At 56.8% G+C, this 56,899-nt stretch carries 49 protein-coding genes, 3 tRNA genes, 2 pseudogenes and 1 riboswitch (2 of these 55 running past the window's edge); of the genes and pseudogenes, 17 read left to right on the top strand and 37 right to left on the bottom strand.

Annotated elements, in window-relative coordinates; all coding sequences use genetic code 11:
• Window positions 1-920, bottom strand: partial view of an ABC transporter substrate-binding protein gene (locus J3350_RS09175; RefSeq protein WP_207686400.1) — the 5' portion only. Its footprint begins 109 nt before the window's first position; 920 of the gene's 1,029 nt are visible here — the first part of the coding sequence; it begins with the start codon at window positions 918-920; its stop codon lies beyond the left edge, outside the window.
• A gap of 158 nt (window positions 921-1,078) precedes the next feature.
• Entirely contained in the window at window positions 1,079-1,825 is a 747-nt protein-coding gene (locus J3350_RS09170; protein ID WP_207686399.1) for a YkgJ family cysteine cluster protein, read from the bottom strand.
• Window positions 1,826-2,019: 194 nt separating this feature from the next.
• On the opposite strand from J3350_RS09170, the gene J3350_RS09165 reads away from it, so the two are divergent.
• A tRNA-Ala gene (locus J3350_RS09165) sits at window positions 2,020-2,092 on the top strand.
• A gap of 416 nt (window positions 2,093-2,508) precedes the next feature.
• On the opposite strand, the gene J3350_RS09155 is transcribed toward J3350_RS09165, so the two are convergent.
• Window positions 2,509-2,697: an antitoxin VbhA family protein gene (locus J3350_RS09155; RefSeq protein WP_207686398.1), complete on the bottom strand. Its 189-nt coding sequence runs from the start codon at window positions 2,695-2,697 to the stop codon at window positions 2,509-2,511.
• Window positions 2,698-3,587: 890 nt separating this feature from the next.
• Entirely contained in the window at window positions 3,588-4,418 is an 831-nt protein-coding gene (locus J3350_RS09150) for a helix-turn-helix domain-containing protein (RefSeq protein ID WP_370569306.1), read from the bottom strand.
• Window positions 4,419-4,632: 214 nt separating this feature from the next.
• Between J3350_RS09150 and J3350_RS09145 the strand changes: the two genes are divergently transcribed.
• From J3350_RS09145 to bilR, 3 genes are read left to right on the top strand one after another with little or no spacing between them, the layout of a single operon-like run.
• Entirely contained in the window at window positions 4,633-6,021 is a 1,389-nt protein-coding gene (locus J3350_RS09145; protein WP_207686396.1) for an MFS transporter, read from the top strand.
• Window positions 6,022-6,024: 3 nt separating this feature from the next.
• A complete protein-coding gene (locus tag J3350_RS09140; protein ID WP_097793439.1) occupies window positions 6,025-6,780 on the top strand; it encodes a S9 family peptidase in 756 nt (251 codons plus the stop codon).
• A gap of 30 nt (window positions 6,781-6,810) precedes the next feature.
• Window positions 6,811-8,736, top strand: a complete 1,926-nt coding sequence (bilR, locus tag J3350_RS09135; protein WP_207686395.1) for a bilirubin reductase, long form — start codon at window positions 6,811-6,813, stop codon at window positions 8,734-8,736.
• Between the two features lie 305 nt (window positions 8,737-9,041).
• Here bilR and J3350_RS09130 read toward each other — a convergent pair whose 3' ends face one another.
• The 18 genes and pseudogenes from J3350_RS09130 to J3350_RS09045 all read right to left on the bottom strand — a co-directional run bounded on the left by J3350_RS09130 (window position 9,042) and on the right by J3350_RS09045 (window position 26,875).
• The gene (locus J3350_RS09130) at window positions 9,042-10,001 is read right to left on the bottom strand and encodes a calcium/sodium antiporter (RefSeq protein WP_207686394.1); all 960 of its coding nucleotides are present in this window, start codon (window positions 9,999-10,001) and stop codon (window positions 9,042-9,044) included.
• A 514-nt stretch (window positions 10,002-10,515) separates the two neighbouring features.
• Window positions 10,516-10,953, bottom strand: coding sequence for a hypothetical protein (locus tag J3350_RS09125; protein WP_021404736.1), 438 nt, complete (start codon window positions 10,951-10,953; stop codon window positions 10,516-10,518).
• Window positions 10,954-11,122: 169 nt separating this feature from the next.
• On the bottom strand, window positions 11,123-11,482 hold the full coding sequence (locus J3350_RS09120; protein ID WP_207686393.1) for a DUF2500 domain-containing protein: 360 nt from the start codon (window positions 11,480-11,482) through the stop codon (window positions 11,123-11,125).
• Window position 11,483: 1 nt separating this feature from the next.
• Complete coding sequence (locus J3350_RS09115) at window positions 11,484-11,831, bottom strand: DUF6054 family protein (protein ID WP_097793435.1); 348 nt, start codon at window positions 11,829-11,831, stop codon at window positions 11,484-11,486.
• A 270-nt stretch (window positions 11,832-12,101) separates the two neighbouring features.
• A pseudogene (locus J3350_RS14160) lies at window positions 12,102-12,209 on the bottom strand (transposon-transfer assisting family protein); the annotation flags it as partial.
• Between the two features lie 104 nt (window positions 12,210-12,313).
• Window positions 12,314-13,807: a bifunctional UDP-sugar hydrolase/5'-nucleotidase gene (locus J3350_RS09105; protein WP_207686392.1), complete on the bottom strand. Its 1,494-nt coding sequence runs from the start codon at window positions 13,805-13,807 to the stop codon at window positions 12,314-12,316.
• A 32-nt stretch (window positions 13,808-13,839) separates the two neighbouring features.
• On the bottom strand, window positions 13,840-14,913 hold the full coding sequence (locus tag J3350_RS09100) for a hypothetical protein (RefSeq protein WP_207686391.1): 1,074 nt from the start codon (window positions 14,911-14,913) through the stop codon (window positions 13,840-13,842).
• Between the two features lie 48 nt (window positions 14,914-14,961).
• Window positions 14,962-15,594: a gamma-glutamyltranspeptidase gene (locus J3350_RS09095; protein ID WP_207686390.1), complete on the bottom strand. Its 633-nt coding sequence runs from the start codon at window positions 15,592-15,594 to the stop codon at window positions 14,962-14,964.
• A gap of 15 nt (window positions 15,595-15,609) precedes the next feature.
• Window positions 15,610-16,155: a hypothetical protein gene (locus tag J3350_RS09090; RefSeq protein WP_207686389.1), complete on the bottom strand. Its 546-nt coding sequence runs from the start codon at window positions 16,153-16,155 to the stop codon at window positions 15,610-15,612.
• A 33-nt stretch (window positions 16,156-16,188) separates the two neighbouring features.
• On the bottom strand, window positions 16,189-16,620 hold the full coding sequence (locus J3350_RS09085) for a hypothetical protein (protein WP_242700217.1): 432 nt from the start codon (window positions 16,618-16,620) through the stop codon (window positions 16,189-16,191).
• Between the two features lie 13 nt (window positions 16,621-16,633).
• Window positions 16,634-17,482 (bottom strand): TPM domain-containing protein, encoded by an 849-nt coding sequence (locus J3350_RS09080; RefSeq protein ID WP_207686387.1) that lies wholly within the window; start codon window positions 17,480-17,482, stop codon window positions 16,634-16,636.
• Between the two features lie 14 nt (window positions 17,483-17,496).
• Window positions 17,497-18,588: a hypothetical protein gene (locus J3350_RS09075; RefSeq protein WP_207686386.1), complete on the bottom strand. Its 1,092-nt coding sequence runs from the start codon at window positions 18,586-18,588 to the stop codon at window positions 17,497-17,499.
• An 89-nt stretch (window positions 18,589-18,677) separates the two neighbouring features.
• Window positions 18,678-19,769: a twin-arginine translocation signal domain-containing protein gene (locus J3350_RS09070; protein ID WP_207686385.1), complete on the bottom strand. Its 1,092-nt coding sequence runs from the start codon at window positions 19,767-19,769 to the stop codon at window positions 18,678-18,680.
• A 20-nt stretch (window positions 19,770-19,789) separates the two neighbouring features.
• Complete coding sequence (locus tag J3350_RS09065; RefSeq protein WP_207686384.1) at window positions 19,790-20,656, bottom strand: DUF4428 domain-containing protein; 867 nt, start codon at window positions 20,654-20,656, stop codon at window positions 19,790-19,792.
• Window positions 20,657-20,690: 34 nt separating this feature from the next.
• Entirely contained in the window at window positions 20,691-22,046 is a 1,356-nt protein-coding gene (locus J3350_RS09060; protein WP_207686383.1) for an SPFH domain-containing protein, read from the bottom strand.
• 70 nt (window positions 22,047-22,116) lie between these two features.
• On the bottom strand, window positions 22,117-23,673 hold the full coding sequence (locus J3350_RS09055; RefSeq protein ID WP_207686382.1) for a hypothetical protein: 1,557 nt from the start codon (window positions 23,671-23,673) through the stop codon (window positions 22,117-22,119).
• Window positions 23,674-23,694: 21 nt separating this feature from the next.
• Entirely contained in the window at window positions 23,695-25,248 is a 1,554-nt protein-coding gene (locus J3350_RS09050; protein WP_207686381.1) for an acid-shock protein, read from the bottom strand.
• A gap of 19 nt (window positions 25,249-25,267) precedes the next feature.
• Window positions 25,268-26,875, bottom strand: coding sequence for an acid-shock protein (locus J3350_RS09045; protein ID WP_207686380.1), 1,608 nt, complete (start codon window positions 26,873-26,875; stop codon window positions 25,268-25,270).
• A 409-nt stretch (window positions 26,876-27,284) separates the two neighbouring features.
• Between J3350_RS09045 and J3350_RS09040 the strand changes: the two genes are divergently transcribed.
• On the top strand, window positions 27,285-28,616 hold the full coding sequence (locus J3350_RS09040; RefSeq protein WP_207686379.1) for an ABC transporter substrate-binding protein: 1,332 nt from the start codon (window positions 27,285-27,287) through the stop codon (window positions 28,614-28,616).
• Between the two features lie 32 nt (window positions 28,617-28,648).
• Window positions 28,649-30,199: a helix-turn-helix transcriptional regulator gene (locus J3350_RS09035; protein ID WP_207686378.1), complete on the top strand. Its 1,551-nt coding sequence runs from the start codon at window positions 28,649-28,651 to the stop codon at window positions 30,197-30,199.
• A 147-nt stretch (window positions 30,200-30,346) separates the two neighbouring features.
• Here J3350_RS09035 and J3350_RS09030 read toward each other — a convergent pair whose 3' ends face one another.
• Together J3350_RS09030 and J3350_RS09025 are read right to left on the bottom strand one after the other, a co-directional pair.
• Window positions 30,347-31,087, bottom strand: a complete 741-nt coding sequence (locus J3350_RS09030; protein WP_207686377.1) for an N-acetyltransferase — start codon at window positions 31,085-31,087, stop codon at window positions 30,347-30,349.
• A gap of 20 nt (window positions 31,088-31,107) precedes the next feature.
• Window positions 31,108-31,383, bottom strand: a pseudogene (locus J3350_RS09025) (RNHCP domain-containing protein); the annotation flags it as partial.
• A gap of 154 nt (window positions 31,384-31,537) precedes the next feature.
• Here J3350_RS09025 and J3350_RS09020 point away from each other — a divergent pair.
• Both J3350_RS09020 and J3350_RS09015 read left to right on the top strand, forming a co-directional pair.
• Window positions 31,538-31,945, top strand: coding sequence for a hypothetical protein (locus J3350_RS09020; RefSeq protein ID WP_207686376.1), 408 nt, complete (start codon window positions 31,538-31,540; stop codon window positions 31,943-31,945).
• A 2-nt stretch (window positions 31,946-31,947) separates the two neighbouring features.
• On the top strand, window positions 31,948-32,151 hold the full coding sequence (locus J3350_RS09015) for a helix-turn-helix transcriptional regulator (protein WP_097793418.1): 204 nt from the start codon (window positions 31,948-31,950) through the stop codon (window positions 32,149-32,151).
• A gap of 99 nt (window positions 32,152-32,250) precedes the next feature.
• Here J3350_RS09015 and rmuC read toward each other — a convergent pair whose 3' ends face one another.
• Genes rmuC through J3350_RS09000 form a run of 3 tightly spaced genes read right to left on the bottom strand, consistent with a single transcriptional unit; the run spans window position 32,251 to window position 36,274 of the window.
• The gene (rmuC, locus tag J3350_RS09010; RefSeq protein WP_207686375.1) at window positions 32,251-33,606 is read right to left on the bottom strand and encodes a DNA recombination protein RmuC; all 1,356 of its coding nucleotides are present in this window, start codon (window positions 33,604-33,606) and stop codon (window positions 32,251-32,253) included.
• Between the two features lie 60 nt (window positions 33,607-33,666).
• Complete coding sequence (locus tag J3350_RS09005; protein WP_207686374.1) at window positions 33,667-35,148, bottom strand: transglutaminase-like domain-containing protein; 1,482 nt, start codon at window positions 35,146-35,148, stop codon at window positions 33,667-33,669.
• 25 nt (window positions 35,149-35,173) lie between these two features.
• The gene (locus J3350_RS09000; RefSeq protein ID WP_207686373.1) at window positions 35,174-36,274 is read right to left on the bottom strand and encodes an alpha/beta hydrolase; all 1,101 of its coding nucleotides are present in this window, start codon (window positions 36,272-36,274) and stop codon (window positions 35,174-35,176) included.
• 312 nt (window positions 36,275-36,586) lie between these two features.
• Between J3350_RS09000 and J3350_RS08995 the strand changes: the two genes are divergently transcribed.
• Window positions 36,587-37,105 (top strand): GNAT family N-acetyltransferase, encoded by a 519-nt coding sequence (locus J3350_RS08995; RefSeq protein ID WP_207686372.1) that lies wholly within the window; start codon window positions 36,587-36,589, stop codon window positions 37,103-37,105.
• 81 nt (window positions 37,106-37,186) lie between these two features.
• On the opposite strand, the gene J3350_RS08990 is transcribed toward J3350_RS08995, so the two are convergent.
• From J3350_RS08990 to J3350_RS08965, 6 genes are all read right to left on the bottom strand, one after another.
• The gene (locus tag J3350_RS08990) at window positions 37,187-38,680 is read right to left on the bottom strand and encodes an Ig-like domain-containing protein (protein WP_207686371.1); all 1,494 of its coding nucleotides are present in this window, start codon (window positions 38,678-38,680) and stop codon (window positions 37,187-37,189) included.
• Window positions 38,681-38,720: 40 nt separating this feature from the next.
• Window positions 38,721-39,830, bottom strand: a complete 1,110-nt coding sequence (locus J3350_RS08985) for an HlyD family secretion protein (protein WP_242700216.1) — start codon at window positions 39,828-39,830, stop codon at window positions 38,721-38,723.
• A 2-nt stretch (window positions 39,831-39,832) separates the two neighbouring features.
• Window positions 39,833-40,288, bottom strand: a complete 456-nt coding sequence (locus tag J3350_RS08980; RefSeq protein WP_118554086.1) for a hypothetical protein — start codon at window positions 40,286-40,288, stop codon at window positions 39,833-39,835.
• A gap of 341 nt (window positions 40,289-40,629) precedes the next feature.
• Complete coding sequence (locus tag J3350_RS08975; RefSeq protein ID WP_207686370.1) at window positions 40,630-41,073, bottom strand: hypothetical protein; 444 nt, start codon at window positions 41,071-41,073, stop codon at window positions 40,630-40,632.
• A gap of 105 nt (window positions 41,074-41,178) precedes the next feature.
• Window positions 41,179-43,569, bottom strand: coding sequence for a peptidase domain-containing ABC transporter (locus tag J3350_RS08970; RefSeq protein ID WP_207686369.1), 2,391 nt, complete (start codon window positions 43,567-43,569; stop codon window positions 41,179-41,181).
• A gap of 475 nt (window positions 43,570-44,044) precedes the next feature.
• Window positions 44,045-44,121, bottom strand: a tRNA-Asn gene (locus J3350_RS08965).
• A gap of 281 nt (window positions 44,122-44,402) precedes the next feature.
• On the opposite strand from J3350_RS08965, the gene J3350_RS08960 reads away from it, so the two are divergent.
• From J3350_RS08960 to sigG, 3 genes are all read left to right on the top strand, one after another.
• The gene (locus J3350_RS08960) at window positions 44,403-45,230 is read left to right on the top strand and encodes a sigma-E processing peptidase SpoIIGA (protein ID WP_207686368.1); all 828 of its coding nucleotides are present in this window, start codon (window positions 44,403-44,405) and stop codon (window positions 45,228-45,230) included.
• An 81-nt stretch (window positions 45,231-45,311) separates the two neighbouring features.
• Window positions 45,312-46,001: an RNA polymerase sporulation sigma factor SigK gene (gene sigK, locus J3350_RS08955; RefSeq protein WP_207686405.1), complete on the top strand. Its 690-nt coding sequence runs from the start codon at window positions 45,312-45,314 to the stop codon at window positions 45,999-46,001.
• A gap of 82 nt (window positions 46,002-46,083) precedes the next feature.
• Window positions 46,084-46,848: an RNA polymerase sporulation sigma factor SigG gene (gene sigG, locus J3350_RS08950; protein WP_097793407.1), complete on the top strand. Its 765-nt coding sequence runs from the start codon at window positions 46,084-46,086 to the stop codon at window positions 46,846-46,848.
• A gap of 54 nt (window positions 46,849-46,902) precedes the next feature.
• Here sigG and J3350_RS08945 read toward each other — a convergent pair whose 3' ends face one another.
• Window positions 46,903-47,151 (bottom strand): sporulation transcriptional regulator SpoIIID, encoded by a 249-nt coding sequence (locus J3350_RS08945; protein ID WP_097793406.1) that lies wholly within the window; start codon window positions 47,149-47,151, stop codon window positions 46,903-46,905.
• A gap of 110 nt (window positions 47,152-47,261) precedes the next feature.
• A riboswitch (TPP riboswitch) is annotated at window positions 47,262-47,363 on the top strand.
• An 86-nt stretch (window positions 47,364-47,449) separates the two neighbouring features.
• On the opposite strand from J3350_RS08945, the gene thiT reads away from it, so the two are divergent.
• Window positions 47,450-48,022: an energy-coupled thiamine transporter ThiT gene (thiT, locus tag J3350_RS08940; RefSeq protein WP_097793405.1), complete on the top strand. Its 573-nt coding sequence runs from the start codon at window positions 47,450-47,452 to the stop codon at window positions 48,020-48,022.
• Between the two features lie 151 nt (window positions 48,023-48,173).
• Window positions 48,174-48,249: transfer RNA gene (locus tag J3350_RS08935), tRNA-Ala, on the top strand.
• 370 nt (window positions 48,250-48,619) lie between these two features.
• Here the strand turns inward: J3350_RS08935 and J3350_RS08930 are convergent.
• Window positions 48,620-49,498: an AraC family transcriptional regulator gene (locus tag J3350_RS08930; RefSeq protein ID WP_207686367.1), complete on the bottom strand. Its 879-nt coding sequence runs from the start codon at window positions 49,496-49,498 to the stop codon at window positions 48,620-48,622.
• Window positions 49,499-49,747: 249 nt separating this feature from the next.
• On the opposite strand from J3350_RS08930, the gene J3350_RS08925 reads away from it, so the two are divergent.
• The 3 genes from J3350_RS08925 (at window position 49,748) to J3350_RS08915 (ending at window position 54,712) form a co-directional block, all read left to right on the top strand.
• Window positions 49,748-51,118: an MFS transporter gene (locus J3350_RS08925; protein WP_207686366.1), complete on the top strand. Its 1,371-nt coding sequence runs from the start codon at window positions 49,748-49,750 to the stop codon at window positions 51,116-51,118.
• A gap of 114 nt (window positions 51,119-51,232) precedes the next feature.
• Window positions 51,233-54,316 (top strand): glycoside hydrolase family 2 TIM barrel-domain containing protein, encoded by a 3,084-nt coding sequence (locus tag J3350_RS08920; protein WP_207686365.1) that lies wholly within the window; start codon window positions 51,233-51,235, stop codon window positions 54,314-54,316.
• Between the two features lie 27 nt (window positions 54,317-54,343).
• Window positions 54,344-54,712 (top strand): helix-turn-helix transcriptional regulator, encoded by a 369-nt coding sequence (locus J3350_RS08915; RefSeq protein WP_207686364.1) that lies wholly within the window; start codon window positions 54,344-54,346, stop codon window positions 54,710-54,712.
• A 501-nt stretch (window positions 54,713-55,213) separates the two neighbouring features.
• Here the strand turns inward: J3350_RS08915 and J3350_RS08910 are convergent.
• Both J3350_RS08910 and J3350_RS08905 read right to left on the bottom strand, forming a co-directional pair.
• Window positions 55,214-56,713: a hypothetical protein gene (locus J3350_RS08910; RefSeq protein ID WP_207686363.1), complete on the bottom strand. Its 1,500-nt coding sequence runs from the start codon at window positions 56,711-56,713 to the stop codon at window positions 55,214-55,216.
• 6 nt (window positions 56,714-56,719) lie between these two features.
• Window positions 56,720-56,899, bottom strand: the 3' end of a protein-coding gene (locus J3350_RS08905) for a DUF1599 domain-containing protein (protein ID WP_207686362.1). Its footprint extends 417 nt past the window's final position; only the last 180 of its 597 coding nucleotides appear in the window; its start codon lies off the right edge, out of view; the stop codon is at window positions 56,720-56,722.

The following is a 56,899-nucleotide window of genomic DNA, read 5'->3' as shown; positions in this document are numbered from 1 at the left end:
ATGTCGGCCTCGCCGGTCAGGATCTTGGCAGCCATCTCACCGGTGGTGTAGCCCAAGTCGTAGTAGCTGATGGACAGGGTGGCCACGCCGCAGCCGGAGCAGATACCCTCCTCACCGGCGAACACGGGCTTCTTGGCCGGGCGGCAGATGCCGTCGATGATGCCGGTGTTGGCAGCGCAGGTATTGTCGGTGGGGACATAGACGGCGTCGTTCTCGTCCGCAGCCTTCTGGCAGACGGAAGCCAGGTCGTTGGAGTCGGAGAAGGAATACTGGGTAGCGGTGACACCGGCAGCCTCCAGATACTTCTGGACTTCATCCACCTGATACTGGCTGTTGGCCTCGGCGGAGCAGTAGAGTAGGCCGACCTTCTTGGCGTCGGGCAGCCACTCGGTGATCATCTCCGCCTGCTGGTCCAGCGGGGCCAGGTCGGAAGTGCCGGAGACATTGCCGCCCACGGTGCCGTCAAAGTCGGTCAGGCCCAGTGCCACACCGTATTCGGTGACGGAGGTGCCCAGAATGGGAATGCTGTTGGTGGCAGCCTGTGCAGCCTGCAGGGCAGGCGTTGCATTTGCCATGATCAGGTCCACGCTTGCGGAGACAAAGCCGTTGGCGATGGTGGCGCAGGTCGCGGAGTCGTTCTGTGCATTCTGGAAATCGAACTTCACATTGTCGCCGAACTGCTCGGTCAGGGCGTCTTCAAAGCCCTGCGTTGCAGCGTCCAGAGCGGCATGCTCGACCAGCTGGCAGATGCCGATGGTATAGCTCTTGCCGTCAGCTGCGGCCGAAGCGGCCGTGGAAGCCACAGACGAAGCCGTGGAGGAGGCTGCACTGGAGGCGGAACCGCCGCAGGCAGTCAGAGCAGCAGCTGCACCGCAGACAGCGGCAGCAGACAGGAACGAACGACGAGTGATTTTACGCATAATGATTACTCCCTCAATTTCCGTTTCGCGGCCACAGGATGCCGCAGGAAAGCGTTTTCTCAAGCGGCTTTTCACGTCCGCTTTACACTCGTGAAGTATAGCACATTTCCTGCCCGAATACAATCCGTCCGCAGCCCAAGTTATCGATGGAAGTAATTTTATCGTTCGATTTTTTCGATGGATTCATCAAAACGCGCGTTCCTGCGCCGTTGCAGCGCGGACAGCTTTTCGAGTTCCGCCTCCAGCCAGACGAGATTTTTCTCCAGTTGCGGCAGAAACGGCTGCGTGATCTCATATTGATAATAGAGCGCCTGCCACAATTTCTGCTGCATCCGCCGGAGGAAGACCGGCTCAAAGAGCGCTTCCAGCGCCTCCACCCGGTCTTCCAACGCAAGGCAGGTCTGCGCCCAGCGCACATCCGTCGCCTCCCGCGCCGGGACATCGTACCGGGCCAGATAGTCCCCCACCTTTGCCTCAAACACCTGCCCGCCGCAACGGGTGGGCTGCAAAAAGTAGCCGACCTCCCCTTCCCTGGTGATCTCCTGCGCCAGCGGATAGAGCGCACAGACCAGCGGTTCCGCCTCATGGATGGCGCAGTGGTCTTCGGTCAGGAAGGGGCAGTTGTTCCCCTCCTCCCGCACCGGAGCCAGCCGCAGCACCGGCAGACGGCTCACCTGCCCAATGGACGCCTTGCAAAACGCCCGCGCCACCGTCCGCGTCGGCAGCCGCAGCCGCGCCGCGATCCGCCATAGATCGAATCCGGACAGCACGATGTCCTCCCGCCCCCGGCAGCAGTCCCCGCAGCCCGCGCAGGCAAACGAAAACGCCTCGTCCCGCCCCAGCAGCGGCACTTCGCGGGTAAAATCCACCCACCCGCAGAGATCGATCTGACTTTGTTTGAGCATCCTGGTTCTCCTCACTTCCGGTTTGACGGCCCGCCGGGGCCGTGCAGTTTTGATTGGACTTGCTTCCAGCTTACCGCACTTTTCCGGAAATTACAACCATTTTCATCCGCTTCCCTTCGCCGCCTCACAAAACTCCTTGACAAACTCTCCAAAAAGAGGTAAACTAACAGCGTCGCAAATCATCTTGTCAATATGGGCCTATAGCTCAGCTGGGAGAGCGTTCGGTTCGCATCCGAGAGGTCAAGGGTTCGAATCCCTCTAGGTCCATAAAAAACAAAACGTCCTGCCGTATCCCGGCAGGGCGTTTTGCTTTTTATGCTGACCTAGAGAGGATTCGAAAAGGGCGGCCAGCCGCAGCTGGCAGCCAAAGCCCCAGTGGGGCTTTGGCTAGCCCGTGGGTTCCAACCAGTAGGAATGTCTACCGGGGATGCTGTCGCTCCTGCCGTATCCCGGCAGGACATTTTTTGCTAGTTTTTCGTTTCAACGCACTGTCTTAGAACATCACAGAATGCCATATCATCGTCTACGGCAGCGATTGCGGCGTTGATCAAGGTTTCCCGGTCAGTGTTGCCCCAGTTGATGTGCAGACCATATTCCAACGCCATGCAGCGAATCAGTTCACGGGTGCTGCGGCCATTTCCCTCGCGGAAGGGATGAATGATGTTCAGTCTTCGAGAACATAATCAGCCCTTCTTCACGTACTTTGCACGCAGTTCATTCACGATTTGCTGATAGCTGGCTTGACCGCTGCCAATGCGGTCAAGGTTGCTGCGCGTGTCCTTGCTGATGGTCATGCCCTCAATGGCAAAGGTTCCATACACATTGCGGAGGTTGCTCTCGTGCTGGGCAGGGGTAGTGTACTTGACGCTCATGGTTTGGCCTCCTTCTGATCTACATAATACTATATAAAGTTTATCGTGTATGAGTCCTATTGTCAATCTACAACTTGTTGTCAAATGTAAAAAGCGCAGCTTCCATTCTTTCCGAGTAGAAGTTGCGCTTTTACGTTACATCGTATTTTATTGTGAATTGGGATGCGATACATCTGAACCCCAAGTGAGTTACATCTCAAGGGCCTGTAGCTCACTTGTCCGCCAACCATATTACGCCCCAAACTGCATCATCTCGAAAATCTGCGGCTTGGAGACCATACTTGCGAGCGAGAAAGGTCGTTTGGATGGCAGAACATTTTATATGGACGAATACACGTTGATTTTTCTTTTCTCGCAGTGCATAAGGTGTACACAAAAGCGAGACTGTTGGGAGAGCGTTCGGTTCGCATCCGAGAGGTCAAGGGTTCGAATCCCTCTAGGTCCACTTTTAGCAGCAGCGTAATTTTAACGCTGCTGCTTTTCTTTTGTGTGCACATAAGTCAAACGCTGGCTTTGGGACCTGGAGGGATTCGAACAGCACGGCCCTGCCGTAGGCAGGGTAAGCAATCAGCCCAGTGCAACGGCGACGACCGCAGCCAGTGGCTGAAACAGGGAGGAGCTGTTGGGGCCGCGTTCTAATTTTTCAAAGCCCCGCCAAGGGGCTGCGGAAAAATCAGCTAACGCAACTCGTCGCTGTTGCTTCGTGCGCGGGTCCCAACCAGTAGGAATGTCTACCGGGGAGACTTTCGTTTTTGCCGCATCGTTTTGTACGATGCGGCGTTTTTATACCTAAAAAACTTTGGCAGACCATGCCGGGCTCCGAACCCTGAAGTCGGATGCGAACCGGGCGGCTTTTTTCACAGGCGCAGACGGCGCTGCTTTTGCCGGATTCATCCCCGGGCGTCCTGCCGGGTGGTGTGGAAGTACTCCTTGGGGGTCATGCCGTACTCCTTTTTGAAGGCGCGGAAAAAGTGGTTGTAACCGCCAAAGCCGCTGGTCTTGTACACCTCGGTGATGGGCAGCCCCTGCTCGATGAGGGTGCAGCAGCGGTCTAACCGCGCCTTTACGATATAGCGGTGCACCGTCTGCCCGGTCTGGCGTTTGAATTCCCTGGCAATATGTTCCCGGGAGACGAAAAACTCCTTTTCCAGCCGCTCCAGCGTCAGTTCCTCGGTAAGGTGCGCCTGAATAAACAAAAACACCTCGTCCAGCATCAGGTGGTGGCGGCTGACCGATGCGGTGTGGAACTCCGCATGGATGCAGGCACGCAGCGCCAGCACCACAAACATTTGCAAAATACCGTGCTCGAACACCGCTGCACCGAACTGGGTGCGCTCCTGCGGGAGCATCAGCAGCTTCCGGGCAAGGTTTTTCAGCAGCATATAGATCTGGCTGTCCGGGCGCACAGCCACCTGCTGGAAGGGCACCACGTTGAAACTTTTTTCAAGGTCGGTATCTGCGTCCGAAAGCTGCGCCAGCGTCTGGGGGGGCAGCTGCACCCGAATAAGTTCCAGCGGGCCGTAAGCACCGGCGTATTCCAGTCTGCCGCCCTGACCGGGCTTGAAGATGATGAGATTCTGCTGCTGTGCGGGCAGCACCACCTCGCTGCACCGGAACACACCGCTGCCCCGCATGACCAGAAACAAATCATAATACGCGCCGGAATAAAATTCCCGGACGGCGCTCTGCTCAAAAAGATAACGCTTGGCTGTATAATTCACCAAAAAGTCCTCCATGAAACTGTCATGTGTAACAGATTGTTGTACACAACAGAAAAGTACAACTGTTATAATTGCATAATACATCAATTTGCGATAGTTTTCAATCATTTTTTGGATATGTATTGATGAAAAATTAACGTATAATGCAAACGTAGAAAAGAGACTTGTGCGAAAAGTCTCGTGGTTTCACTGTTTTTAAGGAGGATAAAACACAATGGACCAGAAAAAGACCATCCGACCCTTCTCCATGAAGGACAAGATCGGTTATACGCTGGGCGATCTGGGCTGCTGCTTCACCGAGCAGTACCGCGCCATGTATCTATCGATCTTCTACACCCTGATCCTGCAGGTCAACCCCTTCCACGTGGGTATCCTGCTGCTGATCACCAAGATCTGGGACGCCGTGAATGACCCCATCATCGGTGCCATCGTGGACTCCCGCAAGGCCACCAAGGGCGGCAAGTTCATCCCGTGGATCCGCGCCTTCTCCTTCCCCATGGCAGTGCTGTGCATCCTTGGCTTTTTCAATGTAGGCAATATCAACTACGGCCTGCGTCTGGCCTACATGTTCGTCACCTACGTTCTGTACGAGGCGCTGTACACCTGCGTCAACGTGCCCTTCGGTACTCTGTCCAGCGTGATGACCGATGATGTCAGCCAGCGCACCGCACTGTCCCGCTACCGCAGCCTTGGCGGCACCATCTTCATGACCGTTATGGTCATGGTCGGCCCCCTGTTCCTGTATGTGGACAACCAGCCCGTGGCTGGCCGCTTCCTGATGCTGGCCTGCATCTGCGCTATGCTGGGTCTGCTGTGCCTGCAGATCACCTGCGTATGGTGCAAGGAGCGCGTGGAAGTGCCTGAGCGTCCGCAGGGCGAAAAGCTGAACTACCTGCATGTGCTCAAGGAGATCTCTCACAATAAGGCTCTGCTGGGCGTTATGTTCTTCAGCCTGACCGGCATGATCGGTGCTTCCGTGGTCAACGGTCTGAACACCTACCTATATAAGGACTTCTTCGGCAACGTTAAAATTCAGGCTGTCTCCGGTATGCTGAGCGTGCTGTACGCTGTGCTGTCCTTTGCCATCACCCAGCCTCTGGCCAACAAGTTCGGCAAGAAGGAGTGGTGCTGCATGGGCGCTGGCTTTGCCGCCATCGTGTTCGGCATCCTGTTCTTCTTCCCCGTCCACAACCCTGTGGCCTTCATCGTCATCAACGGTATCTGCTATCTGGGCGCTTCCGGCATGCAGGTGCTGATCTGGGCTATGGTCAACGACGCCATCGACTACCACGAGCTGCAGACCGGCGAGCGCAACGAGGGCATCGTTTACTCCACCTACTCCTTCTTCCGCAAGCTTGCAAGCGCCATTTCCGGCAGCCTGTCCAGCTTTGTGCTGGGTGCCATCGGCTACAACGTTACCGCAGGCGCTGTGCAGACCGCAGGCGTTGTGAACGCCATCTGGAAGAGCTACACCGGCGTCTACTTCCTGGGCTACGGCATTGCAGTTGCCATCCTGTTCTTTGTCTACCCCCTGACCAAGCAGAAGACTGCTGAGATGCTGACCGAGCTGAAGGCTCGCCGCGCCGCAAAGGAGAGCAAGTAAACCATGAAGATCTTACAGGTTCAGTTTAAAAACCGCAATGGCCACACCCTGCGCGGCATCGTGACCCTGCCCGACACCGAGGGCAAGGTACCCTTTGTGGTGCATCTGCACGGCTTTGCCGGCAGCTGCAGCGGCTACAAGTCCATGTACACCCATCTGTCCCGCGCTCTGGCAGCGCAGGGCATCGGCAGCGCCCGGTTCGATTTCTACGGCAACGGCGAGAGCGACGGCGAGTTCGAGGATATGAGCTTTGACGGCTTGCACACCGATGCACAGGATATCTTTGCATGGGCCGCTGAACAGCCCTATGTGGACAGCGAAAAGCTGTTCCTCTCCGGCCAGAGCATGGGCGGCTACATTGCCGCCTCCTGCGCACCGGTCATCCAGCCCCACGGCCTGATTTTGCTGTGCCCGGGCGCCGGGATGTGGTTCGGCTGCGCCCAGCGCGCCGACGGCATTATGCAGACCGGCAAGGACTACGCCGACATGGAGGGTCTGTGCTACAAGATGGCCTTTAACTACGAGATGGCAAAGCACCCCGACCCCTTTACCGAGGCCAAGGGCTACAACGGCCCGGTGCTGTTGCTGCGCGCCGACGATGACCGTCTGGTGGACGAGGGCACCTGCAACCGTTACGCACAGGTGTACACCGCACCCGATGTGGACACCATTGCAGGCGGCGGCCACAACTTTGCCACGCTGGCAGCCCGTGCCGCCGTGGAGGAAAAGACCGCAGCATTCATCAAAGCAAATCTGTAAAGCAAAGCGTATCTGCAAGGAGGATTTCGTATGCAAAACGTGATTCTGCAGCCCATCGAGGTGGGCGGACAGACCTTTAAAAACCGCATCATGTTCCCCCCGCTGACCACCGGCTACGAGAAAAATGGCATGATCAGCGAGCAGGACATGGGCTTCTACACCCGTCTGGCAAAGGGCGGTGTGGGTTACATCGTTCTGGGCGATGTGGCACCCATCAACAGCTTTTCTCCCACCCCCAAGCTGTTTGACGACAGCCAGATCCCTGCCTTCAAGGCACTGGCCGACAGCGTACACGCCTACGGCACCAAGCTGGGCGTCCAGCTCTTCCACCCGGAGTACGACGTAGACGCCATCAACAGTCTGTTTATGCAGAAAAAGTTTGATGAGATGCGTCAGCGCCTGCATCACGACATGATGTTCTTCACCGATGAGGTCAGCGAGGAGATGCTGATGGCCATCATCGATAAGATGTGCGCCTGCGCAGTGCGTGCACAGAAGGCCGGTGTGGACGTCATCCAGATCCACGGCGACCGCCTGAACGGCTGCCTGTGCTCCACCCGCATGAACCACCGCACCGATAAGTTCGGCGGCAGTCTGGAGAACCGCGTCCGCTTTGCCCGCATGCTGACCCGCGCCATCCGCAAGGCTGTGCCGGATATGGTCATCGACTACAAGCTGTCCATCGTCACCCCGCAGCGCGGCAAGGGCGGCATTGACGAAGCCGACGCCGTGCAGTTTGCCCAGTGGCTGGTAGAGGACGGCGTGGATATGCTCCACGTTGCGCAGGCCAACCACACCGGCAACATGGCCGACACCATTCCTCCCATGGGCGTACAGCCCTACGGCTTCTTCGTCAAAATCGCCGGGGACATCAAAAAGGCCGTCAATGTGCCGGTCAGCGCCGTGGGTCGTATCGTGGATGCCGAAATGGCTGCGCGTGTCATCGAGAGCGGCATGGCCGACATAGTTGCCATGGGTCGCCCGCTGCTGGCAGACCCCGACTGGGGCACCAAGATCGCTGCCGGGAAGGCCTGCGATATCCGCCGCTGCATCAGCTGCAACAAGGGCTGCACCGATGCCATCCAGAACCGTCAGTTCCTCTCCTGCGTGCTGAACGCGGAGAACGGCTACGAGAACACCCGCAGCATCCAGCCCGCAGCGCAGAAAAAGAAGGTCGCCGTTCTCGGCGGCGGCCCTGCCGGTCTGGAAGCCGCCCGTGTGGCAGCGCTGCGCGGCCATGACGTGACCCTGTTTGAAAAGACCACCACTCTGGGCGGCCAGCTGAACATTGCCTGCGTACCTCCCCGCAAGGAGGAGATGCGCCGCGCCGCACAGGACCTGATCCACGCGGTCTGCAACGCCGGTGTGCACCTGTGCATGGGTCAGACCCGCACCGCAGAGCAGCTGAAGGATGCCGGTTTCGAGGCCGTCATCAACGCTGTGGGCGCACACAGCGCCGCACCCCGCATCCCCGGCATCGACAGCGTGAACGTAGCCGATGCATGGAAGGTTCTGGCCGGTGAGCAGCAGGTGTACGGCACGGTTGCCGTCATCGGCGGCGGCATGGTGGGCTGCGAGACCGCAGAGTATCTGGCTGCCCGCGGCTGCAAGGTGTCCGTTATCGAGATGATGGACAAGATCGCCGCAGGCGAGAGCACCACCATTCTGCCCACCCTGCTGGAAAACTATAAGACCTACGGCGTGGAGCAGTACCCCAGCCACAAGGTCAAGGAGTTCCGCATGGACGCTGTCGTCTGCGAGAACAAGGACGGCGCAGAGGTGACCATCCCCTGCGATTACATCGTGCTGGCTATGGGCGCACGCTCCAACGAATTTGACGCTGCTGCGCTGGAAGCTGCCAGCATCCCGGTGTATTCCATTGGCGATGCCGCCGGCAAGGCTGCGGATATCTCCAACGCTATCCGCACCGGCTACGATACCGCCTGCCAGCTGTAAAACAAAAATATCGTTCTATTTGTGGGTCAGAAACGCCTGTGGGCGCTTCTGACCCAATTTTTTTACCCTCTCAGGCAAAGCCGTCAGGGTTTTGCCTCGCCCTCTCAGGCGCTCCCGTGTCCGCTCTCCCGGAGAGCGGACACGCCCGGAAACTTTACGGGTCAGCCGGGAACTGTACCGCCACCGCTTAAGCCTTCACCCACCGGAGGAAGGTGGCGCGGAGCGCATTCAAAATCATCCCACATAAAAAGGCTGCTGCACAAAACCCTGTGCAGCAGCCTTAAATATTTTACGTTTACAACAGATCAGATGCTGAACTGCACGGCGCAGAAGGCGGCATAGATGCACAGCAGTGCAATGCCCTGCGGGCGGCTCAGCTTGCCCTTGATCAGAGCGGGCAGGGTGAGCAGCAGCATCACGGCAAACATGACCGGGATATCCATCACCAGCGAGGCGTTCATGCCTGCGATGGTGGAGTTCTGCGGGATGCTGAAGGGTGCCAGCGTGACAGACACGCCGCTGACCAGCACTAGATTGAACACGTTTGCACCGATGACGTTGCCCAGCGACAGCGCGCCGTGACCCTTGGCCAGCGAGGTGATGGCGGTGACCAGCTCCGGCAGCGAGGTGCCCAGTGCCACAAAGGTCAGCGCAATGACCGACTCCGGCACGCCCAGCGCCTGTGCAATGAGGGTGCCGTTGTCCACCAGCAGGTCAGCGCCCACAGCAATGAGCACTGCGCCGATGGCCAGCAGCCCCAACTCCTTGGCAAAGGAGCCTTCCTCAGCCTGCTCTTCCTCTTCCGGGGCGGGGGTATTTTTCATAGCCAGCACGTTGCACACGATATAAGCCACGAACATGGCCAGCAGGATCAGGCCCACCGGGCGAGTGAAGGAGCCGGTGGTGTAGGCCACACCGGCATAGAAAGCGGCAGCCACAAAGAAGAAGGCCACCGGGGTGCGCAGGCTCTTGGGGTCAACCTTGCCCGGGCGCACCGCAATGGTGATGGCGGCGATCAGTGCAGCGTTGCAGATGACCGAGCCGATGGCGTTGCCGTAGGCGATCTCGCCGTGACCGGTGAGGGCAGAGGTGGTGGACACCATGACCTCCGGCAGGGTGGTACCGATGGACACCACCGTGGCACCGATGAGCAGCTCCGGCACATGGAAGCGGCGGGCGATGCCGGTGGCACCGTCCACAAACCAGTCGCCGCCCTTGATCAGGCACAGCAGACCCACGATAAATAACAGAACAGGGATCAGCATAATATCTCTCCTTTTTAATAATAGCGGCAGAGGCACAAAAAAAGACCTTTATCACATCCAGCCCAAAACGGGAAAATGTGATAAAAGTCTCAAGCATCCGGTACTGCATCGGGCATTTCTGCCGGGGGTGTCGCTGCAGCACAGCGCACCCGTTTTTCAACTAAAGTACGCCCCTTACTCCCTTTTATCCAGAGTATATTATACCTGTTTTCCAGCAAAAGCGCAAGGGGAAATATGGGATTTATTCTGCCTTGGTCACTTTTTGGCGTTGGGGTAGCATTCCTCCCTTCAATCTCGTTGTAAACAAAAAAGCGAGCGGCCTTTTCAGGTCACTCGCTTATGGAATCTAAGGTATTTTATTCGTGTTTTGCGGCAAACTTTTCTGCCATCTCCAGCAGATGTTCAAAGGTCTGCTTTTCTTCCGGCTATCAAGACCACTTTTTTGCGGGTTATGATTTTTTAGAGCGATAGTTTATGACACTATCCCAGTTGACAACCATCGACAAACTGGAATTTAACGTTCACTCATATATTGTTTTATTTCATCAGAAGTCAATTTTCGTACTTCTGTATGTGAATATTCTTTATACTCTCCAACATTAAACACAGGTGTCATTTGTTTGCATTTCTTGTCTTTATTCTTTTTCAAGAATAGATGTAAATCCTCATTCCCGGCGAATATTTTATAAGATACTCTGCCTTTACTGTTCTCTATCTCATAAATACCACATGAACTTTTCGTTGTATAATCGGCTGTTCGTAAATAAAGTTTTGCAATTTCCAATGACTTAAAAGGAAAATTCCATCTTTGTAATCCTCTGTTTGGGTCATGTTCAATACAAATGCAACGTCCACAAGTTCCACAAATATATTGAGTGTGGTTTTCTAAGCAGTCCAAGGGATTTAGTAATGGTGTTATTCTATTTTCATCAGAGTAACATTCTTCACACATTTTTCTTTTCGCTCCTTATCAAATTCCGAGTTGTCGAGTTCAGTACATAACGAATCGCTGAAATCCAATTCAGACATCGTGTTGCACAAGTTGATTACATCTGCTTTTTTGCGAAATAACATATTCTGAAATTTCAATAGCTTTTTAGGCATCTTATATTGTGCTGCAATTAGCTTCGCTCAAACCCAAGATAGCGGGTGCCCTGAAAACTCAGCTTTCCAATGTCGCCCTCCACAAGCATTCCGTAGTCCGAACCACTTACGGTAAGCTCCATGCGGTCGCCGCTCTCTACCTGAAAGGTCACATAATAGGTCGTGAACGTATGCGCCATCGTATTGTCTGTATGGTGGCGAGAAACTTCCGTGTGCTTTGCCACCACCGTTGCCGGAACAGTCAGCCGCGGCGAATGGTTGTTTTTGTTCCATGTGCTGATATTTCCGATGATGGTATATAGGATCATGCACAAAGCCACAAGGAACAGGATTGGAAACAGGATGCTGAACAGCAGATCAATTCCAGCATAAAACATCTTATTCCTCCAAAATTTCTTCCAGCAGGTCCTTTACATCGTCCAGAAAAGATTCTTCTCCGAGGGTATTCACCTTGAAGAACACCGCTTGACTGCCTCCTGCGGTGATGGCAGACAGCCGGATCGGACTGTCCGCATTCTGGAACATGGTCAGTGTCAGACTCAGGCGGTTGCCGCCCATCATGCTGTACCGTTCAAATACACGGACACTGCACCGGGCATCGCCCTCTTTGAAATCACTGCCTGCCTCTAAATCTGCCGACCAACTGCTGTCCGGGATTTCTTGTTCCAGCTTCCGAAGCAGTTTGTCAAAATTCTTGTTTCGGATGGTCTTTTCAAAGATTGCCATAATGGTTCCTCCGTTTTGACAATTAAAATTCAGTCCCTTATTTTTGATACGAGCAGAGCCATAGGAAAATTGCGGAGAAATCGCTTGAAGAGAGGAATTTTGTCTATCGCAATTTTCAAAAATAGTGCCAATCAAAACGGCATCTTTGCGATATGCAGTTTGCGGATGTTGCTTGTGCATTAAAAACGCAAACTGCTATAATTTGATTATAGCATATCTTTTGGAAGAACAAAATACTTTATGTACGCCGCCCGCAGGCCGCAAAGAGCAGTCCAGTGGAAATTCCAGTTCGGCAAACTCGGCATCGGTCAGCAGTTTCAGCTTCTCGATAACACCTTCCGACAACTCCCGCAGGGCAGTTTCGTCCGGCATCAGGTAGCCAGCGTCAAAATGGCACTGACAAGGCGTGTTCGTTTTGAGAATCGTTGCCTCGCAGGTCGCTCCTCGCTTTTTGCGTTGTTTTTACTGTGCGGTAAAGGGTTTCAGCCGGTCTGCGCGGTAGAGGGCAGAATGGTCATTCTGCCGTCCACTGCCGCGTCCAGCATCTCGTGTTCCCGGAAATACTCCATCAGGATATCCTGACAGGAGGTTGCCACGCTGCGGGGCTTCTGGAGCTTGCAAAGGGTGTCGTAGGAGATGTTGAAAAAGCTTTCGATGTTTTTGAAGTGGTAGTTCTGCAAGCCCACGGTGAACAGAGCGTCGTCGCTGATCTCCTTGCCCACCTCCTTGCCGCAGTAGGTAAGGTAATCAAAATCGCCCTTGCGTCGGTCGTAGCGCAGGCGCAATGTGGAGGGCAGCTGGTAGAACTCGGTGTGGCCGGTGTAGGCCTCCTCCCGCAGCATGTAGTGGAGCATCTGGCGCAGCTGCTGGCCTGTCACCTTGAACATGAACACGCCGTCATCGTAGGGGAAGCCCTCGATGAGGTCGCCGTAGGTGACGATGGGGCCAAGCTTTTGCGCCCGGATGCTGCCGGAACCGATGAGCATGACGTCAATGCCAAGGCTGCGGGTAAAGATATCGGCAAACAGGTTGCCAAGTTCTGTCTCCTGCGTGCGCTCCGGATGGGTGAGTTCCCGGCGGAAACGCCCTACGATATGGCTGTATTTCTCGTCCACGCGGCTGATGAAGTGATGCAGCACCTCTTCCATGGCGTGGTTGCGGGGGCAGGTCTCGGCGCAGATGGGCACGGTGTGCCATGTGTAGGAATCAATGCAGTTGTTGTCCGTGTCCACAATGATGTCAAAGCGCCCGATCTGATCCGTACCGGTGCCTGCCTGCGCAATGATGACGCCGTTTTCCTCAATGGCGTACTCCATCAGAGTGTGGCTGTGTCCACCGATGATCAGGTCCACTCCCCACGCCGGGTCCAGCTGGCGGGCCAGCTGGCGGTCCTCCTCAAAGCCGATGTGAGTCAGCAGCACGGTAAAATCAATGTCGATGCTGTTGTGGGCGTTGCAGATCTTGCCCACCTCGGCGGCAGCGGCGGCGGTGTCCACAAATGACCCCACCAGAGATTCGGACTTGGTCTGGTTGATCACGTCCTGGGTGATGATGCCGATGAACAGGATGTTCATGCCGTCCATGCGCAGGATCTTGTAGGGAGTAAACAGCCGGGTGGGGGTGTTTTTGATATAAAGGTTTGCGTTGATGATGGGGAACCGGGCACATTTTTCGATGAACAGCAGGTGTGCGATGCCGTAGTCCACCTCGTGGTTGCCGATGGTGACCACGTCCGGGGCAAGGGCGTTCATGATCTCGATGGTGGAAAGCCCCTTGTATTCGGAATCAATGACCGAGCCCCGGAACATATCACCTGCAATGGCGTAGATGGTGTTGGGCTCCTCTGCCCTCACCTTTTCGATGTAGCCGGACAGCATGGAAACGCCGCCCACCAGTTTTTCGTCCACCTGCTCTGCCAGAAAATCCCCGTGCAGGTCGTTGGAGTGGAGGATGGTGATCTTTTTGGTGTGTTTCATGGTGCATTCCTCCCGGTGTGGGTCGGCGGCGGTCAGCCCATGGCCTCCTGCCGCACAAAGTAGACCGTATTGACAAGGCTCAGGTAGCTCTCTTCGCCGTCCATATAGAACTTCAGGGCAAGGGTGTCCTCGTCCTCCAGGGTGACGGCGTAGCGGGAGCCGTCCTCCCCGGTAAAGGTAGCGTACCACTCCTGATTGGTCTGGAAGGGTACCTCCGGGGTGCCCTCCTGATAGAACAGGTCGGCTTCCTCCACGTTCAGCTCCGGATAGGGGGTGATGTAGCTGGCGGTGAAGGGCAGCTGGCTGCCTTCGGTGTCGGCATCGGTGGGCAAAAAGCACATCCGGTCGGCGTCTGCGGGGTCCGTGTCAAAATAGCCCTCGTCGGTGTCGCGGCCGGTCTCCAGCCAGTTGCCCTCCAGCGACCACGGGCTGGTGTCGGTCTCCCAGTCGTCCCCATCCGGGTAGATGGTGAAATCGCACACGCCGTCTGCCTGCACCACATGGCCGTTCTCGCCGGAAAGAGAGGGGCTGAACTCCAGCTCTTCGCCGGTGCTGGGGTACAGCTCCACCTCGGTGTTGGGGGCGATATCGCTGATGTTGCACAGCAGCAGGATGGGCTGACCGTCCTCACTGTAATAGAGCTGTTTGCCGCGCTGGAGCGGGTTTTCGGCATCGTCTGTCAGGCTGACCTCATAGACGAAAAGGGTGGCCTGCGGGTCCTGCGGGAAGATACAGTACAAATCGCACCCGCCATCCGGGGATACAACGTAGTGGTCCTCCGGGATGTCGTAGACAAAGCCCCACAGCTCCCGCAGGTCGGTCTGGCTGTCCAGCACCTGCTGCACATCGGTGGTGATCTCGTAGGAGCCGCCCAGATACAGCACGCAGGCGCTGTATTCGTCCTCCCCTGCCAGAAGGCGCATGTAGGTCACGTCCTCCGGCTCGGTGTACTCCTGTTTGGCGGAGGGCGATGCGATCATGTTGTCTCCGTCCAGCATTTTTTCGGGCTTGGAGCTGGGGGTGCTGCCGCCCTTGGACGACCCGCCGCAGCCTGCAAGGCCAATGGTCAGCGCCAGCAGCGCCGCCAGAAGTTTCAGTCGTTTCATAAGTTCTCCTTTCTCGCACCCATGGGGTCGGGAGCGCTGTTATCGTAGTCAATGGTCAGCAGCGGGTTCCACACCGGCAGAAAAGTCTGCCACACCCTCCGGCAGTACCGGCTGCCCGGTACTGCCGGAAAGCTGCGGGTTCCAGTCCAGCGGGCGTCCGGTGCTGCAATAGACCGTTACCATGGTGTCCTCCCTGCTGCCGTTACACAGCAGCAGAATGGGCTGGCCACCCTGCCTGCCGTAAAGTTCTTTCCCCAGCTGCGCGGGATACGCGGGGTCTTGTTTTTCATAGACAAAAAGCGTATCCTCCCTGCGCACGGCAAAGATGCAGTACAGCTCGCGCCCGCCGCCCGGCGCTGTGACCCAGCGGTCTGCCGGAATGTCCGCAACGAACTGCCACGGCTGTTCCGGTAAGCTGTCCAGCACGGCATGCACATCGGTGGTGCGCTCCGGAACGCTGCCCAGATAGAGTACCCCAGCAAGGTCTCCGTTTTCCCCGGCCAACTGCCGCATTGCGGCAAGCTGCTCCGGCTCAGCGGAATCGGCACCGGAAGCCGCTGTGCTGCTGCCCTGCCCGGCGCTGCCGGGAGCAGGGCGGACGGGGCTTCCGTCCACCGCACCGCACCCTGCCAGACTGAAAGCCAGTGCAAGCAGTGCTGCAAAAGTTTTCATGGCTTTCATGTCAGCTCCTTTGTTTTATGCCCACGGGTCGGCCGATGTCGGGACGCGGATGGCGGTCATCAGGTACTGCTCCCACAAAAACCACTGCCCGCTGCCCTTGCGGCGCAGCTTGATGGGGCGGGGGTCGTCGGCACCGCCGCAGGGGATGAACAGTTTGCAGTAGCCCTCCTCGGTGTTGGAGGTGTGGTCACTGCCCACCAGAAGCGTGAAGGGCTGGCGGGGGGTATAGCCGTTTTCCGGCGATGCACCCACAAAGTAGGAGAAGGGAATGTAGCTCTTGCCGTCCCGGAAGCGGTCGTTCAAAAAGGAGCTCTCCTGCCCGTTCAGCGGGCGGGGGCCCCGCAGCCAGTTGAGCATCTCCAGCCCGATGTTTTTGTCGGCACCGTAGGCGCACAGTGCGCAGACGGTGAGGGCTGCGGTCTTAAAGGGGGTGTCCAGACTGGCCTCCGGCAGTGCCTGCATCTGGGCAAGGCTTTCCGGTAGAGCTTGAAAGGTAAAGGTGACGGTCTGGTTTCCACCGGCGGTGGAGACGGCCTGCTTCATCTTATCAAAAAGTCCCATGAAAATACTCCTTTCTGTTTCAGCTGTGAGGGTTCAGCCCCGGTTCGGGTCATGGCGGGGTACAGTCCGCCTGCGGACGATCTTCTGGTTCAGATCCAGACTGAGGTTTACAAAATAACCGTTTTCAAAATACCATGCAAGGTCCTTTGTGTCCATACCAACGCTGTTGCACAGCCACCGCAGGGGCACCTCCGGCCCGGAGTGGCTCTCCACCCGGCGGGCGATGGTCCTTGCGTGGTAGCGGCGTTTTTCGTTGCGTGCGAACAGAACAAGGGGCACTGCGCCTACCACGATCCAGAACACATACCCGACAACGTGGGAGGTGTCCTTGGCCTGCAGGTCCAGGCAGAGGGTATACAGCCCGCCGACAGAGCAGAACACGCAGAAGGCAAGCCCCGCGTTCCGCAGCCATTTGAGGACACGGGGGACTTCGCCGCGGGCTTTTTCCGAAAGATAAGGGTTCATAAACATGCTCCTTTCAGAACGAACCGCCTCCGCCGCCGTGGGTGGTGCCGCTGGAGGAGGTGTGGGTGGAACTGCCGCCGGAGCTGTCGGAATCCTTTTCCTCCACACGCTCGGTGCGGTGTACATCCCGGTACAGGAACAGCTCCCGGCTGTTGGTCAGATTCATGCTGTCCTCCCGCACATAACTGGCGGCATTCTCCTGGAACGCCACGCTGCGCAGCTGGCTTTTCATTACGCTGACGACGACCCATGCCAGCACAAGGCCGATGCCCAGCGCAAGGAACAGGTACATGAGAGACAGCGGCTCTCTGGGCAGGTTCTTAACGTCATAGGGGTGGCCCGACCGGGCAGCGTCGATGTAGGCGTCCGACCACTGGACAAAGGTGCGGAATGCGGCGGCGTAATCGCCGTCTGCCATGTCGGGGGTCATCTGCTCACCAAGATACTGGATGCCGGCATCCGTAAAGGCGGTGATGCCGTAGCCGCAGGTGGAGATGTGCCACTTGCGGTCGCCCACGCTCACCAGCAGAAGCACGCCGTCCATATCGGAGCCGTAGCCGAACTGGCAGTAATCATAGAGATCATCAGCATAGGCCTCCATGCTGTCGTAGTCCACGCTTTCCAGCGACTCGATGGTGGCAATGACAACATCAAAGCTCTGGCGCAGGCTCAGCTCTTCCAGTGCGTCCTCCAGCTCGTTGTCCTCGTCCTCGGTCAGGACGTTTGCGCTGTCGTTCATGCGGTAGTACAGGTCGGCAAAGCCGCCCTCCACCGCAAAGGCCGGAACAGCCAGCGCCGCCGCAAGGACCAGTGCTGCCAGCGCCGCAAAGAGGGAGTGCAGTCGGTTGGAAGTCTTTTTCATCGTTCGTCCCTCCTTTACAGGATCCGTGCCAGCCACAGCAGCCACATCACGCCGTAGGATGCGGCGGAAAGAGCAGCCGTAAGGCCCAGCATCCACTTGCGGGCCGCGCCTTTGTCTACAGGCAGGTCGCCCACAAATTTGCCGCTCTGCCCGTTCATGGCAAACAGGTAGTTCTCGCCCCGCCAGCTGGTGCTCAGCAGCCAGACCGGGAACAGGGCGTACTTTGCCTTGCCGCCGTGCAGCTGGATGCTGCTGTTTTCCACCTTGACCGAGTCGTAGCCGGTGACGGTCTGCTGGAACGTCTCCTCAGTGGAGCGGCGGATGCGCTTGTTGGCCCGCTCGATGCTGTCCTCGGCGCTCACATCGTATTTGTCTGCCACATAGCCTGCCAGATAGGCGGTCTGGAAGGGGATGGCATCCTGCATGGCAAAGGGCTCGATGGATTCCATCAGGTCGTCCTCGATCTTGGACGAGCCGTCCACCGGCACCGCATCAAAGCCGAGGGTGCCGTCCCGCCGGACGGAGTAGTAGTTGGTCTCGGTGTAGTCGTACTTGTTGTCCGACCAGCTGCGGGTCCGGGTGGCGGTGAACCGCAGCTGAGCGTCGGCGTCGCTGTCGAAGAGCCAGAAGGGCACATACACGCCCTTGATCTCGTCGATGTGGTTCTGGCTGCGGAACACCCTGGGCAGCAGGATCTTGCCCTTAAGGTGTTCCTGCAATTTGTCCTTGGCGGCCTTTTTGTCCAGTTTGAAGGGGATGATAAGGTCGGGCCGCAGCGTTCCGGCAAACTGTCCGGTGAGGACGATGGGGTTGCCGCAGAACGGGCAGGCGGACGCGGCCATGGTGTCGTCGCCCACGATCTCGCCGCCGCAGCTCTTGCAGCTGTAAGTGTGCAGACCGGCGGTCTCCCCTTCTGCCCAGCTGCCGCCGGGGGTGGCCCACTCCATCTCGCTGGGCTTTTCGTCCTTCAGCTCCTCGTCGTAGCCCTTGAGCGTATCCACGTCGAACTCGGTGTCGCAGTAGGGGCATTTCATCTTCTGGGTGGCGCTGTCAAACTGGATGGCGCCATCGCAGCAGGGGCACTTGTATTCCAGCATTCCTGCCATAGCGTTTCCTCCTGTTGTTCCAAAGGGGGCCGGGGGCTCTTCCCCGGCCCCGCTGTTTTTGCGTTGGTCTTCCCGCCGAAGCGGTCGGCTCAGAAATCCGTAGTGATGCGGAACACCACCGGCTCGTCCGGCTCGGTGGCTTTGCCGTGGTGGCCCACTGCCAGGAAAGCGTTTTCTTCCAGCGGCAGGAAAACATCAAAGGTGCAGAAGTCGCCGCACAGCTGGCACAGGGTCTCGCGCTCACCCACGGGAAGGGACTTTTCCAAAAAAGTGCCGTCCGGCCCGTACAGCTCCCACACATAGCCCGTATCCAGCAGATAGCCGTTGGGGCGCTTCATCATCACGGCGTCAAAGCTGCCCACCGGCTGCGAGCTGCGGGCCAGCTCATTGCCGTCCAGATCAAAGGCAGCAAAGTAGTAGTCGCCGCTGGAGTCCAGCTCGCCCACCGTCAGCAGCTCGTCCCCGCTGAGGTTCAGGGAGGGCATGCTGCAGAAGGGGCCGATCTCGTTATCGCCCTCCAGCGTCAGCTCGGTGTACTCGCCGTCCTGCACCAGCACCGGCGCGGAGTTGGTCCAGTAGATCACGGTCAGATCCCGGTCCTTGGAGGAATAGCAGCTGCCCGAGTAGTCCAGTGCGTCGCTGGGCTCCTCCGGGTCGCTGCTGTTCAGATCGTAGCAGTAGACATCAAAGTTGTCCATGGCGTACAGGATGCCATTGCGGTCGATGCTGAGGGCGTTGCTGCCGTCAATGTTGTACTCTTCCACCGGGGTCAGCCGGTCGTCCTTGATGGCATACTCGAAGATTTTGGCAGACTGCTTTTCATCGTCCTCGTTGTAGAAACTGAAGAAGTAATTGCCCCGGTAGCTGTCCGCGTGGATCAGATGATAGGCACCGCATACCTCGCGGCGGATGTCAAAGGGAATGTACTGTGCCTTGAAGGTGTATTCGCCGATGGTCAGTTCCCCGGTCTGGAACTGGGTCACAGGGACCCCTGCAGGGGCGGCTTTGTCCTCTGCTGCTTCCGGTTGTGCCGAAGCGGACGGGGCACTGCTGCTGGAAGCCGGTGCGCTGGAAACGCTGGATGCGCTGGCGGCACCGGAGCCGCCGCAGGCGGTCAGCCCGATGGCGGCGGTGGCAAGGCCCATGGCCTTGAGGAAATCTCTGCGCTGGATCTTTCTCATATCCGTTCCTCCTTTTGGGGTCACTGCACCTTTGCAAAAGCTTCGTCGGCACGGCGGCTGTACACTGCCATGCCGCCGGTCTGGGCGTCGTTTGCCAGATTGATGTTCTCCACAAAGCGGGCCTTTTCCTGCTCAGAGAGCTGCCCGCCCTTCATGGCGGCGGATGCCACGGCACCCATGGCACCAATCATGCCCATCTGGCCCTTCAGCTCCCGTTCCTCGGCCTTGGACATCCGGAAGCCGAACATGCTGGTCTCATTATCGTGGACCCCGAAGATGTGGTCCAGATGCTGCCGTGCGATGTGGGCATAGCCGATCTCCCGCCGGTCCCGCTTGCTGAAGCAGATGACCAGCTCCTGCTTGATGTAGGGGTGGGGGCGCATGCCCCGCTGGGTCTGGGCCTCGGTGATGCTGCGTGGCTGCACCAGCTTCAGCTTCAGACCGCCGCCGTTGAGGGTGGGTTCCTGACCAGGCTCCTTGGCGGGAGTCTCGTCCAGATACTCCTCATAGCTGGCGATCTGGTCGTAGCGGATCAGCTCCGGCATCTTGCCCCGTCCGCCGGTGCGGTCGTCGATGTACAGCATTCCAAGCTCATCGCAGAACACCAGCCCCATTTGCGTCGGGGTGGAGGGGTATGCGTTGACCCGGAACTCGGTCTTGTTGAACACCTCGTCGAATACCCACTTCATCCGAGCCATGTACTCCATGTGCTCCTTGGCCTCGTCCAACGTCAGCTCACTGAGCCGGATGTATTTGGAGCACTTGTTGCCACAGTCGTCGCAGAGGAACTGTCCGTCCCGGAGCTTGGAGCGGTGCAGGGTGCCGCACTCCTTGCCGCAGACGGCACAGTTCTGTTTTGCGAACAGGTTGGAAAAGAATCCCATCATGGTATGCTCCTTTCATTGCTCTGTATTTGTCAGGTCAGGTCTGGTCGCTCTCGTCAAAGGGGTCGCCGCACTCTGGGCAGAACTTGGGCGGGTGAGCAGGGTCTTCCGGCTCCCAGCCGCACTTGTCGCACTGATACTTGGGCGTACCGGCGGGCTTGGGGTTGCCGCCCTCCCGGCAGAACTTGCCGGTGACGGTGGCACCGCAGCTGCAGGTCCAGCTGTCCGCAGCGGGCTTCGGCTCCGGCTTTTTGCTGCCGCATTCCGGGCAGAATTTGCCGGTAACGGTGGCGCCGCAGCTGCACTGCCAGCTGTCCGCCGGGGCGGGTGCGGGACGGCTGACCTGCTGGGGCGCGTCCACGCTGTCCGGACGGGCCTGCTGGCCCATAGCGAACAGGTTCTGGGCGCTCATGCCGCCCATACCGCCTGCACCGGCTGCCATGCCCATGCCCATAAAGCCGGTCATGGCACCGGCGGTGTTGCCGGCGGCGGTCTTCATGGCGTCGATCTGACCACCCACCAGACGGGCGGCAGCGGTGGTGGGATCGGTGGTCATGGCGTTCTCTTCCCACTCGGTGATCTTCTTCTGCTGCTCCTCCGGGATGGACAGGGAGTTGATGTTGAAGGAGAACACTTCAATGCCGCGCTTTTTGCGCCAGACGCTGGACAGCTGCTCGTTGAGCGCCTCGGAGATCTCCAGCGTGTGGGCGGGAATCTCGTAATACTGCACCTTGTTTGCCGAAAGGGTGGCAAGGGCAGGCTGCAGGGCGTTCATCAGCTCGCTCTTCAGCCGGGGTGCGATCTCGGATGCGTCATACTGGGTGGAGACGTTGCTGCACACGTTGGTGTAGAACAGCAGCGGGTCGCAGATGCGGCAGGTGAAGCTGCCGTTGCACCGCAGGTTCACCGAGAGCTTGTAGCCCCGCTCCTCGCTGACCACCACCCGGAAGGGGATGGGGGTGGCAGTGCCGTACAGGATCTCGCCCAGCTCTTTGGTGTTGATGTAGTACACGCGCTGGTCCTTGCCGGTGTCGCCGCCGTAAGTAAAGCGCTTGGCCACGGTCAGGAAGGTTTCCGCCAGACTGTCACCGAAGTTGCCGGTAAAAACGCTTGGCTCGGTAGAAGCATCGAAGGTGAACTCGCCCGGCTCAGCGCACACCTCCACCACGCGGCCCTGCTCCACGATGAGCATGCACTGTCCGTCTGCCACGGCGATGCCGCTGCCGTTGGTGATGATGTTGTCCTCGCCGTTGTTGGAGCTGCGGCGGGAGGTGCGCTTCTGGCCCTTGACCATCAGCACATCTTTGTCCAGAGAATCGCAGTAGAAAAATTCCTTCCACTGGTCTGCAAGGGTTCCGCCCAGTGCGCCCATACCTGCTTTGATAAGACCCATAGTAATTTCCTCCTGTTATTTGTTTGTTGTAAGCGACAACGCTTTGTCATCGCATTGCGTTCGGTTTCGGTCACGGTACAAGGGTTAGATCCGGGGAGTCGTTTTTCCAGTAAATGGGACGCGTGTCCCGGTCAAACAGCACTTCTCCGGCGCGGTATTTCAGGCTGCAGCCGCTGGGGCTGCCGTCATCGTTCAGCAGAATGGCCCAGAACTCGCACGGCTTGCCGTTCTGATCGGTCAATGTAAAATGCAGCTCGGTGCCGTCCTCGGTGCGGCCCTGCGTTCCCTCTGCGGTGCCGGTCAGAATGCCGCTCCACCCGTCCCATTCCACGCTCATACAGCAGCTGCCGTCCGGCAGGAAGGTCATCCAGCGGATCCCCTTTGCAGACTCGTCTCCGGCGCGGTAAGTGCCCCACAGCCTGCGGGGGATGGCGGTGAAGCCGATGTCGTCCCATGCCTCGGTGCGTTGAAAAACGTACCAGACCTCACTGCCCTTTTTCAGGCCGATGGACTGCATTCGCAGCGAGCCGTCCTCCATCCTGGAGATGGTCCAGCGGCTTCTGCCGTCCTCGCTGAGGCATGTCAGGTTCCAGCCCTGACTTTTTTTCCCGTCCCAGCCGGTCACAGCGCCGGCATTCAGCTCTCCGGTGCGGGTCTCGGCAGCGGACTGGATCTGCGGGCTGACGTATGTTTCCCGGATGAAGGAGACGGTCACCGTGCCGGTGATCTCGGTCTGTTCCAGCCGCAGGGTGCAGCTTTCGTTGCGGTCGGCGGGGGCATAGCTTTCACCCTGCGTCACCGCCGTGACTGCCATCCACTCGGCCAGCACCTGCCACTCCCAGTCCGGTGGCAGCGGCTGCGCGTCCAGAGGAAGAGTCACTTTGTCGTCTACATATTCCTCCTGGGCGGCGCTGAACCGGCTGACTACAAAGGAAATGTTCCCCTTGCCGTCCAGCGAAAAAGGCAGCTCGTCCAGCGAAGTCCACCATGCGGTGTTTCCCTCTTTCAGGCTGCCGGTGGGCAGCAGTCCTCTCTCGATGGCGGCTTGACGGTCCAGCTCATCCCGGCGCTTCACGTCGCGGTAAAGCGCCTCTTCCAGCGCAACGGGGTCTGCCCCCATGCGCTGCAGCATCTGGGTGACGGTCAGCTGGTTTCCGCTGGCAAAATCGAAGCACCAGCCGTCGTAGAAGGGGGCGCCGGTACCTCCGTAGCTGCTGCTGACCACAAGGCTGACACAATCGTCATACCAGCTTGCTTCCCAGTTCATTTCAATGCTGAAATCCCACACGGCCGGGTCGGCCGCCGCCGGGCTGTCCGCATAGTCCAGCACATCGTATTCGTAGGAGCGGGTAATCTCGGCGTTGATGCGGGCGGCGTCGGCGCTGTCGCTTTCCAGCCGGGGCAGGTGGATGTTCAGTCGGACCTTGCCGCCGTTTTCCGCCTGCACCACCTTTTCAAGGGTGTACTGCTCGGTGATCGCCGCGGTGACGTGCATGGCATCCGGCGGGGTCGATTTCAGCTCCCGGCTGCCAGCCGGGCGGGCAGAGGCCGCGGCCCTTGCCCCGCAGCCTGCCAGCAGCGCCGCCAGCAAAGCCGCCAGTGCGCCGCACAGTGCCAGGTGTTTCATCTTGCACCTCCTGCTCGTTTATCAGCCGTAGCTGTGGGTCAGCACCAGCGGGACCGTTTCGTTCGTCAAGGGGTTCTGCCCGCTCAGGGGGGTAAGGATCAGGCAATCAATGCGATAATCAAGCTTCAATGCAGCGCTGAACGCAACCCATTCCGGGCCGTTTTCGGTGTCGCGGATAAGAGAGAAGCCCAGCGCGGTGCCGTCCGGGGTAGCGCCCAGATAGGTGACAGCACCCTGATAGAAATAGCGGTTGTTGTGGGTGGCCAGCTGGCAGCCGCCGCCTGAATTCAGGTCCAGCCAGCACCAGTCCTCCCCTTCCCCAAGGCTGAAGCTGCCGGTGGAATCTACCGTCTGCGGGCTGTTCCACTCAGCGGTCAGCGGGGCAAGCTCTGTTTCCGTACCGTCTGCACACAGCAGGCTGACCTCGGCGTCCCGCAGCGCCAGCGCGATGCCGTTGTTGGCAATATAGATGGGGTCGGCACAGAACAGGCTCTGGCCATACAGCAGGCAGCGCAGCACATCCACATACTCCACAAAGCCATCCTCGGTAAGCAGGTAGACCACGGGGTGGAAGGACGCGCCCAGCTCGCCGATGCACACATCTACATAATTATGATAGGCGTTGCGGATGGGCAGGGTGACATCGCCGTCCAGACGGATATCATAATCCTCTGCCCATGCGATGGTCTCAGGGGTGCGTTTGATGGTAACGGTGCGGGTGTCGCCGTCCAGCAACACCGAAACGCTGCCGTAGGTATCGGTAAGTACCGGCGTTTTGGCAGGGGCGGCGGGGGTCAGCGGAAGTTCCACCTTCAGCGGACGCCAGCCGCTGCCGGCGGTGGTGTGGTATCCGCCAACAAGGGTGACGGTATTTTCGTTTTCCAGCAGAACGGTCAGGTTTTCCAGCCCGTTGTCCCGCAGGGTGTCGGCGCGCATCCCGGAGAGCATGCCGCTTTCCCGCAGGGAATCGTAATATTCCTGCTGCACCATGTTGCGGTCAAAAGTCTGTATGGCAGCGCGGTATACCGCAAGCTGCGCCTCGTCCGGGTCCAGCCCCATGCGCTGCAGCATTTCCGTCACGAAGACCAGCTTTCCGGTGGCAAAATCGAAGCACCAGCCCTGAGAATAGATGGGGTCGGTACCGCCGTAGTAGCTGCTCACCACAAGGCTTACGCAGTCGCCGTACCAGTAGGCGTCCCAGTCGATGTAAGTCTGCGAGCACCATTCGTCCTGCGACACCTCAGCCTGCGGATAGCTTTCATAATCCCGATATTCCGCCGCATACCTGGCGGCAAGCTCATCGTTGAGATAAGCGGCGTCCGGGCTGTCGCACACAAGCTGCGGCACATGGATGGTCAGCTTCTGTGCGCTGTCCCATTCGTACTGCCGGATGGTCTTTTCCAGCGTGAACTGCTCCGTGATACGTTCCTTTTGGGTTGCAAGCGCCGGGGCATTCTGGCTGCTGCCGGTGCTTTGGCTGGCGGCAGCGGAGCCGGAGCTGCTTTTTGTGCCGCCACACCCGGCCAGCACCAGCGCGGCAGCCAGCACCAGCGCGGTAAGGCGTTTGTGTTTCATGGTCGTTCTCCTTGTTTTCTCAGCCGCAGCTGTAGGTCATTTGCAGCTGGGTCTCCCCCTCGGCAAAGGGGTTTTGCCCGGCGATCATGGTCAGGGTCAGGTTGTTGTACATGTCTATCTTGAACGCCGCCACAAACTCGATGGACGACTGCCCGGCTTCGGTCTCGTTGGCAGAGATGCCCAGCACCATGCCCTCGGGCACCACGCCCAGATACGCGGCATCGCCCTGATCGATGCGGCTGTTGTCCTGCACGCCCAGCTGAACGCTGCCGTCGCTGGTCAGATCCATCCAGCTCCAGCCGTTTTCGTCGGTGTAGTTGTAGGAGCCGGCGATGGAATAAGGGATATCCTGCGTGCTCCACTCTGACAACAGGTCGGCCAGCTTCAGTACAGAGCCATCCTTCCGGCGCAGGTTCACCTTGCTATTGCCGCTGCGTTCCAGCGACACGCCGTTGTTGGCAATGTAGATGGGGTCCTGACAGATCATGGCGTTTCCGAACAGAAGGCAGCGCAGCACATCTACATACTCCACCACGCCGTCTTTGGTCAGCAGATAGACCACCGGGTGGAAGACCGAGTCGGTCTGCTGACCGATGCACACGTCCACATATTCATTGTAAGAGCCAAGGATCGGGTAGGTGTGCGCCTGTTCCAGCCGGAGGTTGAGTTCCGTGTCCCAAGTAGCGGTTTTTGGTGCAGGGCTCACGGTGATGGTGGCCTGCGTTCCATTCAGCTGCACCTGCACGCCGTCGAAGGTGTCAGTCAGCACCGGCTGCGCCTGCGGCTGGGCAGCGGTCTGCAGCGGGATCTCCATATCCAGCTGCTGCCATCTCTCTTCGGACGCGGCGCTGTATCTGCCCCGGAGCACCAGCTGATTTTGCTCCGGCAAAAGCAGGCAAAGGTTTTCCAGTTCATTGTATTCCAGCGTGTCCATCCGCATTTGCGACAACTCTCCGCCGAGACGCAGGCTCTCGTAATACGCGCCCTGCGCCATCTCCCGGTCAAAGGCCTGCATGGCCTGCCGCTGCACCTGCTGCTGCACGGTGTCCGGGTCCAGACCCATCCGCTGCAGCATCTCGGCCAAGGTGAGCTGCCGGCCGCTGGCAAAATCGAAGCACCAGCCGCTGTAACGCCACGGGGCGGTGCCGTCATAGCGGCTGCGCACCACCAGACTGACGCAGTCGCCGTACCAGTAGGCATCCCAGCCTACACCGATCTGCGGGTACTCGCCGCCCGGCTGCCCGGCCTCCTCGTAGGCCTCATATTCCCGGAAATCCGCCGCATAAATGGCGGCAAGCTCCTTGTTCAGGCTTACAGCATCCGAGCTGCCGCATTCCAGCTGCGGCACATGGACGGAAATGTACTGCACCGCGTCCTCCCCCCACACGCCCGAAACGTTCTTTTCCAGCGCGAACTGGTCGGTGATGCGGTCTGTCTGGGCGGCCTGCACCACCGCGACGGGGGTGCTTCGGCTGCTGTCGGAGCTTTGGTCGGCAGCGGCGCCGGAGCCTGCGGGGGCCGCGGGGGCCGCTGCGCCGCCGCACCCTGCCAGCAGCAGGGCCGCAGCCAGCACCAGCGCCCATGCGCCAAGGGCCCACCGGGTACTGCGGTGTTTTGTCTCCTTCATAGGATGCTCCTTTCTTTGCTCCCTCTGTTTTTGAGGGTGGGGCTTCGGGCTCTGGGGCGTTCTCTGCACTTGCGGTCTGTCTCATCTTGTGCTATCCTTATAGATAGAATCTGTTGGCACTTGTTGAGATGCCTTGTGCATAACAACGGGCACCCCGCACCCAGCATGGGAAATCTTCTGTCTGTACTGTATCATACTCAAGAAAAAAATGCCCCCCTAGAATAGTCGTTTTTGGGGGGCATTTCAAAAATAAATTTTGGGGATTTTGGGCCTTCCCCGTAAGGAATCCCCCCAAAAAGCCAAAAATTGGGGGGATTTCGGGGCGGTTTTCCGCCAAAACGGGAAACTGCGGCCCTTCTTGTGCTGGTTTTCCCCCTCTGGCTGCAATGTGTGGAAAGGAATCACGAACATGGAACGAAGGACATTTTTGAAGCTTGCGGCAGTTCTCCCCGGTCTGGTCCTTGCGGGCTGCGGCGGCAGCAAGACCCTGCTCTCTGCCAAGGACCCCACCATGCTCAGCATCTGGCATGTGTATGGCGAGCAGGCAGATTCGCCCATGAACCGTCTGCTCACCGAGTTCAACGATACGGTGGGAAAGGAGAAGGGCATCCTGCTCAACGTGACCAACATGACCAACAGCGCCGCCATTGGCAGTCAGCTGCAGGATGCCAAGGCCGACAAGCCCGGTGCGCTGGACCTGCCGGACCTGTTCTCGGCCCACGCTTCAGATGCCAGTGCGCTGGGCATCGAGACCCTTGTGGACTGGAACGACTGGTTCACCGCCGAGGACATGGCGGCCTATGTGCCCGGCTTTGTGCAGGACGGCATCATCGACGGGCGGCAGGTGGTGTTCCCGGTGTCCAAATCCACCCAGCTCATCTTTTTGAATGGCTCCCAGTACGCCCGGTTTGCGGCGGACACCGGGGCGCGGCTTTCCACCCTTGCCACATGGGACGGCTTTTTTACCATGGCGGATTCCTACCGGCAGTGGTCGCAGGGCAAGCCTTTCTGCGCGCTGGACTATCCGCTACGTCTGGTGGAGCTGAACGCGCTGGAACAGGGCGGCGGAGAGCTGTACAAGGGTAGCTGGTACGACCTGACCAACAAGGCCTTTCGTGCTTCGTGGATGGAGTTTGCCAAGGCCCTGGTGCAGGGCGATATTCTGGTGTCGGACCTGTACTCTAACACGCAGGTGATGACCGGCGAGACGCTGGCTGGCCTTGGCAGCTCTGCGGCCATCCTCTATTACAACGATGTCGTCACCTACCCGGACAACACCACCGAGCCCACCGACCTGATGCTGGCTCCCCTGCCCCACGCCGCCGGCACCGCCACGCCCCTGATGCCGCAGGCCGGTGTGGGCCTGTGCGCCTTCAAGACCACCGACCAGAAGGCCGAAGCCGCTGCGGTGTTCCTGCGCTGGCTCACGGAACAGCAGCGCAATCTGGAATTTGCCGCCGATACCGGGTATATGCCGGTGTCTCGTGATGCCTTTGATGCCATTGCGGACTATCCGTTCGAGCAGCCGAGCTATCAGCGGCTGTACGATGTTTACAACGAGATGCGCATCCAGAATACCCCGGTGTCCGAGCCGGGTATCGTGGGATACCATGCCAAGACGAAAACCTTCTACGACAGTCTGCGCCAGCGCCAGAAGGACTACCCCCGGCGTCTGGCCAATGGCGAAACGCTGGAGGCTCTGACCGAGGAGACATGGCAGCTGCTGTGTGACAATGCCTGAGTCTGCCGCTTAGCCGGAAAGGAGGGACTTTGATGCACTTTTTTGCCCGGCAACGTGAGAAGATCCGCCAGAGTTCCATGAGCTCCCGGCTGCTGTGGCCCTGCCTGCTTCTGGTGGTGCTGCTGGTGCTGACCTTTGGTGCGGCGCTGTTCCTGTTTGCCAGTCTGCATAACACCAAAAAGGACATCACCCGCAGCATGGAGATCCAGTTTTCGGTGTTCCAGAACGATATGGAACGCTATTTTGACCAGCTGGCGATCATGGGCGTGAACCTTTCCGAAGATATGGGCAGCCTTGTAGACAGGCAGCTTGCCAGCCGGGAGATGACCTTTGACCAGCTGAACGATTCCCCCGAAGTGCTGAACGCGCTGGAAGAGGAAATGATCGAGCCGCTCTGCCGCACGCTGCGCCAGAGCAGCTGTTCCGGAGCCTTTGTGCTGCTGGATGCCACCGTCAACACCCGCATGGAGGGTGCCGGGCATTCCCGCGCCGGGCTGTATGTGCAGAAAAGCGGGGCCGACACCCCCACTGTGCCCCTGCTGCTCTACCGGGGCAGTGCGGAGGTGGGCAAGACTCACAGCGTGATGCCCCACCGCAAATGGCGCATGGAGTTCCAGACCGACCAGTTCCCGGACTACGACCGTTGGATGACCCCCAGCGACACCCCGCTGTACCAGTCTTATACGCTGACCGAGCGGTTCAGCATTCCCGGCACCTCAGAGGAGGTGCAGCTGTTCGTGTTGCCTCTGCGGGGACAGGACGGCACAATGTACGGGCTGTGCGGCTTTGAGATCAGTGAGAGCTACTTCAAGCAGAACTTTGCCCAGCCCACAGGCTTTGATCGTCTGAGCTGCCTTCTTGCCCCGGCGGGCAGCGAGCTGAGCGCCGGAGCCGCTCTCAGCAGCGGCACCACCGATGGCTACTACCATGCCCTCCGGGATACACTGGTGCTGCGCAGCATGGGCGGTGGGCTGACCCAGTTGATCGGTGCCGACGGCGCCTATGCGGGCATCACGGAGATCTGCCGCCTGAACGAGAAACAGTCCTACCGGCTGGCTGTCTGCATCCCCATGGCAGACTACCAGCGTCTGGTCTTGTCCGGCGATCTGCAAATGCTGCTGATCGGCCTGTTCATTACCTTTTTTGTGGTATTCTGCTGTATCTACTTCCACCGGCACATCCTTTCGCCTGCGTTCCGGCAGCTTGAGGAAGACCGGCGGGAGTCCCGGCGGCGGATGGACGAGCTGCAGATGGAGCGCCAGCAGATGCAGACTGAGCTGTCCCGGCTGGCGGACGTGTGCCGCAACGAGTCGGTGCCCGATGCCTTCCAGACCTTCGTGGCGGGCATTCCCAGCCTGACCAAGACCGAACGCCGCATCTTTGACGGCTACGCCGCCGGGCTGCGCTCCAGGGAGATCGTGGAGCAGCTGGACATCAAGGACAGCACCCTGCGCTTCCACAACAAGAACATCTACGAAAAGCTGGGGGTCAGTTCCCTCAAGCAGCTGCAGCAGTTCGCAGCAATTTTGAATTCCGGCAGGGATGCAGCCCCGGACGACAGCGGCCCCAAGAAGGCCCGCTGAATGGAACGTTCCCGCGCCACAGCTTTCACCGGAAACAAGCAAAAATGAAGGGGCTATTGCAAAATAGCCCCAACGAATAAAAACGCAGCGCACCCCAATTCTATGGGCTGCACTGCGTCTGGCGTCTGGTTTGATTCAATTATTCTGCTATTCTGCCGCCAATTTCAAGAATTTCTTGTCCGACTGGATGCTCTGGGTCACAAACTTCCCATCCCGGAACAATGCGTATGTTGTGACCGGTGCAGGCACATTCTGTGCCGTCTCTTTCTCGGTGATGTGGATGGCTTTGAACGGAATTCCATGTTCCTTTGCAGCCTCCTGTACCTTTGGCACCCAATAATAGGTGTAGGGGCACTGGTCGGTATAGTAGAGGACAAAGCCATTTTCCTCCACCTTGGGATGCTTGGCACAGTCTTTGAATTTTGGCGGCTGGGCACTCTCTGCAAGGGGCAGGTACATGAGATTGATTCCGCAATCGGAGATGTCCGAAACCTTGAAGCCCTTATGGGTCAAAAACTTTGGGTCAGCAAGAAACTCCCGTTTGCGCCCCTCGGCACACAGAATGCAAACGCCGTTTTTGCCCTGTGCCTTGGCATCCCGAAGGCATTTTTCCAGCAGTTCGCTGGAATAGCCGTGCCCTTTCAGGGAACCGGAGACCCACAGGCAGTTGATATAAAGCCAGCCTGCCGCATCAATGGGCACCCATGCGTTTTCTGCCGGGATGTACTCGATAAAGCACTTGCCGCGCTCTGCGCTGCGGTAGAAAACAAGCCCCTCCTCAAATCGCTGCTTAAGCCATTCCTTCTTGGCAAGGCTCTGTTGGCCGGACATAGCACAACAGATGTGTTCCTTGTCGATGTTTTCCTTGGTAACTCTGATATAGTTCATCTTGCAGTTCCTCCTGCGGCTTATCGCATCCGTCCATCGCCGCCCATCAGGGCGGTCATTTCTTCAAGATAGTCCAGCGGGAACGGCGGAGCGCACAACGGCTTCATGGCAATGCTCATGAGCTTCATGGGGTTGTCGTCTGCCGCCACCCGGTTGGAGCTGAGTTCTCCGCAGCGTTTGCAGCGGTGGATGATCGCCCACTCGCCGCCCTTGCGCACCCAGACGGCCACCGGCTCCATGATGCCGCCGCAGTCGGAGGCGCGGTCACCGGGTTCTTCGTCCACATGAAGGCTGGACTGTTCATCATGCGTTCTGGAAAAGTTATATTTTTCGCACATTTTCTATTGACATGCTCTATGCCATGTGATATATTTATCACACAATGTGTGCGAAATTTCTCACCTCGCTTTTTACTGTTTTTATCTTCATTCACAAGAAAGGAACTTTCCTATGAAAAAAGTAACGTTGAAAGAACTGGTCGCTGGTAAGATCATCTTTGCCGTTCTGGTCGCGCTCTACTACTGGATGTGGGCACGGAACGACTGGAAGGATTTTTATCCCACGATTCAGACCGTTGTGGGTGGCTTCACGTTCTGGTATTTTGTATTCCGCGCTATCCGGGTGCGGAAATATAAGCAGGAAGCTGCCGACGAAATGGCCGAGGCCAATCTCCACCGATGCGACAGCATCTGTCTGAAGGTCTGCAGGGCCGCCCTGATTGGGATTGGCTTTGCCTGTGCCATCGGTCGGCTCGTGCTTACCACCGAGGTCATCGGCTACTGCCTGATGGGGACGCTGATCCTGATTGAAGTCGTGCGCACGGTTGCATTCTGGCTGATGGACGAGAAAGGACTCTGAGCATGGCACTGGTCACAAAACTGAAAGAATACCGGGAGCGGGACAATTTCAAGCAGGCGGAGCTGGCCGAGCTGGTCGGGGTACGCCGGGAAACCATTGTCAACCTTGAAAAAGGCAAGTACAACCCATCCCTGAAACTGGCGATGGACATTGCAAAGGTCTTTCACACCACGGTGGAAGAATTGTTTGCGTATACAGAGGATTAAAAAGACGCAGTGCAGATTATGGCAGGGCCGTAACCGGCACTGCGTCTAAGCGTCTGGCTGGCTTTCCCCTCTCCGTCACCTCCTGCTTTTTCGCCCAGCTCAGAGTTCGCCGTCCTTCCACTGGCTCCCGCTCTGGGGGAGCTGCCCGCCGGAAAGCGGACGGAGCGGGGCGTCCAGCTCCAACAGGGTGGCCGCTGCGGCCTCGTCGAGGCTCTGGACGCTGCGCAGTTTCCGGCTGATGGCGCGGCTGCGCACCCCGATGAGGTTGTCAAGCTCTTCGTCGGTCTGGCGGAGGCGCTGCTGCATTTTGGAGAGCCCCTGCCCGAACTTGTCGAACTCGGTCTTCACGGCACCGAGCAGCTGCCAGACCTCACCCGACCGCTTCTGGATAGCCAGCGTCTTGAAGCCCATCTGCAAACTGTTCAGCAGGGCCGCCATGGTGCTGGGGCCGGCCACATTCACCTGATAGTCCCGCTGCAGCACTTCCAGCAATCCGGCATTGACCACCTCGGCATACAGGCCCTCAAACGGCAGGAACAGGATGCCAAACGTCGTGGTATAGGGCGGTTCCACGTACTTTTCGCGGATGTCCTTTGCCTCGCTGCGCAACACCAGCTCCAGCGCGTGGCGGGCATTCTCCACCGCCTGCGCATCGCCGGAAGCCTGTGCATCCTGCAAATGGGCGTAGGTGTCGCCGGGGAATTTCGAGTCGATGGGCAACCAGACCGTGCTGCCGTCCACGCCCGGCATCTTGACGGCATATTCCACCCGCTGGCTGCTGCCGGGGATGGTGGCCACATTGGTCTCGTACTGTTCCGGGGCAAGGATCTCTTCCAGAATGGCCCCCAACTGGATCTCGCCGAGGATGCCGCGGGTCTTGACGCCGGAGAGCACCTGCTTCAGCCCGCCGACGTCGGCGGCAAGGTTCTGCATCTCGCCCAGCCCCTTATACACCTGTTCCAGCTGCTCGTTGACGGCCTTGAAGCTCTCGCTCACCCGCTTTTGCAGGGTATCCTGCAACTGTTCATCGACGGTGTGGCGGATCTCATCCAGTTTGCGGTTGTTCTCGGCCTGCAGGGCAGTCATGCTCTCGGCCATGCTCCGGCGCAGCTCTTCCAGCTTCTGGGTATTGGATGCTTCCAGCGAACGCAGACGGTGTTCCAGAAGCTGCTGCTGGCTGTCCTGCCCCTGTGCCAGCGTCGTGCTCATGTTCTGCACCGCAGTCTGCAGCGTCTCGCTGACGCTGCGCAGGGCGGTGTGATTCTGCTCAGCGAGGGCCGACTGCCTGGCCGCAAACTCCTTAGCCTGCGCATCCAACTGTTGCTGCATCCAGCGCTTGAGCTCGTCGTGATCCGGTGCACCGCCCTGCTTTTTGCCGGTGCGCCAGAGCACCACGGCCAGTTCCAGGCAGATGACGACCAGCAGAAGGGTGTAAAGTCCTGCCAGATATTCCATAAATGGTTTTCTCCTATCATCAAAATCCGGGTCCCGCAGAAGGCAGGGCCCGGTGTTTTTTTACAGTAATTCGTAGTTCACAAGTTCCTTGCGGGTGTCAAGGGCATCGCCGTACAGGCCCACGCCGTCCACCTCGCATTCGCCGGACTGGTTGTCGTAGGGGTCGGAGCGGAAGCCGGTCATGGGCGGGTCGAAGGGGGCCTCGAAGGTGCGGTTCGCCACCATCCGCCCGGTGTCCAGACTGCCGAAGTAGTGGCGGCGCATCTTTTCATCGCCCTGCCGCGCCATCGATGCGCCGAATGAGCAGTCCGCATACATCCAGCCCTTGGGCGCGATGTAGAACATGGCCCAGTCGTGGCAGCCCACACCTGTGAGCGAGACGGACAGGCCGCTCTGCCACTGGGCCGGGATACCCACCAGACGGCAGAGGGTGATGAAGGTCAGCGCCATGATGCCGCAGTCGCCCCGGCGGTTCCGGGCGCACTGGTCGGGCAGGCACTCCTGCACGAAGTAGGCGGGCTGATAGTGGTAGCGCACGTTCAGGGTGACGTAATCGTAGATGCGTTTTGCCTTTTCCGCCGGGTCGGTGATGCCGTCGGTCAGCTGGTGGGCCAGCGCCCGCAGATAGGGCGTGAAGACGATGTGCGGCGCTTCCTCACCGGTGTCAAAGGTCGGCTGCTGTGCATCCGGCCGGATGTCCATCGGGTCTGTGTAGACGGCCGTGGTCCGGTAGCGGTACTCCACCCCAAAGCGGCGGTTCTCGGTGAGGTCTGCCTCCCAGAAGGCCGTCCGCTGGGGCGCGTTCTCGTCCGCGATGCGGGCAGGCGGCTCGGGGCAGTCCAGCAGCTCGATCTCGCTCTGGGAAAGACAGGCGGCCGGGGTGGGCAGCCAGGCGCGGGCATGCACACGGTTCCGCCCCTTCGCCTTCGCCTCGGCCAGTGCGGCGGCAAAGGCTTCGTCCGACATGCCAACGCTGGTCTTCAGGGTGATGCGGGCGCTTGCCTGGCCGTCCCGCTCCATCTGCTCATGCTGGCGGTTGCGGAGCTCCCGCGCCGAGGTGCCGGGGGCAGGCGGGTCGATCTGGCGGGCGGCGAGGTCGGCATGGGTCGCCAGCAGCGTTTCGGCAAGGCGGTCGAGGTAGTGCTTCCCCCCTTCCACGAACCGCCAGTCCACCCGGCCCTCCTTCACGAGAAGCCGGAACTCCTCGCGCGTGAAGTCCCGCACCAGCCCCTGCATCCGGGCCACGGCTTCGTCCTCGGTGTAGCAGTATTCTGCCGGGATGCGGCGCATCATCTCCCGCTGGGCCAGCATCGCGTCCCGCAGGGCCTCCACACCGTGGGGCGTGGGGTTCTGGGGCAGCTCCTCTCCCACCGGTTCCGCGCCCTGGCTGCGGGGGCTGTTCTGGGTCACCGTCCAGTCCTCGGCCAGATAGGCGTCGATCCGCTCGATGGCCTCCTGATAATACCCGGCGGCCTTCAGCCGCTCCACATCGTCCGGCAGGCCCACATTCAGGCTGCGGAACGTCTCGTTCCAGTTCTTCATCCTACAACGCTTCCTTTCTTGATCCTTATGCAGCAGGCTGCTGCGCCTGCGCGGTCTGCTCTTCCCAGAAGGCGGCGGCATCGTTGAGCCAGCCTTCTGCATCCGTTCCCTCTGCTATGCCAATACCGTGGAACGCACGTTTGTACACACTTTCGTGGTACGGAACACCATTTCTCGCCAGTGCTTTTTGAAGTGCCGGGCCCTGCTCATAATAATTGAAGGCCATCAACAAAATGTCATTCAACCCATACCAGAAATATGTTGGCGGAAAATCCGGTGTCACACAGCCGGAAATATTATAATCGTAGTAGCGCAGATCTTCCGAATACGTATCGATCAGCCAACGGTAAATCGGTTTTGCTTCATAGAAATTATTGATCGGATACGCCAACAGCAGTACGCCGGGCCGAGGCACATTGTAACGAGGATATCCCACTTCTTTCCCGCAGAATACGCCCGCAATCTGACCACCGGAAGAATATCCCAGCAGCGCATAATCTTCCGTCTGGACCCCGAATTTTTCTGCGTTGGCCGTAATCAGTTGAATCGCACGGCCAAGGTCCTGAATCGGTGCGTTGTCCTTTGCTTCACTTCCGATCCGATACCGAAGTGCAAATACCGCATATCCTTTTTGATGCAATTCCCATGCAGTGGAAACACCGCCCCGCATCTCGCCGCTGTAAAACAGAGCGTTGCCCGAAAGCACGACCGCATATTTTGCATTGGGCTTATCTGCCGGGAAATAATAGAGTTCCGCATGGTCGCGCGTCTTGTCCTCTGCAATTTCTTCCGGCGTATAGAGTTTGTACGTAATTTGTGTTCCTGTATTATACGTGTCGATCAGAAAGTTCATCCCAGCCACACAGCTGTTGATGGATTCTTTTCCGATCACATCCAGCATCGTATCGTTGTCTTTGCTGTTTTTCAGCAGTCCACAATCCCGCTCCCAGACATATACATAGGTGTAAATGCCCGACCCCTTGATGCTGGGGTTTTCGCGCAGTTCCTTCATCGTGGTCTGCGGGGTGATGTTGGCTTCGCCCTTTTCCCCTTCGGCAAAGGCGGGCAGGGCCAGTGCCAGCATCAGGCAGACCAGCACGGCCAGCCGTCTCAGGATGTTTTTCATCGGCACTCTCCTTTACGCTGCCCCGGCCCGGAGTGCACGTCTCCTCCAACCGGGCTGTCATCACGCTCTGCACGAGCGAAAACAGCTGGAATTTTCTTCTATTGTAGCACAACCGGCCGTTTTCGAAAAGGTATCTCGGATAAAAAAAGACCACCTCCTGCCCAAAGCCACCGCGCCCGGCGGCCAACTGCCGGGCAGGCGTGCAGTTTCCGGCTAAAAACATTGTACTTTGCCGGAAAGTCTGCTATACTGAAAGAATCGGAAGAATTTTTGAGGAATCGCGGAGCATTGCGGCTCCGTTCAGGGGAACGTATGAATAAGATCACAGTCCGGCCCATGACGCCGGAAGATTGGCCGGCAGTATCCAAGATCTATCTGGAAGGCATCGCCACCGAGCACGCCACCTTCCAGACTGACTGCCCGCCCTATCCCGCGTGGGATGCCTCCCACATCAAAGATTGCCGCCTTGTGGTGGAGGACGATGGCGTCCTTGCAGGCTGGACGGCCCTGCACCGGGTCGACCCCCGCTGGTGCTACCGGGGCGTGGCCGAAGTCAGCATCTACATCGGCGAACGGTTCCGGGGCCGGGGGCTTGGGTATCATCTGCTCACCACCCTCTGCCAGCAGGCCGAAGCGGCCGGTTACTGGACGCTGCAATCCACGGTCTTGCAGGACAATGCAGCTTCCAAAGGTCTGCACCTGAAATGCGGGTTCCGTCTGGTGGGCCGCCGTGAGCGCATCGCGCGGGACTGCCATGGCCGCTGGCTCGATACCTTTTTGATGGAGCACCGCAGTCAGGACGATGAACCGGCGGGGTATTTCAAACTCTAAGGCAAAACTCTTCAACGCAAAAAAGCGATGGCCCGAAACGGCCATCGCTTTTTGCGTTTTCTGTTTTGATTGCCTGCGGAATTACCAGAACCAGTACCGCTTCTTGACCGCGACGTACGCGATGAGGCAGGCCACCACAAGGATGCCTGCGCCGATGAAGAAGGTCCAGTTGATGCTGGTGAAGCGCAGATTCTGGTTGGTCAGCAGATACTCGCCCGCCACGTCGGCATGTGCCACGCCGTCCTTGTAGCTGTTGAGGAACTGCCACTTCCCGCTCACGGCGTTGTGCAGGTACAGGCGGCTGTACCCGGCATTTTCGCCGGTCATGGTGATGGTCACGCCGCAGGGCATGTCCTCGCCCTCGTTCAGGGTGAAGCGCAGACCGTACTCGTCGGGCGCAAAGGTCAGCGCGGTGTTCACCTCGCTGGTGGTGTTGCGGATGGTGGAGCCGTCCACGGTCAGGGTGTAGTCCTCCGCTTCCAGCACGAGGGTGCGGCCCGTGGTGCGCAGGGCGTTCAGCATCGCGGTGGTCAGCACCGGGACCTGACTCTGCGGGTAGGAGATGGTATCGGAGGCCGCATTCTCGATGGAGGCCACGATGGGGTCGGTCTCCGCCGGAGCCGTCCCCTCCCCGGTGCTGTCCGCGCCGCTGCTGGATGCGGACGCCGTGCGGTTGACGATGACCGTCACCGACGAAGAGACCTTGCCGTTGGAAACGATGATGGAGGTCGCGCCGGTGGCAACGCCGGTCACGACGCCGCTTCCGTTCACGGTGGCGATCTTCTTATCCTTGCTGGTAAAGGTCAGCTTCTGGGAGGCCGAAGAGGGGGCCACCGAGCCGGTGATGGTGCTGGAAGCCCCCGGCTTGAGCACGATGTAGTTCGTGTTCAGGGAGATGGACTCCACCGGGCCGGTGGACGCCGAGCTGGAGGAGGCCGCCACAACGGTCACGGTCGCCGAGCAGGTCACATCCCCAGCGGTGGCCGTGATGGTCGCCTTGCCGGGGGCCACGCCGGTCACTTTGCCGAAGTTGTTCACGGTGGCCACGCCGGGATCGGAGGAGCTCAGCGAAACGCTGATATAGTTTGCTGCCGTGGTGGGCAGCACCGCCAGCGAGAGCGACGTGGTGTCGCCCACGGCAATGGTGCTGGAGGCCAGCGTGATGTCCATCTCGGTCGCGACCATCGAGCTGTCGGGCTGGGTGGTGATGGTATAGGTGCAGCTGACATCGCCACAGGTGGCCGTGATGTTCGCCGTGCCCAGACCCACCGCCTGCGCCACGCCGTCCTCCCCGACCGAAACGATGTTCGGGTTATCGGAAACGTAGCTCACGCCGTTTCGGCTGGCGGCTTTCTGCGGCTGGACCACCGGCGAAAGCTGCTGGGCCGTGCCCACGGTCATGGTGGGGGCATAGTCCCCTGTTTCCACACTCTCGGCCGCCACAGGGCTCCACGGGAAGGTGATGGCAGCCGGGGCAGAAATGGGGCTGGCTGCGGCTGCGGGCAGCGCTGCGCCTGCGGCCAGCAGGCCCAGCAGGGCGGCGCTTACGGCCAGCTGTTTCGGGTTCAGTTTCATTCTATCGTACCTCTTTGGGCGTTGAGTTTGCGGACGCTGTTTAACGGAACAAAACGCCCAGGGCCTCCATGACATATTCAAAGTAAGTCAGCTTGTCGTACTCGACACGGGCGGTCACGCTCATGCCGTTGGCCAGATCGACCTTGTCGCCGCTGTTGCTCACCACGTAGGTGCTGTTGGGCTTGATGGTCATCTTGTAGTACGAGCCGGACTCGGTGGAGGTCACATCGCTGTCAATGGAAGTCACCGTGCCGGTCAGGTTGCCATAGGAATACTCCGACAGGCCGGTGATTGCGATCTTGCAGGGGTCACCCACGTTGATGAGCGGCCGGTCGCTGACGGTCAGGGCCGCCACGATCTCCTGATCGCTGTTCTCGCTGGCCACGGTGGCCAGTGCCGAACCGGCGCTCAGCACCATGCCCACCTTATAAGGGGTGTCCATGTGGATGACGCCGGACGTGGGCGCATAGATGTAGTAATCGTTCGCGCCGCTTGCCAGCGTATCCAGCTGGGCCTGAATGTTGTCGATGTTGGTCTGCACACTGGTCAGGTTGCTGGTGATGGACTGCAGCGTGGAGTAGTACAGTGCCTCGATCTCGCTCTGGTTCTGCTCCATCAGGGCCTTGATCTGCTCGTCGGAGTAGCCCGCCGCCTGATAGGGCGAAGCGTCAAAGGCCTTCTGCTGCACCTGGCTCTTGTAGCTCTCATACTGGTAATAGTAGGGCTGGTCGTCCAGGTCGGTCTCGCTGAAATAGTTCGTGTCGTCCTGAATGGACTTCAGCAGCTTTTCATACTGCGCCTTCTGCTTCTGATAGATCTCCAGCTGGCTCTTGTAGCTGTCCTGCTGCATGTCGATGTCGGTGCTCTTGACATGGGCGATGAGGTCGCCCTCGTTGACATAGCTGCCCTCCGAGATGTTGAGCTCGGTGATGGAGCCGGAGTAGCTGGACATGATATAGGTCTTGTTGCTTGCCTGCACCGTGCCGGTCGACTGGCTGACGTAGGTGCGGTAGTTCTGGGTGCTCCAGATGGTCAGGAAGACCAGCAGGCCCGCCACCAGAAGGATCATCGCGTAGCCAAAGGGCGGCACACGCTTTTCCATCATGATGCGGCGATCCTGCAGGTCGGAAAGGTTCTGAATGGTCGTCATAATCACTTGGTCTCCATAAAGACGTCGAGCACACCGTTGTCGTCGTCCTGATTGACATAGACGCTGTACGAATCGCCGGTCGTCTCGATCTCATGCTCGAACGCATAGATATCCAGTTTCTGGCTGGCGAGGTTACTGTAGCTCATGGGGCCGGTGTAGTGGGCATACAGGCAGTTGCGCACCCGCAGCAGAGCGTCCATCTGGTAGCCGGGGTCCAGCCGGGGGATCAGCTGGTTGACCTGCTGCATGAAGTAGATCTCCGCCGTGGGGTTGGGGCCCTTGCGCATCTTCACGCACTGCACGATGGGGCCAACCGGCATGGCGTCATGGCTGCGGATAAAGTTCTGCATCTGGGTCAGCACAATGGCCAGATTGCCCATATCCTCAACTTCCACCTTGCGCGACAGCACATTGGTCAGCTTCAGGGTCTTGTGTTCTGCAACTTGAATTTCTCTCATGGTATCGTCCACCTGTTTCTTTAGATTTTGCAATAGGTCATCGTCTATGGAAAATAAATTGGGGCCTCATTTTTGCCGGAAGGTCTGCCGTTGTACCACATGACACGTTTCCGTTTTGTTTCTTATTTTCCACACACGATCACCTATTACACCCCTCCGGTGCCGCAGACAGACTGTCTGCATCCACGCTTTTCAAGGGGATATAATAAGTGACATTATAAAAATAAGGTGTGCCAGAAGGCTTACGCCTCCTGGCACACCATTACGAGGCATTATCATCAGCCCCGCCTACAACATAGGGCGGTGCGAATGAAACACTCAAGCTATTTAGTTAACCTAAATTAGCCCCAAACCTGGATGGTACCATCCGAATTGATCTTGTACTTGTTGTTCCACTTCTTGTCAGCAGCCTTGAACAGGGTGACATCGCCAGCCTTGTTAGCAACGGTAGCGTTGCCCAGGTTGTAGATAGCAGCAACGTTGCCCAGAACCTTAGCGAAGGTCTCACCGGCCTGGCCGTTCTTAGCAACGAAGGTGCCCTTCAGGCTCTCGCCCAGGCCCTTCCAAGAAGCGCCCTCAGAGAAGACATAGCCAAAAGTGCCGTGGACGAAATTGTCAACAAAAGCATTGCCCACCAGGGTAACAATGTTGGTGTTGAAGGTCTTGACGTTAGCAGCGGTCCAGATCGGAGCGGTAACAGCGCCGATAGCCTCGATCACGCCACCACCAACAACATAGGTCATCTCGTTCTCTGCGATAACAGAGTAGTTTGCAGGCATCATCATAATGAATTACTCCCTTCAAATGATTGAATCGAATTTAGGACTTCTTCAGGCTGCGCAACCATCCAAAGCCATTTTTATGTAATCGAGTGCGCACTCGATTGCAACTTAATAAGTGATTGCCTCACCGCCGTCATCGTCTTCCTCGACCACTGCGGCGTGGGCAACGGGTTTCGGCTCTTCCTTCTTGCGGCGGAAGATGCCCTGCTGCAAATTCCAAAGCTCGTAATACTTGCCCTGTTTTGCCAGCAGTTCATCGTGTGTGCCGCGCTCCACGATCTCGCCGTGATCCATGACGAGAATCTGGTCGCAGTCACGAACGGTGGACAGGCGGTGTGCCACGATGAGCATCGACTTGTCAGCCAGTTGGTTGTAGATCATATCAAAAATGGTATTTTCTGTGCCAAAGTCCAGGCTGCTGGTCGATTCGTCCAGAATGTAGAGGTTCGAGTCCTTCAGAAATGCACGAGCCAAAGCAATGCGCTGTTTCTCACCACCAGACAGGCCGTTGCCGGCTTCCTCCAGATAGGTGTTGTACTGCAGCGGCAGCTTGCGGATGAACTCATGTGCATCTGCCTTCTTGGCAGCGTCCTTGACTTGCTCAAGGGTGGCTTCCGGACGCGAGATCCGGATATTCTCAAACAGAGTCTTGCTGAACAGCTCGACATTCTGTGGGACGTAAGAGATCGCACGACGTACCGATGCGTTGGTATACTCATTGAGGTTGATACCGTTCACATCAATTTCGCCGCTCTCCGGCTCATAATACTTGAGCAGGAGTTTGGTGATGGTCGATTTGCCGCTGCCGCTGCTGCCGACCAGCGCCACCTTCTGCCCCTGCGGGATGGTGAAGGAGATGTGGTTCAGTGCGGGGCTGCGGTTGCCATATCGGAACGTGACATCTTTGAATTCGATGTCGCCTTCGATCTGCTCCATCTCGGTGTGCTCTTCATCTTCGGCCTGTTCCGATTCATAATCCATGATCTCGGTCAGACGCTTCATGGAGATATCCGCTTCCTGAATCGACATCTGCATCGAGATCAGGTCGCTCACCGGAGAAGTAAAGTAACCGGACAGCGTGGTGAATGCCATATAACCGCCCAGTGTCAGCTCACCGTTCAACACCTGCATGATGCCCACGTAAGTGGTCACCATATTCAGCAGAGTGGAGATCACCATCGACACCAGAGACTGGCCGGTGCTGATCTTGCTGGACCGGAGGCTGATCTTCAGGCTCTTGATGTACTCGCGTTCCAGAGCTTCCAGCTCGCGGTCTTCGCAGGCATTGCACTTGATGGTCTCAATGCCGCGCAGGCTCTCGATCATCTGGCTGTTCAGCATTGCGGACTGCTGCATCGTCTCTTCATTGATCCGCTTGTACGGCTGCTTGAAGATGATAACGAGAAGCAGGCTCAGCGCGGTGCTGAACAGGGTGAGCGAGAACAGCGAGGAGTTCATCCGGAACAGCACAATGCCAACGCCCACGGCCATCACCACGTCCATCACGATGGTCATCGCGATGTTGGTCAGGACCGATTTGATGGTGCTTGCATCGGAGTAACGGGTGGTGATCTCACCGGTCTTCCGCGTTGCGAAGAACTTCATCGGCAGTTTGTACACATGCTCGAAGTAGCCCAGCATCAGCGGAATGTCGATCCGGATGGACAGGAAGATCAAGATCCACTCGCGAACCGTGCTGAGCAGGTTGCTCGTGAGGTTGACCACGCTGAACACGAGGATCAAGGTGATAAGTAAGTTCTTCAACCCATACGGAAGCACCTCATCCATCAGTGCTTTGTTGAACACTGTAGAGACGATGCCGATGACCGTAAGGATCACCGAACAGAGGATTGCATAAATAAAAAGTTTTTTCTGGGGCCAGAGCAGATCGATATACCGCTTGAGCATGTGGTACTTGCCGGTACTCTTATCCCCCTTGGCGTTTGCATCGGTGCTGGTGCCGTTGATGCTGGTGCCAGCTTTCTTTGCCTTGCCGCCCTTGAACTCCGATGTGGGGTTCATCAGTAGCAGAACGCCAGTGAAGTTTTTATAGAAGTCGTCCAGGCTGATCTTTTCGAGGTCCTTGGCAGGGTCGCCGATGACGACGTAATCCTTGCACTTATACTTCTTGGAAGCGTCAGCCTTTTTTTCTTCTTCCTTCAACACATGCTTGCGGCGGGCATCATCGTCCTTGATCGTGGTCTTCTTGAAGATGACCACGAAGTGGGTCAAACCCTGGTCGGTGATGACCTGCGCAATGCAGGGAAGTGTGAAATCACTCAGAAAATTCTCGCGGTCCACTCGGACAGCGGCCGTGTTGAAGCCAAGCTCATTGGCGGCTTTCTGCAGGCCCACGAGGTTCGTGCCCTTCATGTCGGTTCCCATCATATCGCGTAAGCGGGTGATGGTGATTTCCTTTTTGTAATGGAGGCACACCATTGCGAGACTGGCAGCTGCACAGTCGGTCGTGTCGTGCTGCCGCACATAGGTATAACGCATAGATGTTTCCTTTACAAGAGACCGACAACCTTCGGAAACGATCTCTTCTCTGTGTTCTAATATTCAAAACTGCCTTCCATATTCTAGCACATTGTGCGGAAATGTACAAGTAAAACTTTGTACGCATCACGCAGACAGCAGACAGGATGCAGATTTTGACGCAGGAGAAAAGGTTCTGTCACGCTCCATCTAATGCAGCGCATAGCCCTCTGCTTTGCCCTGCCCTGCGGAGAACCAGGGCAAAGCAGAGGCCAAGCTGCTATCAAAAAGAAGGGAGCGCCTACCCTTTGATCTACCAAACGCTTCAGAAAATTTCCTAAAGCTTAGATGCAGTATACCACAATCTGACAGCTTCTTCAAGAGGACATTTTTTAAGAAACCGTTAATTTTGAAGAAAGTGTGAAAAATGTCACAAAATAGTTACAGCCCGCATCTATGAAAAAGGCGGCAGGTGTGATCCCCGCCGCCGATTTGTTGGCGCCTCTTGCCTGACTCGAACAGGCGACACCCTGATTAACAGTCAGGTGCTCTAACCGACTGAGCTAAAGAGGCATATATCCAGAGCTTTACAGCGGTAAAAGCTGCTGCGAGTAGGATTATACCTCTTTTGCCTATATTTTGCAAGTCTTTTTCGAAAATTTATGAAAAAAGCTTTCAGGTGGGGGTTTGTGCGCCTCGCAGGAGGTGGATGCAGGGTGTCCCTCTTTGAAAACAGTCTGTCGAGCGCAGCGATGCCTGAGCGCTCATCCAAAGTCCACCTCCCCCGTTTCCTGCAAATTTTTCGTCCTCCTCCTGCTATAATCTCCCAAAAGGGGGCGGGGCTTATCCGGGCCGTGATCTATCTCGATGTTCTTCTGCTGGTCAACTTTCTCACGACTGCGCTGTTTCTGCTGGCGGCGGGCCTGTTGTGCGGCGTGAGCACGTCGGGCGGGCGGGTCGTAGGCGGGGCGCTGGCCGGGGCGGCAGCCTCCCTTATCCTGCTGGCCCCTGCCCTGCCGTGGCCGGTATCGGTCGGCTATCAGCTGGCCTCCGGGGCCGGCATCGTCCTGCTTGGCTATGGGTTTCCGGGCGGGCGGTGCTTTCTGCGGCTTCTGGCATGGTTCGCAGCCCTTCATTTTGCGCTGACGGGAGCCGTGCTCCTGCCCGGCGCACAGGCCAACAATTTCAGCGTCTACCTTCCCCTCTCGCCGGGGCTGCTGCTGGTCTGCGCCGGAGGCGTGTATCTGGCTGTGCAGGGCATCCTGCGGTTTCTGGGCCGGAACGGCGGGCAGACGTTTCCCGTCACTCTGCAAATTGGCAGCGCGTCCCTCCCGCTCCGGGCCTTCTGCGACACCGGTTTCTCGGTGCAGGAACCGCTTTCAGGCCGGGAGGTCGTACTCGTGCGCTTTGCCGCCGTGCAGAACGCCCTGCCCGGCCCGCTGCGCACCTACTTATCTGCTTACTTCGCGGCCCCTTCCACCCTGCCGCCGCCTGAACTCGGCCTGCGGTTCGTCCCCTGCACCACGGTGTCCGGGCACTGCATCCTGCCCGCCGTCCCGGCCATACTGGCTTCGGCTCCGGCTCAACCGCTCTATGCAGCCTTCTGTGACCTTCCGCCCCCGCCGGGCGGCTGGGAGCTGTTGCTCTCGCCTGCCGTTGTGCCCGATGCTGCGTTCCGATGAGCCGTTGAACCTCTCCGTCTCGCCCTCATTGGCAGCATCCAAGAATCCCGCCCACAAAAAGGAGGCTTTTCGTTGAATCACCTGTTATCGTTTTTCCGTCGGCTGTACGTCCTGTTCGTCTGCCCCGGCACTGCCCACTATGTCGCCGGGGCGCCCAGCCTGCCGCCGCCCCTGACGCCGGAGCAGGAAAAAGCCCTGCTCACCCGGATGATGGCAGGCGACCGCACCGCGCGGGATGACCTCATCACCCACAACCTGCGGCTGGTGGTCTACCTTGCCAAAAAGTACGAGAACACCGGCGTCCCTGCCGAGGACATGATCTCCATCGGCACCATCGGGCTGATCAAAGCGGTCAATACCTTCACGCCGGAACGGAACATCAAACTCGCCACCTACGCAAGCCGCTGCATCGGCAACGAGATTTTAATGTATCTGCGCAAAAGCTCCAACCGCCGCCAAGAGGCCAGCATCGACGAGCCTTTGAACGTGGACGGCGACGGCAACGAGCTGCTTCTCTCCGACATCCTCGGCAGCGACGAAGACCTGGTCAGCCAGCGGCTCGAACAGAGCGCCGAACTGGCCACCCTCCGGCAGTCGGTGGCCCTGCTCTCCCCGCGGGAGCGCCAGATCATGGAACTGCGCTTCGGGCTTCTGGACGGCGTCGAGCGCACCCAGAAAGAGGCCGCCGATGCCCTCGGCATCAGCCAGAGCTACATCTCCCGCCTCGAAAAACGCATCATCCGGGAATTGAAAAAGAAGCTGGAGGACTGAGCGGGCAAAAATTCCCACGCATGATTCCCCTGCCCACGCCCCATACTTCCGGTAACGTCAAAACGAAACCGGAGGGGCGCGGATGTACAACAAAGTCGAGCTCTGCGGGATGGATACGGCACAGCTGCCTGTCCTGACCGAAGCACAGAAGCGGGAGCTGCTGACGCGGGCCCATGCGGGCGACGCCGCCGCCCGCCAGCAGATGATCGAGGGCAACTTGCGGTTGGTGCTCAGCGTGGTGCAGCGGTTCGCCCAGCGAGGCGAGAATCTCGACGACCTGTTTCAGGTAGGCTGCATCGGGCTGATCAAGGCCATTGACAACTTTGATCCGGCTCAGAACGTGCGGTTCTCCACCTACGGCGTCCCGATGATCATCGGCGAGATCCGCCGCTTTCTGCGGGACAACAACGCCCTGCGGGTCAGCCGGTCGCTGCGGGATACAGCCTATAAAGCCATGCAGGCGCGGGAGAGGCTGGAAAAGCAGCTGGGCCGGGAGCCTACCGTGAACGAGATCGCGCAGCAGGCGGGCCTGTCCCGCCGGGAGGTGACGGCGGCGCTGGAGTCGGTGGTGGAACCGCTCAGCCTTGAGGAGCCGCTCTATACCGACGGCGGCGACGCCATGTATGTCATCGACCAGGTGCGTGACCCCGACGGCGAGGACAGCTGGATCAGCGGCCTGCAGTTCCGGGAGACCGTCGCGTCCCTGACCCCGCGCGAAAAGCGGATCATGGAGCTGCGCTACCTCAAGGGCGAAACGCAGATGGAGGTGGCGCGGGAGATCGGCATCAGCCAGGCGCAGGTCAGCCGGCTCGAAAAGGCCGCGCTGGAACAATTCCGCAGCAAATAGCAGCAAAAGCGGCGCACCCTTATATTACCTATCTATAAGGATGCGCCGCCGCTCTTATTTTTTGCCGTATTTCCGGCGGGTGGCCGCCCCGCCCCGCAGATGTCGCTCGGCCTTGTTCCGGGCCAGCACTGCCTGCACCCGCTGGAACAAGTCGGGGTCCACCCGCCGCAGCCGGGACGAAACATCCTTGTGCACGGTGGATTTGCTGCACCCGAACGCCCGCGCTGCGGCCCGCACCGTTGCGCTGTTTTTTGCGATGTACTCCCCCAGCAGTGCGGCCCGCTGTTCCGGTTCCACTTTCATGCCCTGTCCCCTCCTCCGCAAGACTCCTTGGTAAAAAATATGAGGCAGAGGGGCGTAATATGCCCGCCGGGGCTTGACTTTTGGCGTTGGACGACTATACTGGGAGACGGACATGAAAACAGGGGCGCCGAAAGGCTGAGATCCGCACACTGCGGAGTACCCTTGAACCTGATCCGGGTAATGCCGGCGTAGGTAGTTTGCGGAATGTTTCCATCTTTCACAAACGAAGCCTCTACGCCTGCTGATCGCAGGCGTATTTTGTTTTTGTGTACTATATTTTTAGAGGAGCGAATCCAAAATGTCGAATTCCTATTCCAAGACCCGCATTCTGGTGGAGTGCGCCCTGATGATCGCCATCGGCACCGTACTGTCGAACATCAAGATCTTCACTATGCCTAACGGCGGCAGCGTCACCCTGCTGAGCATGCTGCCCTTCGTGCTGGTGTCCTTCCGCCATGGCGTCAAGTGGGGCCTGTTCACCGGCCTGGTCAACGGCTGCCTGCAGATGCTGCTGGGCTTCTGGGCACCCCCGACGCCCACCTTCCTGTACTTCCTGGGCGAAGTCCTGCTGGACTACCTCATCGCCTTCATGGCGCTGGGCACGGCTGAGCTGTTTGCCCGCCCCTTCAAGAACCGGATGGTCGGCGTGGCTTTCGGCACCTTTATGGCCGGTGTGCTGCGCTTCCTGTGCAGCTTCCTCTCCGGTGTGCTCGTCTGGGGCAACCTGAACGAGGGCCTGAGCGCCTGGACTTACAGCCTGGTCTACAACGCCAGCTACATGCTGCCGGAGACCCTGCTCACCGTGGTGGCCGCTGTGCTGCTCATCAAGGTGGCCCCGCAGATCTTCGACCGCCAGTACACCAAAGCCTGATTTTTCACGCACCATCGCGCCCCGGCAGGTCCACCGCCCGCCGGGGCGCTTTTCTCTGCAAAAACTTCGCAGGAAATTCGAAAAAAGTGTTGACAGCGTCCCTTCATGCTGGTATAATAACTCACGTCGCAAGACACGAAACCAAACATGTGGGGGATTAGCTCAGCTGGGAGAGCGCTTGCATGGCATGCAAGAGGTCAGCGGTTCGATCCCGCTATTCTCCACCAAAAAAGCACTGTACTTCGTAGGAAGTATAGTGCTTTTCTTTTTGTTGAAGCCGATTTTTGGGGGCTGCATTGATTCGCCTGCACCGTTTTCAGGCTTTGCAGGCGGTTCCGATACACCCCCCAACGTCTGACTTTACACCATTTTCAAAAAGGAATGTTTGCCGCCCGTTTTTTCAGCAGGCTGCCGCATCATCCCCTTCAATGTACGGCGTATTCCGTGTTGTATTTCCGTTGATTCCGAGCCATCTCTTCTTGCCTCCTGTTTCTCCTTTTCTATATATTGGATATTGGCTCTTTGAGTTCACTGTGTCAACTTTTATTGTACAACACCAGATTGCATTTTTTATCGGCATGGTTCTACTCTCCTTATTTATAAGGAATCTTTCTCATTTTCAGTAGATTCTTCCAGATTCTTTCGGTACTGTGCCGGACTGACACCATACTCTTTCTTGAATACCCGGCTAAAATAGAGTGGGTTATCATACCCTACGATCTCTGCAATTTCTCCAATATTGTATTCGGTGTTCTCCAATAAGCTTTGTGCGTTTACCATCCGAAGGGACAGGATGTATTGCGCAGGGCTTATTTTCATGTACTGCTTAAAATTACGGATAAACCAGTTCGTACTGATATGCAGCGATTCTGCGTAATCGTCCACACTGACCTTTGTATTATAATTCTCGTTAAAGTAGGCAACGGCAGCTTCGATTTCTTCGGGGATGCTCGTCGTTGTTTTCTCGCTTTCCTGCTGTTGCCTGCTTACTAAAAGCAGAAGGATGTTGAAGAGAGAAGCAATATAGTCTTCATAGCCATATTCACATTGTTGCAGTTCCCGGATGATCTTTCGGAACAGCATTTTGTAATCCGGCAGTGTGCCGCTGTAAAAAACGTGCTTGTCCAATGGTATTCCGTGATAGTTCAGGATGTTTTTGACATCGTATCCTGTAAAGTGAATCCAGAACACCTCTGGATGATCTTCTACATAGTAGACATACTTCTGGATTTCTTTCGGCTGATAAAGCACCATGTGTCCAGAAGTCACCACTTCCTCAACACCATCGAACCAGAAGTGTGCTTTACCAGATGCCACATAGAGGATTTGATAGTCTCTGCGACCCTTTGCCCAAAAAGTAGGTAGCTTAGGGCGTTTTTTCAAGCGATAAGTGCCGCAGCTGCCTACGACCAGCGGCTTTGAGTAGTCTTTGAAATCCAAACGGGAGTTGTTCAAATATCCTGAGTTGAAATACATCCCTGCGTCCTCCTCATCTTCAGAGATTTTACAGTGATTTGGGAAATGTTCTATCAAAAAATTACAAACTCTTTGATTTTGTGCATATTCTGTTCCATCTTGTCTATATCTTTTCGTTCCATTAGATTCTATAATATTTTCAGACGGAACGCAAGAGATTTGGGTAACTTGCGTAATGAGAATTCCAGTCTGAAGTGCGCAGCAGATTGGTCACGCCCACACAAAACAAGCAAGATGGGAGAAAGCACAATGACCGAGAAACGTTATCTAAAGTGGTATAATAAAGTCGGCTATGGTTCAGGCGATATTGCAGGCAACGTGGTGTATGCATTCCTGTCCTCCTTCGTCATGATCTATCTGACCAACACCGTTGGCCTGAACCCCGGTATTGTCGGCACTCTGATTGCAGTTTCCAAACTGCTGGACGGTGTGACGGACATTTTCTTTGGTTCTTTGATTGACAAAACGCATTCTAAGATGGGCAAAGCCCGTCCTTGGATGCTGTACGGCTACATTGGCTGTGCCATTACGCTGGTGGCAATTTTCGCCATCCCGACCAATCTGGGACAGTTTGCACAGTACGCATGGTTCCTGATTGCATATACTCTGCTGAACGCTGTATTCTACACTGCCAACAACATTGCTTACTCTGCACTGACTGCTCTCATCACAAAGAACAGCGCCGAACAGGTCGAGATGGGTTCTTGGCGTTTCATGTTCGCCTTTGCCACCAGCCTGCTCATCCAGTCCATCACGCTGGGTGCTGTTACGGCATTGGGCGGTGGTGCTGCCGGTTGGCGCACTGTTGCAATCATCTACGCCATCATCGGTCTGCTTGTCAACACCCTCTCCGTTTTCTCCGTGAAGGAACTGCCGGAAGGCGAATTGGTGGATACCACCGACAAAAAGGAAATCGAGCAGGACGAAAAGTACAATCTGGTTCAGGCTGCAAAGCTGCTTGCTGGTAACAAATATTATATGATGATTTGCGTCACCTACATTTTGCAGCAGATCTACGGTGCCATGATCAGCATGGGCACCTACTATGCAACCTACATCCTTGGCAACCAGAATCTGTTCGGTGTATTCTCTTGGGCAATCAACATTCCTCTGATCATCGCACTGGTGTTCACCCCGACCTTGGTTGCAAAGTGGAATGGAATGTATAAGCTGAATGTAATGAGCTATACTCTGGCAACGATTTCTCGTGCACTGGTTGCTGTAGCTGGTTACATGGGCAGCGGCAATGTGACCTTGATGCTGCTCTTTACTGCAATCGCAGCTCTTGGTCAGGGTCCTTGGCAGGGCGATATGAACGCTGCGATTGCTGCTTGCTCTGAATATACTTGGCTGACGAAGCATAAGCGCGTGGATGGCACGATGTACTCCTGCACTTCTCTCGGTGTGAAGCTGGGCGGCGGTCTGGGTACTGCCATCACCGGCTGGCTGCTGGCTGCAAGCCATTTCGATAGTGCGCTGACCGTTCAGCCGGATTCCTGCATCAATATGCTGAAGATCATGTATCTGGTGATTCCGTTTGCTCTGGATGCCATCATCACCTTCATTCTCTCTCGTATGAAGGTCGAAGAAGCAAATGAAAAACTGCGTGCAGCAGTCTGATAACAAGCCATTATCATTTCTCCTTCATCTGCTGTTCCCCGGAGGAATCCAGCGATTCCTCCGGGGAGGCTGGAGAAATATTATAAAATTATAAACGGTAAATGAGGAAATACTATGGCTGCATTTGATTTTGCAAAAGTAAAAGACCCCACCTTTTTCAAGGAAAACGTGCGGAATGCTCATGCAAGTTTCCGTACTTACGCTTCCCGCGAAGAATATCTTGCAGGAGAATCTTCGCTTGCGCTGAAGCTGGACGGTATCTGGAAATTCGCCTACGCAAAGAACTACACCAGTGCCATCCCCGGCTTTGAAAAGACGGATTACGATTGCAGCGGCTGGGATGACATTCATGTTCCGGCACACATCCAGATGGAGGGCTACGACATTCCCCAGTACGCGAATGTTCAGTATCCGTGGGATGGCCGTGAAGAAGTACAGCCGGGCGAGATCCCGCAGCGGTTCAATCCGGTGGCAAGCTATGTAAAATACTTCGAGCTGCCGGAATCCATGCAGGGCAAGCCCGTCCACATCGAGTTCGAGGGTGTGGAAAGCGGCATGGCTCTTTGGCTGAACGGGTCTTATGTGGGTTACACCGAGGACAGCTTCTCCGCACACGCATTCGATCTGACTCCCTATCTCCAGCCGGGCGTGAACAAACTTGCTGTGCAGGTGTTCAAGTGGACTTCCTCCAGCTGGTGCGAAGATCAGGACTTCTTCCGCTTCTCCGGCATCTTCCGCAGCGTGTGGCTGTACGCCATCCCCACCGTGCATCTGGAAGATCTATCCGTCAAAACGCTGTTTGCCGGGAATAATTTTACTCATTCCACGCTGGAAGTTGCACTGCAGGTGGAGGGTAAGGGCGCAGCCCGTCTGACCCTGCGCCGTAGTGAACTGGAAGTGTTCTCCGAAAAAATCGCACTGAACGGCGGTTCTGCTCTGTTCAGCCATGCGGTGGAGAACCCCTACCTGTGGAGCGCAGAGGACCCGGCTCTGTATGAACTGGAAATTGAGCTGCTGGACGATGCAGGCCATCCGGCAGAGGTGACCGGGCAGAAAGTCGGTTTCCGCAAGTTCGAGTTGAAGAACAATCGGATGCTGCTCAACGGCAAGCGCATCGTGTTCAAGGGTGCCAACCGTCATGATTTCAGCTCCATTACGGGTCGTGCTGTGGGCGTACACACCCATGAGGAACTGCTTCGGGACATCATCACCATGAAGCAGAACAACATCAATGCCATCCGCACCAGCCATTACCAGAATCAGGATGCACTGTACGACCTGTGCGACGAGTATGGTCTGTATCTGATCGCAGAGAACAATCTGGAATCCCATGGCACATGGGACATTCATCAGGCGGGCATTCGCGGCATCGAGGGCGTTTTGCCCAATGATAAGCCGGAGTGGAAAGCTGTCTTGTTTGACCGCATGAATTCCACTTACCAGCGTGACAAAAACCACCCTGCTGTTCTGATCTGGTCTCTGGGCAACGAATCGTTTGGCGGTGAGACCCTGCTCCAGATGGCAGAGATGGTCCGCCGCTTTGATGACACCCGTCTGGTGCATTACGAAGGTGTGGTCAATGATCCCCGCTTCCTCGAAACCACCGATATCGAGAGCCATATGTACAGCACGGTCAAGGACATTAAAGAGTATCTGGCACAGGGCGATAAGCGGCCTTATATCGAGTGCGAATATTCTCATGCGATGGGCAACTCCAACGGTGCTTTGCACAAGTACACGGAACTTGCCGACCAGAAGGGCTGCGGCTATCAGGGCGGCTTCATCTGGGATTACATCGACCAGTCCATCTGGAAAAAAGACCGCTACGGCAAGTGGTTCCAAGCCTACGGCGGCGACTTCGGCGAGCGTCCTACCGACTATAATTTCAGCGGAAACGGCATAGCCTACGGTGGTGACCGTGCTCCTTCTCCCAAGATGCAGGAGGTCAAGTTCTGCTATCAGAACATCGCCGTTTCCATCGACAACTCTGGCTTCGAAGTCTGGAACAAGAACCTGTTCACCTCTACGGATGCTTTCGACTGCGTTGCACTGCTGCATCGTGATGGAAAGCTGTATCAGCAGCAGGAACTGACCCATATTGATGTTGCTCCCGAAGAGCGTTCCAGCTTCCCGCTGCCGTTTATGGTTCCTGCGCTCCCCGGTGAATATGCAGTGACCATCAGCTTCCGTTTGAAGGAGGACACCAGCTGGGCAAAGAAAGGTCATGAAGTCGCCTTTGGACAGGGTGTGATCGCTGTGGTCCGTTCCATTCCCAGCAAGAAGGTCACGCCGTTTACCGTTACGCACGGTACACACAACATCGGTGTCCGTGGTGAGAATTTCGATGTTTTGTTCTCCGATCTGAACGGCGGTCTGACTTCCTACCGCTATGCCGGCAAGGAGATGATTCAGGAGATTCCCCGTCCCAACTTCTGGCGTGCTCCCACCGACAACGACTGCGGCAACAACATGGGCGGCGTTCGCGGTCAGTGGAAGCTGGCAAGTCTGTACGCTACCGTCAAGGGCATCGGCAAGGAGATCCCGTCTGTTCATGGCGGCACCATCCTCCAGAACCCCACCTGCGAGGTGGAAGCCGACAGCGTGGTCGTGACCTATCTCTACAACCTCCAGACCAGCCCCGCAGCAGAGTGCAGCCTGCAGTACCGTGTGTTCGGTGATGGCCGCATCCAGACTACCCTGCACTATGACCCGGTGGAAGGACTTGCAGCAATGCCGGAGTTCGGCGTACTGTTCAAGATCGTCGCTGACTACGACACGGTGGAGTGGTACGGAAACGGCCCTGCGGAGACCTACTGGGATCGTCAGCATGGTGCAAAGCTGGGCATTTACCAGAACAAGGTCGCAGACAACATGGCACAGTACCTTGTGCCGCAGGAGTGTGGTGCAAAGACCGCTGTGCGCTGGGCAAAGGTAGTGGACCGCAAGGGTCGCGGGCTGCTGTTTACCGCAGATGCCGCAAAGCCCATGTTCTTCTCTGCGCTGCCCTACACTCCCCATGAAATGGAGAGTGCCAAGCATCCCTACGAGCTGCCCCCGGTCCATTACACGGTCATCCGTGCTATGGGCGAGCAGATGGGCGTTGGCGGCGATGACAGCTGGGGTGCCAATGTCCACCCGGAGTATATTCCTGATGTGACCAAGCCTGTGGAGTTCACCTTTACGTTCCGTGGCATCTGATGATTGCCCGCAAATGAGGTGTTCTCTGTGAAAAAAGCGAAAGATCAGCCTGGATCTGAACCAGCCGAACTAGCATCCCTTGTTGGAGAACGGATCAGAAAGATACGCAAAGAAGAGGGGTTAAGCCTAGAGCTTTTTGCTTTACGTTGTGACATGAATGCCGCATACGTTGGGCATATTGAGCGCGGCGTTCAGAATCCAACCTTGAACACGCTGGAACGTATTTGCAAGGGTCTGGACATCAGCGTAGAAGACCTTTTCATAGATAAAAGCGCAACGGTTGATATGAATACTGCCGCATTGCAGTATTTCTCTCGGATTACTCGTGATCTTTCCCCAGAACAATTTCATCAGCTACTAAACATCATAAAAGAGATCGTAGCCGTGATGAGATGACCCTCGTTATTAAGACACCTTCGCGTTGAGATATGGACATCCCTGCATGAGATTCCTATCAAAAGCGAGGGTGTCTTTTTTGGTATCACAAAATCTCAATTCCTGACACCACTATTTATAAGTAGTGCTTCACTCTATATAAGTAGCGTTGCTATGTCAAAATAACCGTATTCGGCTTTTGTTTAGAGCATTTCTTTGAATGGTTCTCCAAACTTTCTTTAACGTATTGAAGTATACAAATTTTTAGGATATAATCAGCACATTCCCCAAAAGCCTGAAAATGGTGCAGGCAAAGCAATGCAGCCCCCAAAAACCGGCTTCGGCAAAAAGAAAAGCACCATACTTCCTACGAAGTACGGTGCTTCTTTGGTGGAGATTACCGGGATCGAACCGGTGACCTCTTGCATGCCATGCAAGCGCTCTCCCGGTTAGAGAGGTTACATACCCCCTAAACCGGGCCGAAAAAAGCGCCTCAATACACGGGGCTTGTACTATAGTCTATTATTTTGCCACTCCAGTGGCTGTAGGAGAAGTTTGCATGTATCGCTCAATAATCAGATCGGATATTTCCTGCGGAGTATGGGTATTTGCATCTATGTATCCATCCTGTGATCCGTAGAATCCAGGAAGGGTAATATCATCAATGTTCTCTTTGCTTACTTTTACATACATAATTTTCTCATAATTAAAGTTATTAAGTATGTCCCGAATAGCTCTCCATTCGACACCACACCAACGTTTTTGGCTGTACTGATCGCACAAAAAAACTACAATTAAATCAGAGCAGTCATGATACAATTTCTGCAAGTACACATCCAATTGTGGCCGAGCAAAATCGGCTTCATGAAATTTATCATATAATATTTCGTCCTTGCTGAATTTATCTGCAAGGACCATGGCGATTTTTTCAACCAAATCACGAGATTCACCAGCAAATGTCAACGCGATTTTAAAATGTTTCATACTTCTCACAGCACCCGATCCTAATAAATTATCGTAGCTACTACATAGAGAAACAATATCGTAAAGTCTCCAACATGTTACAAATCCTTGATAACGCCAATCTGTTCTTTCGGCACAGTCAATATAGAATTTGCATTTTTCTATAATAGTAGGTTTGTTCTTTTCTCTGTAACCATACAATAAGGCAAGCAATATGTACACATCAACCGAGTGCGTATATACAAGCCTATTTGTTTTATTTTGATAGATTTCATTCATGCCATCATTAAGTCGGTCTCGCATAGCATTCTCGAGAGGGGGATTCTCGATATAATCCGATAAAAAAGCAAGTGACTTTATGATGGGATGTTTTTTTGCGTACTCTGAATCAATTTCTAAGAGAGTTAGGATGGCATATGCTGTATGAAACAGTGTTACTCTCCCATTTTGGGTAGCCCCCCAGCCGCATTGGGTATCATTATTATTAAATGCGCTCAACAATGACCTACATCCACTTTCCAAAGCGGATCGCACCTTAAAAACTAAAGAAGCCTTTATGCCAACCTGAGAGAAATTCAATAGCCTATGCAAGCAACGCAACACAACACAGGAAAAGTATATGTATCCATACTTTTCTCGTTTTTTAATTGGCCCCCACAAGCAAGCTGTATTCATATATTTTAACAGCCAAGATATACCTTTTTCAATAGCAGGTACGGCTTTTTCACCCAACACTTCATTCCATAATAAAAGTGCTTGGATTGATAATGCAGTTGGTTCTGTTGCTGAATTCAAAATATTACTTCTATAACTCCAACCGCCATCGGGATTTTGCATATCCAGCAATGATTGTAACATGGGGGTACAGTCAAACGGTACACAAATGTTAGAATCCTTAATCAATATCAACATCTGTGCTGTGGCAACAACACCAACAGTATGAAAATCGGGTGAATCAATATAATGATACCACCCAAAAAGTGTGCCCTTTGAGGAGGTTTCCTTTTTGGTGTATTCATCTAAATATGCGCTACACGCTTGTACATACTGTTTAGTCATATTATATCATCCGTTTGCAAACAAATTAGTATCCATTTTAATCAATGCAAAGACACAATAATTTATTATATCGTGTAATTGTGCGGAGATGCCTTCTGAAACTGCGCATTTGCCGTTGTTCATTAGAATTTTCCTAATACGATATACACGAATTATCACTTGATCAGTCATGGACATAAGTGACAT

The sequence above is a fragment of the Faecalibacterium sp. Marseille-Q3530 genome (genome assembly GCF_017377625.1).
Classification (GTDB): domain Bacteria; phylum Bacillota; class Clostridia; order Oscillospirales; family Ruminococcaceae; genus Faecalibacterium; species Faecalibacterium prausnitzii_E.
Note: the sequence above shows the minus strand (reverse complement) of the source record. Positions and strands in the feature narration are given on the sequence as shown.

What these genes read in the sequence shown, in the direction of transcription:
- J3350_RS09170 (WP_207686399.1), bottom strand. Translation starts at nt 1,825, where the DNA reads ATGCTCAAACAAAGTCAGATCGATCTCTGCGGGTGGGTGGATTTTACC.
- J3350_RS09155 (WP_207686398.1), bottom strand. Translation starts at nt 2,697, where the DNA reads ATGAGCGTCAAGTACACTACCCCTGCCCAGCACGAGAGCAACCTCCGC.
- J3350_RS09145 (WP_207686396.1), top strand. Translation starts at nt 4,633, where the DNA reads ATGGACCAGAAAAAGACCATCCGACCCTTCTCCATGAAGGACAAGATC.
- J3350_RS09140 (WP_097793439.1), top strand. Translation starts at nt 6,025, where the DNA reads ATGAAGATCTTACAGGTTCAGTTTAAAAACCGCAATGGCCACACCCTG.
- bilR (WP_207686395.1), top strand. Translation starts at nt 6,811, where the DNA reads ATGCAAAACGTGATTCTGCAGCCCATCGAGGTGGGCGGACAGACCTTT.
- J3350_RS09130 (WP_207686394.1), bottom strand. Translation starts at nt 10,001, where the DNA reads ATGCTGATCCCTGTTCTGTTATTTATCGTGGGTCTGCTGTGCCTGATC.
- J3350_RS09125 (WP_021404736.1), bottom strand. Translation starts at nt 10,953, where the DNA reads ATGTGTGAAGAATGTTACTCTGATGAAAATAGAATAACACCATTACTA.
- J3350_RS09120 (WP_207686393.1), bottom strand. Translation starts at nt 11,482, where the DNA reads ATGTTTTATGCTGGAATTGATCTGCTGTTCAGCATCCTGTTTCCAATC.
- J3350_RS09115 (WP_097793435.1), bottom strand. Translation starts at nt 11,831, where the DNA reads ATGGCAATCTTTGAAAAGACCATCCGAAACAAGAATTTTGACAAACTG.
- J3350_RS09105 (WP_207686392.1), bottom strand. Translation starts at nt 13,807, where the DNA reads ATGAAACACACCAAAAAGATCACCATCCTCCACTCCAACGACCTGCAC.
- J3350_RS09100 (WP_207686391.1), bottom strand. Translation starts at nt 14,913, where the DNA reads ATGAAACGACTGAAACTTCTGGCGGCGCTGCTGGCGCTGACCATTGGC.
- J3350_RS09095 (WP_207686390.1), bottom strand. Translation starts at nt 15,594, where the DNA reads ATGAAAGCCATGAAAACTTTTGCAGCACTGCTTGCACTGGCTTTCAGT.
- J3350_RS09090 (WP_207686389.1), bottom strand. Translation starts at nt 16,155, where the DNA reads ATGGGACTTTTTGATAAGATGAAGCAGGCCGTCTCCACCGCCGGTGGA.
- J3350_RS09085 (WP_242700217.1), bottom strand. Translation starts at nt 16,620, where the DNA reads ATGAACCCTTATCTTTCGGAAAAAGCCCGCGGCGAAGTCCCCCGTGTC.
- J3350_RS09080 (WP_207686387.1), bottom strand. Translation starts at nt 17,482, where the DNA reads ATGAAAAAGACTTCCAACCGACTGCACTCCCTCTTTGCGGCGCTGGCA.
- J3350_RS09075 (WP_207686386.1), bottom strand. Translation starts at nt 18,588, where the DNA reads ATGGCAGGAATGCTGGAATACAAGTGCCCCTGCTGCGATGGCGCCATC.
- J3350_RS09070 (WP_207686385.1), bottom strand. Translation starts at nt 19,769, where the DNA reads ATGAGAAAGATCCAGCGCAGAGATTTCCTCAAGGCCATGGGCCTTGCC.
- J3350_RS09065 (WP_207686384.1), bottom strand. Translation starts at nt 20,656, where the DNA reads ATGATGGGATTCTTTTCCAACCTGTTCGCAAAACAGAACTGTGCCGTC.
- J3350_RS09060 (WP_207686383.1), bottom strand. Translation starts at nt 22,046, where the DNA reads ATGGGTCTTATCAAAGCAGGTATGGGCGCACTGGGCGGAACCCTTGCA.
- J3350_RS09055 (WP_207686382.1), bottom strand. Translation starts at nt 23,673, where the DNA reads ATGAAACACCTGGCACTGTGCGGCGCACTGGCGGCTTTGCTGGCGGCG.
- J3350_RS09050 (WP_207686381.1), bottom strand. Translation starts at nt 25,248, where the DNA reads ATGAAACACAAACGCCTTACCGCGCTGGTGCTGGCTGCCGCGCTGGTG.
- J3350_RS09045 (WP_207686380.1), bottom strand. Translation starts at nt 26,875, where the DNA reads ATGAAGGAGACAAAACACCGCAGTACCCGGTGGGCCCTTGGCGCATGG.
- J3350_RS09040 (WP_207686379.1), top strand. Translation starts at nt 27,285, where the DNA reads ATGGAACGAAGGACATTTTTGAAGCTTGCGGCAGTTCTCCCCGGTCTG.
- J3350_RS09035 (WP_207686378.1), top strand. Translation starts at nt 28,649, where the DNA reads ATGCACTTTTTTGCCCGGCAACGTGAGAAGATCCGCCAGAGTTCCATG.
- J3350_RS09030 (WP_207686377.1), bottom strand. Translation starts at nt 31,087, where the DNA reads ATGAACTATATCAGAGTTACCAAGGAAAACATCGACAAGGAACACATC.
- J3350_RS09020 (WP_207686376.1), top strand. Translation starts at nt 31,538, where the DNA reads ATGAAAAAAGTAACGTTGAAAGAACTGGTCGCTGGTAAGATCATCTTT.
- J3350_RS09015 (WP_097793418.1), top strand. Translation starts at nt 31,948, where the DNA reads ATGGCACTGGTCACAAAACTGAAAGAATACCGGGAGCGGGACAATTTC.
- rmuC (WP_207686375.1), bottom strand. Translation starts at nt 33,606, where the DNA reads ATGGAATATCTGGCAGGACTTTACACCCTTCTGCTGGTCGTCATCTGC.
- J3350_RS09005 (WP_207686374.1), bottom strand. Translation starts at nt 35,148, where the DNA reads ATGAAGAACTGGAACGAGACGTTCCGCAGCCTGAATGTGGGCCTGCCG.
- J3350_RS09000 (WP_207686373.1), bottom strand. Translation starts at nt 36,274, where the DNA reads ATGAAAAACATCCTGAGACGGCTGGCCGTGCTGGTCTGCCTGATGCTG.
- J3350_RS08995 (WP_207686372.1), top strand. Translation starts at nt 36,587, where the DNA reads ATGAATAAGATCACAGTCCGGCCCATGACGCCGGAAGATTGGCCGGCA.
- J3350_RS08990 (WP_207686371.1), bottom strand. Translation starts at nt 38,680, where the DNA reads ATGAAACTGAACCCGAAACAGCTGGCCGTAAGCGCCGCCCTGCTGGGC.
- J3350_RS08985 (WP_242700216.1), bottom strand. Translation starts at nt 39,830, where the DNA reads ATGACGACCATTCAGAACCTTTCCGACCTGCAGGATCGCCGCATCATG.
- J3350_RS08980 (WP_118554086.1), bottom strand. Translation starts at nt 40,288, where the DNA reads ATGAGAGAAATTCAAGTTGCAGAACACAAGACCCTGAAGCTGACCAAT.
- J3350_RS08975 (WP_207686370.1), bottom strand. Translation starts at nt 41,073, where the DNA reads ATGATGATGCCTGCAAACTACTCTGTTATCGCAGAGAACGAGATGACC.
- J3350_RS08970 (WP_207686369.1), bottom strand. Translation starts at nt 43,569, where the DNA reads ATGCGTTATACCTATGTGCGGCAGCACGACACGACCGACTGTGCAGCT.
- sigG (WP_097793407.1), top strand. Translation starts at nt 46,084, where the DNA reads ATGTACAACAAAGTCGAGCTCTGCGGGATGGATACGGCACAGCTGCCT.
- J3350_RS08945 (WP_097793406.1), bottom strand. Translation starts at nt 47,151, where the DNA reads ATGAAAGTGGAACCGGAACAGCGGGCCGCACTGCTGGGGGAGTACATC.
- thiT (WP_097793405.1), top strand. Translation starts at nt 47,450, where the DNA reads ATGTCGAATTCCTATTCCAAGACCCGCATTCTGGTGGAGTGCGCCCTG.
- J3350_RS08930 (WP_207686367.1), bottom strand. Translation starts at nt 49,498, where the DNA reads ATGTATTTCAACTCAGGATATTTGAACAACTCCCGTTTGGATTTCAAA.
- J3350_RS08925 (WP_207686366.1), top strand. Translation starts at nt 49,748, where the DNA reads ATGACCGAGAAACGTTATCTAAAGTGGTATAATAAAGTCGGCTATGGT.
- J3350_RS08920 (WP_207686365.1), top strand. Translation starts at nt 51,233, where the DNA reads ATGGCTGCATTTGATTTTGCAAAAGTAAAAGACCCCACCTTTTTCAAG.
- J3350_RS08910 (WP_207686363.1), bottom strand. Translation starts at nt 56,713, where the DNA reads ATGACTAAACAGTATGTACAAGCGTGTAGCGCATATTTAGATGAATAC.